Below are 56,034 nucleotides of genomic sequence, written 5' to 3'. Positions count from 1 at the left end.
GCGTGCGGGGACAGGGACGCCCCCAGCGTACTCTCGGCCGCGAGCCTCAGCTCCGGCGGAGCCGCCACGCCGCCAGCGCGCCGGCGAGCAGCACGAGGCCGACGCCGATCCAGGCCGAGGCGCCCACGCCCGCGTCGAACGCGGCGCCGGCCGAGGCCAGCAGGCTCGCGGCGGAGTCGGCCGGCAGCTCGCCCGCGACGGAGACCGCTCCGCCGAGGGTCTCCCCCGCGCGCTGCACCTGCCCGGCGTCGAGTCCCTCGGGGAGCACGACGCCGCTCCGGTAGGCGGCCGTCAGCACGGTGCCGAGCGTCGCGGTGCCGAGCACGGCGCCGAGCTCGTAGGCCGTCTCCGACACAGCGGAGGCGGCACCGGCCTTGTCCGCCGGCGCGTTCGCGAGGACCAGCTCGTTCGAGACGGTCTCGGCCGCCCCGATCCCGAGGCCGAGGAACGCGAACGCCACGGCGACGGTGAGGGCGGAGGCGCCGCCCGGCACGTCGCTGCCGAGCGCGAGCAGCGCGTAGCCGACCGCCGAGATCACGAGGCCGGCCGGAACCACGATGCGCGGGGAGATCCTCCGCGCGACCGGCACGACGCCGAGCCCCGCCACGATCATGACCGCGAGTCCGGGCACCAGCACGAGGCCCGCCTCCAGCGGCGAGAGCCCCACCACGAGCTGCAGGTGCTGCGAGACGAAGAACAGCCCGCCGACCAGCGCGACGACGCTCAGCAGGTTGACCAGGATCGCCGCGCTGAACGAGCCACGGCGGAAGAGCGAGAGATCGAGCATCGGCACCGTGCGGCGCTGCTGGCGACGCACGAAGAGCACGCCGCTCGTCACGCCGACCACCAGCGAGACGATCGCGACCGCGTCGATCCCGTGCTCGGCCGCCGACTTGACCGCGTAGACGATCGGAGCCATCGTCGCGAGCGACAGGAGGATGCTGACGACGTCGACGGGGCCGGGCTGCGGGTCGCGCGACTCCGGGACGAGGATCGGCGCGAGCACGACGAGCGGCAGCAGCACGGGCACCGCGAGCAGGAACACCGAGCCCCAGGCGTGGTTCTCGAGCAGGATCCCGCCGACGAGAGGTCCGACCGCGGAGCCGACCGCGAACCCGGTCGCCCAGATCGCGATCGCGAGGCGCCGCTGGTCGCGGTTCGGGAAGAGGCTCCGGAGCAGCGACAGCGTCGACGGCATCAGGGTCGCCCCGAAGAGGCCGAGCGCGGCACGGGCGGCGATGAGCGCGCCGGCCGTCGGCGCGAAGGCCGCGGCGACCGAGACGACGGCGAAGCCGATCGCGCCGATGACGAGGAGCTTGCGCCGTCCGACCCGGTCGCCGAGGCTGCCCATCGCGACCAGGAGTCCCGCGAGCACCAGCGGGTACGCGTCCACGATCCAGAGCAGCTCGGTGCCCGAGGGGCCGAGGTCCTCCGAGATCGAGGGCAGCGCGAAGTTGAGGACGGTGTTGTCGACCGAGACCAGCAGCACCGGCAGCATCAGCACCGCGAGCGCGAACCAGGCGCGACGACCGACCCGATCGGTGGCGGGCTCGGAGGCGGGGAGGCGGACGGCGACGGGGGCGGTGCGGGCGGACACGGGGGTGCTTCCTTTCGAGGGGGGACTCGGAGGAGTATACCGTCCAGCCGGTACAGTAGTCGAGGGCCTCGAACGAGGCTCTCCGTAGAATGGACGCCATGCCCGCCGCCCCCGCTCGCGACCGCGTCCTCGACGCGTTCGAGGCTCTCCTGATCGAGCAGGGCGAGCGCGCGGCCACCCTCGACGCCACCGCCCGCACCGCCGGCGTCTCGAAGGGCGGGCTGCTCTACCACTTCCCCTCGAAGGACGCCCTGGTCGACGGCCTCGTCGAGCGCCTCGACGAGCGTCTCGCCGAGGACATCGACCGCATCCGCACGTCGGACGAGGGCGTCGTCCCCTATCTGATCCGCACCTCGTTCGCCGCCGACACCCCCTTCGACCGCACGATCCTCGCGGTCTCCCGCATCGCGCAGGGTCACGACGAGCGCGCCAGCGCCGGCCTCGCCCGCATCCACGACAGCTGGAACGCCGTCGTCACCGACGCCGTCGGCGACCCCCTGATCGCCCGCGCGATCGTCCTGATGAGCGACGGCCTCTACTACAACTCGGCCCTGCTCCCCACCGGCGACGGCCCCCGCGGCCAGGTCGAGGACGTCCTCGCGGTCATCGACCGCCTCCTCCGGAAGTAGCCGCTTTCCGCGCCGGACGAGCAGCCACTCCCTCCATGCCGGTCGAGTAGCCCCGCAGGGGCGTATCGAGCGGCGAAGCCGAGTTGCGTCTCGGTGGGGTGGGAAAAGTTGTCGCCCGTCGCCCTTCATGCTGGTCGAGTAGCCCCGCAGGGGCGTGTCGAGACCCACCAGCGTCAGCAGTTCAGGCTTCTGACCTGGACTTCTGACGCGAGTGGATCTCGATACGCCGCATTCCGCGGCTACTCGATCAGCAAGGGCGGGGCCACACACGTGGGGTGACTTTTCCTAGGAGACCCCACCAGCGTCAGCAGCTGAGGCCGTCGATCCGCCCTGCTGACGCTGGTGGATCTCAATATGCCCGCTCCGAGGGCTGCGGGCTCGATCCGCGAGGCGAGGCAGGCAGGGATACCAGTGCACCCGCGCAAGCCCGCCTCCTACAGCTGCACGACCCCGTCGATCAGCGTCGCCGTCGCCCCGCCGATCCAGACGTCCTCGCCCACGCGCTCGACGTGCACGCGCCCGGCGCGCCCGAGCGCCGCGCCCTGCGCCGCGACGTACCGCTCCGGAGCGAGCCCCGCGCCGATCAGCCACTGCGCGATCCCCGCGTTCAGGCTCCCCGTCACCGGATCCTCGAGCACCCCGGCGTCGGGGATGAACGCGCGCACCTCGACCGCGCACTCGGCGCCGTCCGCGTGCGGCCCGACCACGCCGAGCGGCAGCCCCGAGAGCAGCGCCTGGTCCGGCGCCAGCTCGAGCACCCGCTCCGCCGACGCCAGCCGCACCGCGAGCCAGCCCGGTCCGTTGTCGACCCACTCGTGCCCGAGGATCTCGGAGCGCGGGATCCGCAGCGCCGCGGCCGCGCGCTCCACCGTCGCCTCGTCGGCCGGCCCCGAGCGGAGCCGCGGGGGCGCCGCGAACGCGATGCCCGCCTCCGTCACGCGCAGCCGCACCAGCCCGGCCGCGCACTCCTGCACGAGCACGCCCTCCTCGCGCGGCACTCCCCCGGCCGCGAGCCACGCGTGCGCGCTCCCGAGCGTCGGGTGCCCCGCGAACGGCAGCTCCCGGCCGGGCGTGAAGATCCGGAGGCGGTAGTCGGCCTCCGGCACGGTCGGCGCCAGCAGGAACGTCGTCTCCGACAGGTTCGTCCAGCGGGCGAACGCCGCCATGTCGGCGTCCGACACCCCGTCCCCGTCGACGACGACCGCGACCGGATTGCCGCGGAACGCCTCCGCGGCGAACACGTCGACCTGCGCGAACCTCCGCGAGACCACGGCGCCTCCTACTGCTCGGTGATGTCGATCTCCTGCATCAGGTCGGCGTCGATCGCGACGCGGACCTTCTCGAGCAGGCCGTCGGGAGCGGGCGAGTCGATCGTGATCACCGAGAGGGCTCTGCCGCCCGCCTCGGTGCGCGCGACCTGCATGCCCGCGATGTTGACGGAGGCGTCGCCGAACTCGCGGCCGTACACCGCGACGATCCCGGGCCGGTCGATGTAGCTCATCACGACGTGGTGCTTCGCGAGCGGGACCTCGACGTCGTAGCCGTTGATCGACACGAGCTTCTCGACCTGCTTGGTGCCCGTCAGCGTGCCCGAGACCGAGATCTGCGAGCCGTCCGAGAGGGCGCCGCGCAGGGTGATCACGTTGCGGTACTCGTCCGAGACCGAGTCGGTGATCAGGCGAACCTCGATGCCGCGCTGCTCGGCGAGCACCGGTGCGTTCACGTACGACACCGACTCCGACACCACGTTGGTGAAGACGCCCTTGAGCGCCGCGAGCTTGAGCACCTTGACGTCGTAGCCGGCGAGCTCGCCGTGCACCTCGACGTCGATCGACGTGACGGGAGAGTCGGCGAGGCCCGCGAAGACCTGGCCGAGCTTCTCGACCAGCGGGATGCCGGGGCGGACGTACTCGTCGATCACGCCGCCGGCGACGTTGACCGCGTCGGGCACGAGCTCGCCCGAGAGCGCCAGGCGCACCGACTTGGCCACCGAGACGCCCGCCTTCTCCTGGGCCTCGTCTGTCGACGCGCCGAGGTGAGGCGTGACGACGACGTTCTCGAGGGCCAGCAGCGGCGAGCCGGTCGGCGGCTCCTTCACGAACACGTCGAGGCCGGCGCCGGCGATGGTCTTCGCGACGAGCGCGCGGTGCAGCGCGTCCTCGTCGATGAGCCCGCCGCGGGCGACGTTGACGATGAACGCGGTCGGCTTCATCAGCGCGAGCTGCTCATCCGAGATCATCCCGGTCGTCTCGGCCGTCTTGGGCATGTGGATCGTGATGAAGTCGCTCTGCGCGAGCAGCTCCTCGAGCGGGAGGAGGGTCACGCCCAGCTGCTGCGCGCGGGCGCTCGTCACGTAGGGGTCGTAGGCGACCACGTTCACGCCGAACGCCTGCAGGCGCGCGGTGATCAGTGCGCCGATGCGACCGAGGCCGATGATGCCGACCGTCTTCTCGTAGAGCTCGACGCCGGTGTACTTCGAGCGCTTCCACAGGCCCTGGGCGAGGGCGCTGTGCGCGGCCGGGATGTGGCGCGCGAGGCTCAGGATGTGCCCGACGGTCAGCTCGGCGGCCGAGATGATGTTGGAGGTCGGCGCGTTCACGACCATGACGCCCGCGGTGGTGGCCGCCGCGATGTCGACGTTGTCGAGCCCGACGCCCGCGCGGGCGATGACCTTGAGCGACGGAGCCGCCGCGATCGCCTCGGCGTCGACCTGCGTCGCGGAGCGCACCAGGATCGCGTCGGCCTCGCCGAGCGCCTCGAGCAGCGCCGGGCGGTCGGTGCCGTCCACGGAGCGCACGTCGAAGTCGGGACCGAGGGCGTCCACGGTGGCGGGCGAGAGTTCTTCGGCGATCAGGACGACCGGCTTTGTCACGGGAGGCGCTTCCTTCGGAGAGGGGACGGAGCAGGCTCGGGCACGGGTGTCCCGCGAGCCCCCGCCATGGTAGCGGAGGGCCGCCGAGCGGCCCGGCCGTGTGACGCCGCGCTCAGCCGAGGCTGACGAGGCTCTCGAAGCCGAGGATCAGCTGCACGTCGAGCGAGAGCGCCGCCGAGAGGCAGAGCGCGGCGGCGAGGAGCCCCGTCCGGGCGAGCAGCCCCCGCCGGCGGCCGAGCGCGACGGCGGCGGCGAAGCACAGCACCGGCAGCACGAGGCCGAGGACGAGCACCGTCCAGCCCGTCGGGTTGAGGTCGGTGCCGAGCGTGGCCGCGTAGGTGCGGAGCCCGACGAGGTTGCCGATCGCCTCCCACACGTCCCACGCGAAGAAGAGCGCGAACCCCAGGGCGATCAGCACGGAGGCGGCGAGCCGGCGTCCGCGCCGGTCGCCCCGTCCGTCGCCCAGCACGGCCTTCGTCGGCAGTGGGTCCGTCATGCTCACGCCCCCTTCAGGAACGGCAGCGGTGCGAGCAGCACCAGGCCGGCCACGAGCCAGAGGACGCGCGTGCGCACCCGGGAGTCGCGCGTGCCGAGCAGCACCGCCGCGAACCAGGTCGCGGGCGCGGCGACGGCGAGCCACAGGCCGAGACCGTAGAGCGCCCCGCCGAGCGCGTCGCCCGAGAAGGAGGCGGCGATCGTGCCGTTCTGCCGCGTCGCCGTGATCATCCAGCCGATCGTGTACAGGAGGTAGAGCCCCGCGGTCACGCCGGTCGCCACGAGCAGCACCGAGGAGGCGGCGGCCGCCTCGGCCTCCGAGGTCGCGTCGTCCACGTCCTCGTCGTCGTCCAGGAGCTCCTCGGGGAGATCCTCCCCCGAGTCGCCGGGCCGGGCGGCACGCACTGCCGGCGCCGAGCGCACGGCGCGCGGAGCGGCTCCCGCCAGCGTCGGGTCCGTGCCCTCGCCCGCCCAGCTCAGGGCGTCGTCGTCGCCGTCGTCCGCGCTGTCGCCCACCGGCCTGTCCTCGATCACCGCAACACCCTAGCCGCGAGCGCCCCGCAGGAACCTCGGAGCGGGCCGACACCGACCCGACACCCGGCGGACACCGCCCGTCCTCGCGCACGCGCGAGACTCCCCGGATGACGGAGCGCGAGAGTGCGGACACCGCGCGCCGATTCGTCGCGATCGGCGACTCCTTCACCGAGGGCGTCGGCGACCCGCACGCGCGACTGCCCAACGGAGTCCGGGGCTGGGCCGATCGCGTCGCCGACCGTCTGGCCCGCGCCGAGCCGGGCTGGGAGTACGCGAACCTCGCGATCCGCTCGAAACGGCTCGGGCAGATCAGGGCCGAGCAGCTGCCCAGCGCCCTCGAGCTGCGGCCGACCCTGGTGACGCTCTACGCGGGCGGCAACGACATCCTCGACCTCAAGACCGACATGCGGGTGCTCGTCGACGACTACGAGTGCCTGGTCGACGCGCTCGCGACGACCGGCGCCTCCCTCGTGCTCTTCACCGGCTTCGACATCCCCGGCCTGCCGGCCCCGCGGATGTTCGTGCGCCGCAACCGCGTCTACAACGCGGCCGTCCGCCGCATCGCCCGCGAGCGCGGCGCGACCCTCGTCGACTACTGGCGCATGCAGGCGTTCCGCGAGCCGATGATGTGGTCGCCCGACCGGATGCACCTCTCCAAGCGCGGTCACCGGTTCCTGGCGGCGCGCGTCCTCGACATCCTCGGCGTCCCGCACACCATCTCGGCCGGCCCGTGGGAGCCGCCCGAGCCGCTCACCCCGACCGAGTGGCTCCGCGACCAGCACCGCTGGACGGCCGACTGGCTGCTCCCCCTCGTCGGCCGCAAGATCCGCCGCGTGACCCTCGGCGACCACCTCGCCCCGCGCTGGCCCGACCCCGTCGTCGTGCCCCCGAAGGGCGGCCTCCGCCGCCTCGCCCGCGACCTCGGCTACTGAACGCAGAAGAGGGAACCCCGGTCCGGGGCTCCCTCTTCGATGCAGTGCGTGACTAGCGCGCGACGCTGCCGTCGGTGTAGTCCTCGTCGGTCTGCTTCCAGGCGAAGAGCTTGCGCAGCTCGCGGCCGGTCTCCTCGATCGGGTGCTTCTCGCCCTTGGCGCGGAGCTCCTGGAACTCGGGGGCTCCGGCGTCCTGGTCGGCGATGAAGCGCTTCGCGAAGGCACCGCTCTGGATGTCGCCGAGCACCGCCTGCATGTTCTCCTTGACGCGGGGGTCGATGACGCGGGGGCCCGAGACGTAGTCGCCGTACTCCGCCGTGTCCGAGACGGACCAGCGCTGCTTGGCGATGCCGCCCTCCCACATGAGGTCGACGATCAGCTTGAGCTCGTGGAGCACCTCGAAGTAGGCGATCTCGGGCTGGTAGCCCGCCTCGACGAGGGTCTCGAAGCCGTACTGGACGAGCTGCGAGGTGCCGCCGCAGAGCACGGCCTGCTCACCGAACAGGTCGGTCTCGGTCTCCTCGGTGAAGGTCGTCTTGATGACGCCCGCGCGGGTGCCTCCGATGGCCTTCGCGTACGACTTCGCGGTCTCCCAGGCGGTGCCCGTCGCGTCGTTCTCGACGGCGATGATGTCCGGGATGCCGCGGCCGGCGACGAACTCGCGGCGCACGGTGTGGCCGGGGGCCTTCGGCGCGATCAGGATCACGTCGACGCCCGCGGGCGCCTCGATGTAGCCGAAGCGGATGTTGAAGCCGTGCGCGAACGCGAGGGTCTTGCCCTCGGTCAGCTTGTCCGCGATCTGCTCGCTGTAGATGGCGCGCTGGTGCTGGTCGGGCGCGAGGATCATGATCAGGTCGGCCCAGTCGGCGGCGTCGGCGACGCTCTTGACCTCGAAGCCGTCGTCCTCGGCCTTGGCGGTCGACTTCGACCCCTCCTTGAGCGCGATGACGACCTGGACGCCCGAGTCGCGGAGGTTCTGGGCGTGCGCGTGTCCCTGCGAGCCGTAGCCGACGATCGCGACCTTCTTCGACTGGATGATGGAGAGGTCGGCGTCGGCGTCGTAGATGAGCTCAGTCACGTGGTGAGTCCTTTTCTGTCGTGGGCAGTTCTGAAGAGGTGCGGTGGTCAGTTCTTGAAGACGCGCTCGGTGATCGACTTCGAGCCGCGCCCGATGGCGAGCAGGCCCGACTGCGCGATCTCCTTGATGCCGTAGGGCTCGATCACGCGGAGGAAGGCGTTCGTCTTCCCCGAGTCGCCCGTGACCTCGATGACGAGCGCGTCGGTCGCGACGTCCACCACGCGGGCGCGGAAGAGGTTCACGGCCTCGAGCACCTGCGAGCGGGTGACGTTGTCGACGCGCACCTTCACGAGCAGGTGCTCCCGGTGCACCGACTGGTCGGGGTCGAGCTCGACGATCTTGATGACGTTGACCAGCTTGTTGAGCTGCTTCGTCACCTGCTCGAGCGGCAGGTCCTCGACGTCGACGGCGACCGTGATGCGCGAGAGGCCGTCGAGCTCGGTCGGTCCGACCGCGAGGGATTCGATGTTGAAGCCGCGGCGGGCGAAGAGCCCCGCGACACGGGTGAGCAGTCCCGGCTTGTCTTCGACGAGCAGGGAGAGGACGTGGTGGGTCATGCGGTCTACTCCTCGTCGTCCCAGGTCGGGCTGTGGTCCCTGGCGTACTGGACGTAGCTGTTCGAGACGCCCTGCGGGACCATCGGCCACACCATGGAGTCGCGGCTGACGACGAAGTCGATGACGACGGGCCGGTCGTTCGTGGCGATCGCGAGGCGGATGGCGTCGTCGATCTCCTCCGGCTTGGTGACCCGGATCCCGAGCGCGCCGTAGGCCTCCGCGAGCTTCACGAAGTCGGGGACGCGGACGGTGTCGTGCCCGGTGTTCAGGTCGGTGTTCGAGTAGCGGCCCTCGTAGAACAGGGTCTGCCACTGGCGCACCATGCCGAGCGAGGAGTTGTTGATCACCGCGACCTTGATCGGGATGTCGTTGATGGTGCAGGTGGCGAGCTCCTGGTTGGTCATCTGGAAGCAGCCGTCGCCGTCGATCGCCCACACCGTGCGGTCGGGCTCGCCGACCTTCGCGCCCATGGCCGCGGGCACCGAGTAGCCCATGGTGCCGGCGCCGCCGGAGTTGAGCCACGAGTTGGGGCGCTCGTACTGGATGAACTGCGCCGCCCACATCTGGTGCTGGCCGACTCCCGAGGCGAAGACTCCCTCGGGGCCGGTGATCTCGCCGATGCGCTTGATCACGTACTGCGGCGAGAGCAGCCCGTCGACGGGCTCCGTGTAGCCGAGGGGGAACTCCTCCTGGAGTCCCTTGAGGTAGCTCCACCACTCGCCCGTGTCGGGCCGGCCGGCGTCGATCGCCCGCGTGAACGCGTCGGTGAGGTCGGGCAGGACGTCCTTGAGATCGCCCACGATGGGCACGTCGGCCGTGCGGATCTTCGAGATCTCGGCGGGGTCGATGTCGACGTGCACGACCTTGGCCTTGGGCGCGAAGAGCGCCGCCTTGCCGGTCACGCGGTCGTCGAAGCGCGAGCCGAGCGCGAGGATCAGGTCGGCCTCCTGCAGCGCGAGGACCGCGGGGACCGTGCCGTGCATCCCGGGCATGCCCAGGTGCTGCTCGTGCGAGTCGGGGAACGCACCGCGCGCCATCAGCGTGGTGACGACGGGGGCGCCCGACGCCTCGGCGAAGGCCTTCAGCTCGGCCGCCGCGCGGGCGCGGATGATGCCGCCGCCGACGTAGAGCACGGGCTTCTTCGACTCGGCCAGCAGCTGCGCCGCGGCCTGGATCTGCTTGCCGTGCGCCTTGGTGACGGGGCGGTACCCGGGCAGGTCGATCTTCGGCGGCCAGAGGAACGGCGCCTCGTTCTGCTGCGCGTCCTTCGTGATGTCGACGAGCACCGGGCCGGGGCGGCCGGTCGTCGCGATCAGGGCGGCGGAGGCGAGCGCCTGCGGGATGTCCTCGGGCTTGGTCACCAGGATGGAGTGCTTGGTGATCGGCATCGTGATGCCGACGATGTCCGCCTCCTGGAACGCGTCGGTGCCCATCAGCGTCGAGAACACCTGACCGGTGATCGCGAGCATCGGGACCGAGTCCATGTAGGCGTCCGCGATCGCGGTGACGAGGTTGGTCGCTCCGGGGCCCGACGTCGCGATGCAGACGCCGAGCTTGCCGGTCGCCGAGGCGTAGCCCTCGGCCGCGTGGCCGGCGCCCTGCTCGTGGCGGACCAGGATGTGGCGGATCTTGGACGAGTCCATCAGCGGGTCGTAGACCGGGAGGATCGCGCCGCCGGGCAGGCCGAAGACGTCCTCGATCCCGAGCATCTCGAGCGAGCGGACGACCGCCTGCGCACCGGTGAGGACCTCGGTCGCGGGGACCGATCCGGGGGTCGCGGCGGGGCGGGGTGGCTGGGGCGTCGGTGCGGCGTGCACGGCGGACGGGTCCGGTGTCATGCGGGTGTCGATTCCTTCGAAACGGTGTTCCGCCGGAGCATCGGGCGGGGTGCGGGATGCGGCGGCGAGGAGGCGCGAATGCGCGGGTCGGCCAGTGCTGCCGGGGAGGACGGCACTGCCGGGGAACGGCTACCCGGTGGTGGCGCCGACGGCCGCGGAGCGGACGAGCTTGGCGTACTTGGCGAGGACACCACGGGTGTAGCGCGGAGGGAGGGGCGCCCAGCCTTCTCGGCGGGCGGCGAGCTCGGAGTCGTCGACGAGTAGGTCGATCGAGCGAGCGGCGATGTCGACCCGAATCGGGTCGCCGTCGCGCACGAATGCGATGGGACCTGCGTCCACCGATTCGGGAGCTATGTGGCCGATGCACAGGCCGGTTGTGCCGCCTGAGAATCGTCCGTCGGTCAAGAGTAGTACATCCTTCCCGAGCCCCGCGCCCTTGATGGCGGCCGTGATGGCGAGCATCTCGCGCATCCCGGGGCCGCCCTTCGGGCCCTCGTAGCGGATCACGACCACGTCGCCGTGCTTGATCCGCCCCTCGGTGAGCGCGTCCATGGCCGCGCGCTCGCGCTCGAAGACCCGGGCGGGGCCCTCGAAGACCGAGGCGTCGAAGCCCGCCGTCTTGACGACCGCGCCCTCGGGGGCGAGCGAGCCCTTGAGCACCGTCAGCCCGCCGGTCGCGTGGATCGGGTTGTCGAGGGTGCGGATGACCTCTCCGTCGAGCGGCGCGATGTCCATCTCGGCGAGGTTCTCGGCGACCGTCTTCCCGGTCACCGTGAGGCAGTCGCCGTGCAGCAGACCCGCGTCGAGAAGCGCCTTCATGACCGCGGGGACTCCGCCGTGGCGATCGACGTCGTTCATGACGTACTTGCCGAACGGCTTGAGGTCGCCGATGTGCGGGATGGTGTCGCCGATGCGGTTGAAGTCGTCGATCGTGAGGTCGACCTCGGCCTCGTTGGCGATCGCGAGCAGGTGCAGGATGACGTTGGTGGAGCCTCCGAACGCCATGGCGACGGCGATCGCGTTCTCGAACGCCTCCTTGGTGAGGATGTCGCGCGCGGTCGTGCCGTTGCGGAGCAGCTCGACGACGGCCTCCCCCGACTTGCGGGCGAAGTAGTCGCGGCGGCGGTCGGCCGCGGCCGGCGAGGCCGATCCGGGCAGGCTCATGCCGAGCGCCTCGGCGACGCTCGCCATCGTGTTCGCGGTGTACATGCCTCCGCACGAGCCCTCGCCCGGGGCGAACGCGCACTCGATGCGCTTGGCGTCCTCCTCGGACATGATCCCGGCCTTGACGGCCCCGACCGCCTCGAAGGAGTCGATGATCGTGATGTCCTTCTCGGTGCCGTCCGAGAGCTTGACCCAGCCCGGAGCGATCGAGCCGGCGTAGACGAAGACGGCGGCGAGGTCGAGCCGGGCGGCCGCCATCAGCATTCCCGGGAGCGACTTGTCGCAGCCGGCGAGCATGACGGTGCCGTCGAGGCGCTCGGCCATCATCACGGTCTCGACGGAGTCGGCGATGACCTCGCGAGAGACGAGCGAGAAGTGCATGCCCTCGTGGCCCATCGAGATGCCGTCCGAGACCGAGACGGTGCCGAACTGCAGCGGGTACCCGCCGCCCGAGTGCACGCCCTCCTTGGCGCTGCGCGCGAGGCGCTCGAGCGAGAGGTTGCAGGGGGTGATCTCGTTCCACGAGGACGCGATACCGATCTGGGGCTTCTCCCAGTCGTCGTCGCCCATTCCGACGGCCCGCAGCATCCCGCGCGACGTCGTGGCCTCGATGCCGTCCGTGACGGTGCGCGAACGAGGCTTCCAATCGATTTCCGGCATGTGACGAGGCTACCGCCTCGCGCGCGCTCCTCCGGCTCTCCGGAGGCGGTGTCGATCGGTCGCAGACGCATCGTCGCAGTCCGGCGGTTTCAAGCGGCTAGTGCAACGGCGATGAGTTCTCTCATCTTGGCGGTGGGGCTGCGGAATCCGAGGGTTTGGCGGGGTCGGATGTTGAGGAGGCGCTGGGTTTCGGCGAGGTCGGCGTCGGTGATCGTGTTGAAGTTGAAGCCCTTGGGATAGAAGTCGCGGATGAGGCCGTTGGTGTTCTCGTTCGTGCCGCGCTGCCAGGGCGAGTGCGGGTCGCAGAAGTAGACCGGGCAGCCGGTGCGGATCGTGAACGCGGCGTGGCCGGCCATCTCGGTCCCCTGATCCCACGTGATCGTGCGGGTCAACGTTGCGGGGAGGTCCTCGATCATGCGGGCGAGGACGTCGGTCACGGTCTCGCTGTCGCGGCGTCCCGGGAGACGGCCCAGGAGCGCGAACCTGGTCGAGCGTTCCACGAGAGTGATGATCCCGGAGTTGCCCGGCCCGACCACGAGATCGCCTTCCCAGTGCCCGGGAACAGCGCGGTCCTCGGCCTCCGCCGGCCGGTCCGCGAGCAGCGCCCCCTCCAGCCACGGACGGGAGCTGCGTCGCGGGAGCTTCGACTGCGGAACACGGGTCGTGCGCCCGGAGCGGAGTGCTTTCACGACGCTCAGCTCGTGCCGGAGCGCGCCCTTCCCCTGGACATACAGGGCCTGGTAGATCGTCTCGTGCGACACGCGCATCTCCGTCCGGTCGGGGAACCGGACGGGCAGCTCTCCCGCGACCTGCTGGGGTGAGTACTTCGCCGACAGCATCGACACGACCTCCGCCCGCAACGGCTCCGAGTCGAGTTTCCCTGCCCGCGGCGTGCTGCGCGCAGCCCCTGCGCGGTGGTGCGCGAGGGACGCGTCGTAGTGCGCGACACCCCAGTGCTCGACCTGATGCCGGGCGATCTCCCGCGAGATCGTCGACGGCGCCACGTCGAGCTCTCTCGCGATGGCGCGCATCGACCATGGCCGCTCGAGCGAGCGCGCCGCGTGGATGAACGAGCGATCCGTCAACGTCAACCGCCGATACGACCGCCCTGCGTCCGACGGCTCGACCCTCGCCAGCGACCTGGTCAGGCCACCGCCCTCTCTGCCTGCCCGGAACTCCATGCCCGCGAGTTTCGCCCAGTCCGTCACCGTCACCCGCCCGACACCCAGACGCGCCCCGACGTCCAACGCCGACTCGCCACCGATCAACCCCGCATACGCCTGCGCCCGAACCGACCACGCGATCTTCCTAGCCACAACCCGACACCTTCCAGCCGAGCCGTTGCACTAGAGAACTGAAACCGCCTCCGGGACACGGGGCGTTCGTGACGGATCGGTACCGCGCGAGCACGGCGGCTCTCGATCGGTGCGTGCGTTCTCAGCGAAACCCGCGACGATCGCACCTCCGGCTCAGGAACCCGCCGCACAGTGATGGTCATGACCAGGCCTCGTGGTGTCCTCGTTCCGCTCGTCCGCACCGTCGTCGTCCTCGCCGCGGTCCCGCTGCTCGCGGGGTGCCGGGCCACCTCGGCCGGCGCGACGGACCCGTCCCCGACTCCGCCGTCCGCCGCGAGCGGCCGGGACGAGGGCGGCTCGACGGTCGACCGCAGTGACTCCGCGACCGAGGAGGCGAACCTGGCCGCCGTGCTCAGTCTCTACACGGAGGCGTTCCCCGATCCCGGGTCCTCGGAGGCTGCGGCGACGGCCGAGCGGGTCGTCGCCGCCGATGCGGTCGCGCACGGCTCAGGTCGGCAGGCGGGGCCGGGCGGACTCCTCGCAGAGTTCACCGCCGACCGCGGCCGGGTCCCGGGAGCGCAGGCGGTCGTCAAGCGCACCGCCGCCGACGGTGAGCTCGTCGCCGTGCACTACCAGGTGGCGTCCGATCCTGCCGACGAGCGGACCGGCGAGGCGGCGGTCGACCTGTTCCGCCTGGAGGGCGGCACGGTCGTCGAGCGCTGGTCCTTCGACCAGCCGATCGCGACCGGCACTCCGGCCAGCGGCAATACCAACACGATGTTCAGCGACCTCTACGACCCTCCGGCACCGGCGGTCGCTCCATCGGAGACGGAGGAGGAGAGCAACCGCGTGCTCGCCGTGAACGCCTACGACACGCTCTTCCGCGACCAGGACGTCTCGATCCTCGACACGGCGTTCGACCCCGCCTACCTCCAGCACAACCCGGTCGCTCCGAACGGGACGGAGGCCTTGAAGTCGCTCTTCTCGGGGTCGGCGACGTTCCCGCCGCAGGAGTCGGTCGTCTCCCTCGGTGACGGCGACCTGGTCTGGACCTTCTCGCAGAGCGTGGGAGCGGAGCCGGGCGACCCCGTCCTGGCGGCGGACGTCTTCCGAGTCGACGACGGCCTCATCCGCGAGCACTGGGACGTGGTGCCGGCGGCCGACTGAGTCCGGAGCGAGGCCCGCTAGTCGGTCGCCGAGCGGAACTCCGCCAGCAGCGACAGCGCGTGCGCGACCTGCTCGGGGCCGCGGACGCGGTAGCCGGCCGAGGTCGTGCCCTCGCCGCTCTTGATGCCGACGTCGCCGGTGCGCATGACGGCGAAGGCGTCCTCGTCGGTCACGTCGTCGCCCGCGTAGAGCACGGCCGTCGCGCCGGTGTAGCGGCGGAGGTGCTCGACGGCCTCCCCCTTCGTGGTGGAGCGGACCGAGAACTCGAGGACGTTCTTGCCCTCGCGGACGTGGACGCCCTCGACCTCGGCGCGCGCCTCCGAGAGGGCGACGACGTGGGCGACCCGGCTGTGCCTGTCGGTGGCGAGGCGGGTGTGCAGGGCGAAGCCGGCGGGCTTGTCCTCGATCCAGACGTTGTCGATGCCGCGGGCGATGCCCTTCAGCACGTCCTCGAGCACGTCGACCCTGGCCTGCTCGGAGGGGTCCAGGCGCACGGCGTCCTCGTCGGGGTCGAGACGGATCTCGACGCCGTGCGAGCCGACGAGGAGGGCCTCGTCGGGGAGCTGCGCGACCTCCTCGAGGCTCTCGAGCGCGCGTCCCGAGACGAGGGCGACGCGGGTTCCGGGCAGGGCGAGCAGGCGGAGCACGGCCTCGCGCGCCTCGGGGAGGGCACGGGCGCGCGCGGGCTCGTCGACCTCGGGCGCCAGCGTGCCGTCGAAGTCGAGGGCGACGAGGAGCCGCTCGGTGGCGGCGAGCTCGCGCAGGGCGACCACGAGACGGTCCGGGACGCCGGGCTGGTGCGGCACACCGGGCACGGGGATCACGGTGCTCATCGCGCGTCCTCCGCCTCGCGGGCGACCGCGGCGAGGCCGTACGCGGCGTCCTGGTCGTGCTCGGCCTCCTGGCCGAGCGGCGCCTCCTGGCCCCTCGCGGCCGGACGCACGTCGAGCTGCTGGCCCTCGGCGTGCTCGGCCAGCGCGGCGAGGAAGCTGGCCGACCAGCGCGCGACGTCGTTCTCGAGGACGCGGCGGCGCAGCGCCCGCATCCGCCGGGTGCGCTCGACCTTCGGCATCCGAGCCGCCGCCTCGATCGCGTCCTTGAGACCCGAGATGTCGTGCGGGTTGACCTGCACGGCCTGCTTGAGCTCGTCGGCGGCGCCGGTGAACTCGCTCAGCACGAGCACGCCGTCGTTGTCGAAGCGGGAGGCGACGTACTCCTTGGCGACGAGGTTCATGCCGTCGCGCAGGGCCGTCACGAGCATGACGTCGGCGGCGAGGTAGAGGGCGACCATCTCCTCCCGCGGGTAGCCGTGGTGCAGGTAGCTGATCGCCGGATTGCCGATGGTGCCGTAGTCGCCGTTGATGCGGCCGACCTGCAGCTCGATGTCGTCGCGGAGCTGCTTGTAGGTCTCGACGCGCTCGCGGCTCGGGCTGGCGACCTGCACGAGGACGGCGTCGTCGGTGCTGAGCCGCCCGTCGGCCAGCAGCTCGCCGAAGGCCTTCAGACGGTGGCCGATGCCCTTGGTGTAGTCGAGGCGGTCGACGCCGAGCATGACCGTCTGCGGGTCGCCCAGGTCGTGGCGGATCTGCCGCGCGCGCTCCTGGATCTCGGGGCTGCGCGCCATCTCCTCGAAGGAGGCGGCGTCGATCGAGATCGGGAAGTGCCTGGCGACCACCGGCCGCACGCTCGCCCCTCGGCGGGAGCGGTTGACGCGGCGGGTGCCGCTCACCGCCTCCTCCTCGACCGGGACCTCGACCACGGTGCTGCGGGTGTCGTAGCCGAGCAGCCGGCGGACCGCGCGGAGGAAGCTGCCCGCGTCGCCCTGGCGCTGGAAGCCGATGACGTCGGCCCCGAGCAGCCCCTCGACGATCTGCTTGCGCCACGGGAGCTGCGCGAAGATGCCGTAGGGCGGGAACGGGATGTGGTTGAAGAAGCCGATCGTCACGTCGGGCCGGAGCTCGCGGAGCATCTTCGGCACGAGCTGCAGCTGGTAGTCCTGCACCCAGACGACTCCGCCGTCCTCGGTCACCGCGGCGGCCGCCTCGGCGAAGCGGCGGTTGACGCGGACGTAGGCGTCCCACCAGTCGCGGTGGTAGGTGGGCGGTGCGATCACGTCGTGGTAGAGCGGCCAGAGCGTGTCGTTCGAGAAGCCCTCGTAGTAGTCCTCGAGCTCCTGGGCGCTGAGGGCGACGGGCACGATCTGCACCCCGTCGTTCTCGAAGGGCGCGACCTCCTCGTCGGCGACTCCTGGCCAGCCGACCCAGGCGCCGGCGTTGGCGTGCATCACCGGCTCGAGCGCGGTGACCAGGCCACCGGGCGAGGTCTTCCACGAGGCCGTCCCGTCCTCGGCGACCACGCGGTCGACGGGGAGGCGGTTGGAGACCACGACGAACGCGTTGCGGGGTGCCGCGGCGTTCTCGAGAGGGTCGGAGGCAGTGTTCGGAAGAATGGTGTTCCCCATCGTCGGTCGAGCCGTCTCTTACGGGCCGAGGCTAGCAGCCCCTCCCGGACGACTGCCGGGTATCAGGCCTGCGTGAGAGCGAGCGCGAGCACCGCTCCGCCGACGGTCGGGACGACCGCGACGAGGCCGAGCAGCGCGTACTGGCGCCACGAGATGCTGACGCCCAGGGCGGTCAGGCGCTGGTGCCAGAGCAGCGTCGCGAGGGACGCCCACGGAGTGATCAGCGGCCCGGCGTTCACGCCGATCAGCAGCGCGACGAGGCGCACCGGATCCGACGCGACCGGCTCGAGGGCGAGGTAGGCGGGCAGGTTGTCGACCAGGTTCGCCGCGACCGCTCCCGAGCCCGCCAGCCGGAGCAGATCGCCGACTCCGCTCCCCTCGCCGGCCACCACGGCGAGCGCCGTCCCGAGTCCGAGCTGGTGCGCCGCCTCCATCGCGATGAAGAGGCCGGAGGCGAAGACGACCAGCTGCCAGGGCAGGAGCGACCAGCGCAGCGCCCCGCGCCGGCGCACCGCGAAGAGCACCACGAGGGCGAGGGCGGCCACCGCCGCGGGGATCCACACCTCGAGCCCCGAGACGAGCGCGGGCAGCAGCAGGGCGACGACGACTCCCGCGCCGAGGAGGAGGACGCGGTCCTCGACCGGGGTGCGGACGCCCGCCACGTAGCGGCCCGCCAGCTCGCGGCGGTAGCGGACGGCCAGGATCAGCACGGGCACCGCGGCGGCGACGAGCGCGGGCAGGGCGGTCAGGGCGGCGAACGCGAGCGGGCCGTCGACGCCGAGCCGTCGCTCCGCGAGCAGGTTCGTCAGGTTGGAGACGGGCAGCAGGAGCGAGGCGCAGTTCGCCAGCCACACCGTCGCCATCGCGAAGGGCAGCGGAGAGACCTTCACGTGCGCCGCGAGCAGCACCACCACCGGTGTGAGCAGCACCGCCGTGGTGTCGAGAGAGAGGAACACCGTGCTGACGATCGCCATCGCCACCACCAGGAGCCACAGCCCCGCTGTGCGACCGCGCCCCCAGACCGCGGCGCGCTCGGCGACCACGGTGAAGACCCCCGCCTCCGAGGCCAGCTCGGCCACGACCGTCACGGCGACGACGAACGCGAGGATGGGAGCCGTGCGCTCCACCAGCTCGCCCAGCGCGTCCAGCGGGAGGACGCCCGTGACGACGGCGACGCCTCCGAGCACGAGGAGCACCGCCCCGATCACCGCCGTGCGCATGACGTACCCGTTCCTCTCGGCGCCGACCGTCGTCGGTGGCGGTCCACCGTAGCGGGCCGAACCACCGTGCGGTGTCAACCGTCCCTGAGAGCCCGATCAGCCCGCTAGCGTCGTCATGAACACGGGAGGCAATCGATGCGCAAGTTCATCCTCAACTCGAGCGTCATCAGCGCGATGGTCGGCGGCTGGTCCATTCTCCAGACGACCCGCAAGGGTCCGCGCGACTGGCGTCTGGCTCTGCAGTGGGTCAGCTGGGCGATCGCCGTCGCGGTCGCACTCGGCTCGGTCTCGTACGACTCCAAGGAGCTCGCGAAGGAGTCGAAGGGCAAGAAGCGCGACCGCTGAGCGGCCGCTCCCCCGCCCCCTGACGCGCCGCGTGCCGCGGCCGCGGCGTGTCAGCCCGGCTCGTCCCCGTGACCCGGCGACACTGGTGTCCATACCGCCAGGTGCACGGGAAACGGGGTTCGTCATGAGGTTTCGTCTGAGGCGCCGCCAGCCGGCCCCCGAGGTCGTCGCGGCTCCCGCGCTCACGCAGGACGAGCTCTTCGCCGTCGTGCACGAGCGCCTCGCGGCGTTCGTCGGAGCCGAGGGCGCCTGGGTCGTCACCCGTCGCAGCCACGACGACCGGGATCCGATCTTCCACGGCATGCTCGCGCGCTCGCTCGCACACGAGCTCTCCTCCGCGATCCAGGCGCAGCAGCTCCGCGCCGGCGTGGAGGCCACCTCGAGCCCGATCACCGAGGCGATCCCCGTGATGACCGCGTCGACTCCCCCGGTGACCGCGACCGAGCCCGCGGCCCTGACCTGGGACCCGCAGCCGATCGCCGTCTGGGCCGATCCGGCGCAGTCCGAGCGCGCCGACGCCCCGGCCGCCGCCGACTCCGCCCGCTGAGCCCGCCGTCGCCGGGTCACGCGTCTTCAGCAGCAGGACGGCGTCCCGCCGCCAGCATGCTGATCGAGTAGCCCGCGCCGCGGGCGTATCGAGATCCACGTCCTTCAGACGGTGAGGGCAGACGCCTCATCGGCTGAAGCTGGTGGGTCTCGATACGCCCCTGCGGGGCTGCGGGCTCGAACAGCATGCTGGCAGCGGGCGCCGCTCCTGCGGGCAGTGCCGGGCGGCGACGTCGCCGGTCAGACGGTCGGCCAGGCCTCGGGGCCGCGGCTGCCGGCGGCGTAGTCGTCGAGGGGCACGGCGTCCGAGCGCCACGCGTCGATCGCGGGCTGCACGATCCGCCAGCACTCCTCGGCCGCGTCGCCGCGGACCGAGAGCGACGGGTCGTCGTCGAGGATCCCCGAGATGACCTCGCCGTAGGCGAGCAGCTCGCCGGCACCGAAGGTCGCGTCGAGCGAGGCGCGCTCGAGCGAGTAGGGATCACCCGGGCCGTTGATGTTCAGCTCGAGCGACATCTGGTCGGGAGCCAGGAACAGCCGCAGCACCGAGGGCTCCTCGGTGCCGTGGAAGCCCGCCGGCAGGTGCGGCACGGGCTTGAAGCGGATGACCACCTCGCGGCGGCGCTCCCCCAGCGCCTTGCCCGAGCGCAGCGTGAACGGCACGCCCGACCAGCGCCAGGTGTCGATCTCGACGGTCAGCTCGGCGAGGGTCTCGGTGCCCCGCTCGGGGTCGACGCCCTGCTCGTCGACGTAGGCGGGCAGCTCCCGGCCGTCGATCGTGCCCGCGGTGTAGCGGGCCCGGCGCGAGCTCTCCGCGGGGTCGTCCCCGAGGAGGCGAGTCGCCCGCAGCACGATCCCCTTCGCGTCGCGGAGGTCGGCCGCGTCGAGCGTCGACGGCGGCTCCATCGCCACGACGGCGAGCACCTGCAGGAGGTGGCTCTGGATCATGTCGATCATCGCACCGGCGCCGTCGTAGTAGCCGGCGCGCCCCTCCAGGCCGAGCTGCTCGTCGTAGACGATGGCCACGCTCTCGATGTGCTCGGACGACCAGAGCGGCTCGAGGATGCGGTTGGCGAAGCGCAGCCCCAGCATGTTCATCACCGTCGCGCGCCCGAGGAAGTGGTCGACGCGGTGGATGCGGTCCTCGGGGACCAGGGCCGCGAGCCGCTCGTTGAGCGCGCGGGCGCCGGCCTCGTCGGTGCCGAACGGCTTCTCGAGAGCGAGCACGGTCCCCTCCGGCAGCTCGTGCTCTGCCAGCGCGTCGCACGCCTTCGCGGCGATCGCCGGAGGCAGCGCGAAGTAGACGGCGACGGGGCCGTCGCAGCTCGCGAGCAGGTCGGCGAGCGCCTCCGCATCGGTGACGTCGATCTGCTGGTAGCGGGTGCCCGCGACGAGCTGGTCGATACCGGTGCCGGTCGACTCCTCGGTGCCGAACGACGCGGAGACCACCTCGTGCCAGTGCTCCTGGGTCCAGTCCTCTCGACCGGCGCCGACCAGCTGGAGGCGGCGCTCGGGCTCGCGGGTGAGCAGCTGCCCCACAGCGGGCAGCAGGAGGCGGGAGGACAGGTCCCCCGTCGCGCCGAGGATGAGCAGCGTGGAGACCGATTGAGGCATGCGGCTCACCCTAGAGGGCTCTCGCAGCGCGTCTCTCGGCCTTGACTGGGAGACCACGGTGTCCGCCCGACATGCAGGCGCGTCCTGAGAGGATCAGCCCATGGTCTCCCCGATCGAGGACTACGCCGTCCTCTCCGACTGCCGCACCGCCGCCCTCGTCTCCCGCGACGGCGGGATCGACTGGCTCTGCCTCCCCCGCTTCGACTCCGCCTCGATCTTCGGTGCGCTGCTGGGCGGCGACGACCAGGGCCGCTGGTCGCTGCGTCCGCTCGAGGCCGATGCCACCGTCGAGCGCCACTACCTGGGCGAGACGCTCGCGCTGGTCACGCGCTGGACCACCTCCACCGGAGTCGTCGAGGTGCTCGACGTGATGCCGCTGCGCGACGAGCGCGCCGAACTGGTCCGGCGCGTCCGGGGCGTCTCGGGCACGGTGCGGATGCGCCAGGAGCTGCGCATCCGCTTCGACTACGCGCGGACGCTGCCGTGGGTGCGCCAGGAGGGCACGGACGAGGATCCGCTGCTCGTCGCGGTCGCCGGCCCCGACGCGGTCGTGGTGCGCGGCATGCGCCTGACGGCCACCGACCATGTGCACTCCGCCGAGTTCGACGTGGCCGCGGGCGAGACGGTCGACCTCTCGATGGCCTGGTTCCCGTCGCATCGCCGGGCCCCCAAGCGGCTCGACGTCGACAGCGCCCTCGAGCGCACGATCTCGTGGTGGAGCACGTGGGCGGAGTCGATCCGCTACGACGGACCTCACCGCGAGGCCGTCGTCCGCTCGCTGCTCACCCTCCGCGCCCTGACCGACGACGAGACCGGCGGCATCGTCGCGGCGGCGACCACCTCGCTCCCCGAGCAGTTCGGCGGGAGCCGCAACTGGGACTACCGCTACGTGTGGCTCCGCGACGCCTCGCTGACGCTGCAGGCGCTGCTCGCGCACGGCTTCGAGCAGGAGGCCGAGAAGTGGCGCGCGTGGCTGCTGCGCGCGGTCGCGGGCGCCCCCGAGGACGTGCAGATCATGTACGGGCTCGCCGGCGAGCGCGATCTGCTCGAGCGCACCATGCCGAGCCTGCCCGGCTACGACGGCGCCTCGCCGGTGCGGATCGGCAACGCGGCGGTCGATCAGTACCAGGCCGACGTCATCGGCGAGGTCATGGTCGCGCTGCACGAGGCGCGGCTCGCGGGGGTCGACGAGACCGAGTTCTCCTGGCCCCTCCAGCGGGCGCTGCTCGGCTACGTCGAGGACAACTGGCAGCGGCCCGACAACGGCATCTGGGAGATCCGGGGCGAGCCCCGGCACTTCACCCACTCGCGGGTGATGATCTGGGCGGCGCTGGATCGGGGCGTCCGCGCCGTCCGCGAGTACGGGCTCGAGGGGTCCCTCGAGACGTGGGAGGCGCTGCGCGATCGGGTGCGGGCCGAGATCGAGGCGCAGGGCTTCGACGCCGACCGCGGCCACTTCGTGCAGTCGTACGGATCGAGCGAGGTCGACGCGTCGCTCCTGGTCCTGCCCATGGTCGGCTTCGTCGAGGCCGACGATCCGCGGATGCTCGGCACCGTCGCCGAGCTCGAGCGGGTCCTGCTGCAGGACGGGCTGCTGCACCGCTACCGCACCGAGTCGTCGGTCGACGGACTCGCCGGCGGCGAGCATCCGTTCGTCGCGTGCTCGTTCTGGCTCGTGCGGCAGTACGCGTACTCGGGCCGGATCGACGACGCCCAGGCCCTGATGACGCGGCTGGTCGGGCTCTGCAACGACGTCGGGCTGCTCTCGGAGGAGTACGACGTCGAGCAGCGCCGGCACGCGGGCAACACCCCGCAGGCGCTCTCGCACCTGGCGCTGGTGCAGGCGGCCGACGCGATCGCGGCGAACCGATGAGCGCGCGTCGCCGGCGACGGCCCCTCCGCCTCGTCCTGCTGATCGTGGGCGGGCTCCTGGCGGTCGCGGTGCTGGGCTTCCTGACCTGGTCGTCGATCGTGATGGGCCCCGACGAGGAGGCGCTCGCGGGCGTCCGCACGGACGCCGGCGTCAGCGTCGAGCGCACCCCCTCGGCGATCGTGATGACGCCGACCGCCGCCTCCTCCAGCAGCGATCTGGCCGGGACGGGTCTCGTCTTCGTCCCGGGCGCCAAGGTCGACGCGCAGTCGTACGAGGCCACACTCGCCCCGCTCGTCGACGAGGGCGCGACGGTGGTGATCACCCGTCCGATCCTCAACCTCGCGTTCTTCGACCTGCGCTCGCTCGAGAGCTTCACGCAGCAGGCCGACGGCGTCGACCGCTGGCTCGTCGGCGGGCACTCGCTCGGCGGCGTCAAGGCGTGCCAGTGGGCCGAGGATCCCGAGGTGGCGGGGCTCGTGCTCTTCGGGAGCTACTGCGCGAACGACCTCTCCGAGTCCGGGCTCCCCGTCCTGAGCGTCAGCGGCTCGGAGGACGGCCTGAGCACCCCCGCGAAGGTCGACGCCGCCCGCGACCAGCTCCCGGCCGACGCCGACCTGGTCGAGATCGACGGGGCGAACCACGCCGACTTCGGCTGGTACGGCCCGCAGCCCGGCGACGGCACGGCGACGATCAGCCACGAGGAGGCGGACCGCGCGATCACCGACGCCGTCACGGAGTTCCTCGCCGGCCTCGCTTGACCTCGAGTGCACTCGAGGTCGTAGGTTGACGCCGTGTCCACCAGCCGAACCGCTCCCGAGCGGACCGATGACAGCGCGCTCTCGATCTCGGAGGTCGCCGCCGTCACCGGTCTCACCGTGCACACGCTGCGGTACTACGAGCAGGCGGGGCTCATGCTCGACGCGATCGAGCGCGCCTCGTCCCGTCACCGCCGCTACCGCCCCGCGGACATCGGCTGGGTCGACTTCCTGACCAGGCTGCGCTCGACGGGGATGCCGATCGCGCGCATCCGCGAGTACGCGGAGCTGGTCAGGATCGGACCGGACAGCGAACCCGAGCGCCTCGCGCTCCTCCAGGCGCACCGCGCCGACGTGGAGGCGCAGCTCGCCCGGACGCACGCCGGCCTCGTCGCGATCGACATCAAGATCGCGGCGTACCAGGAGAGGACCACCGCCCCATGAAGACCATCACCCTCGGATCCGGCCCTGCCGCCCTCCACGTCTCCCGCCTCGGCCTCGGCGCCATGGGCATGTCGGACTACTACACCGGTGCCGGCACCGACGACGCGGAGTCGATCCGCACGATCCACCGCGCCCTCGATCTCGGCGTCACCTTCGTCGACACCGCCGAGATCTACGGCCCCTACACGAACGAGGAGCTGGTCGGCCGCGCGCTGGCCGGCCGCCGCGACGAGGTGGTGCTGGCCAGCAAGTTCGGCATCATGCTCCACCGCACCACCGGCGAGCGGGGTCTCGACGGTTCGCCCGATAACCTCCGGCTCGCGGTCGAGGGGTCCCTCCGCCGCCTCGGCACCGACCGCATCGACCTCTACTACCAGCACCGGATGGACCCGAGCGTCCCCGTCGAGGACACGGCGGGCGCCTTCGCCGAGCTGATCCAGGAGGGCAAGATCCTGGCCTACGGCCTGTCGGAGGCGGCACCCGCGACGATCCGCCGCGCGCACGCCGTCCACCCGGTCACCGCCCTGCAGTCGGAGTACTCGCTCTGGACCCGCGACCCCGAGGCCGAGGTGCTCCCGGTGCTGCGCGAGCTCGGCATCGGCTTCGTGCCCTACTCGCCGCTGGGCCGCGGCTTCCTCACCGGCGCGATCCGCTCGGTCGACGCCCTCGGAGCGGACGACTTCCGGCGCGACAACCCGCGCTTCGCAGGCGGCGCACTCGAGGCGAACCTCCGGATCGTGGAGGAGGTCGACCGGGTGGCCGCCGAGGCGGACGCCACCCCCGCCCAGGTGGCGCTCGCCTGGCTGCTCGCCCAGGGCGACGACATCGCCCCGATCCCCGGGACCAAGCGGGTGTCGCGGATCGAGGAGAACGCCGCGGCCGACGCGCTCGAGCTCACCGACGAGCAGCTCGCCGCGCTCGGCGCGGTCGAGGCGCCGGTCGGCGACCGGTACGCCGACATGTCGTCCATCGGGCGCTGAGCGGCCGGGCCGATCGGCCTGCGCTACTCCTTCTTCGGAGTGTCGCGCAGGTCGATCAGGCCCGTGAACAGGGCGCCGCGCTCGTTCGACGCGCGGTCGCCCGAGAACAGGTTGTCGGGCGACGAGTGCGCGTGCGTGCGGGGCGCGACACCTGCGCTCTGCTCCTGGGGCTGCTGCATCTCGACGCGCTGGCGCGGCAGGGCGACGGGGTCGCTCTCGTGCAGCCAGGTGACGAGCCGCTCGCGGACGTAGCAGCGCAGGTCGAACAGCGTGGGCGCGTCCTTGGCGGTCACGAGCACGCGGATGCGGACGTACCCGCCGACGGCGTCCGTCACCTGCAGCACGCTCACCCGCTGGTCCCAGAGGTCGGTCTCCTCGAGGATCCGGTGCAGCTCCTCCCGCATCTCGTCGGGCCGCACGCGCCAGTCGAGGTCGAGCTCGACGGCGCCGAGCAGCTCGGATCCGGTGCGGGTCCAGTTCTGGAACGGCTGGGTGGTGAAGTAGTTGGTCGGCAGCACGAGGCGGCGGTCGTCCCACAGGTGCACGACGACGTAGGTCAGCGTGATCTCCTCGATCCGCCCCCACTCGCCCTCGACGATCACGACGTCGTCGAGGCGGATCGCGTCGCTGAAGGCGAGCTGCATCCCCGCGAAGATGTTGGTCAGGCTCGACTGCACCGCGAGGCCGGCCACGATCGAGAGCACACCGGCCGAGGCGAGCACGCTCGCGCCCGCGGTCCGCGCCTCGGGGAAGGTCAGGAGAGAGGCTCCGAGCGCGACCACGACGACCGCGGCGACGGCCACCCGCCGGATGATCGTCATCTGCGTGCGGAGGCGCCGAGCGCGCCGGTTGTCGGCGGTGTCGGTGCGGTAGCGCTCGGCGCCGAGATCCTCGAGGAAGACGAAGAGCGCCCCGACGAGCCACGCCGCCGCTCCGATCGTCGCGATCTGGAAGATCCGGTCGACCAGACCCGGCCAGACCTCGCCCGACACGGTCGCGGCGAGCGCCACCCAGACGGCGATGGTGATCAGGAGCACCCGGAAGGGGATCCGCACGCGGCGGATGAGCAGGCGCGCCCAGGTCTTGCGCTTGCCGATCGAGCGGACGACGAGCGCCACCAGGGCGGTGACGACGACGGCGACGACGACGGCGATGACCACGGCCAGCGCGATCGTGCCGATCTCGGAGAGGACGTCTTCGGGCATGAGTGCCTTTCGTTCGGCGTGGCCTGCGTGGGGGTGCCTGCAGAGAGGCGATCCGGAGCTCGACGCTGAACGACGAAACGCCCGTCTCGGCGATGATGCCGGGGCGAGCGTTTCGGAGGGTGCACCCCCTCGGACTTGAACCGAGAACCCACTGATTAAGAGTCAGTTGCTCTGCCGATTGAGCTAGAGGTGCGTTCGGACCGGCGAACAGTGCATGCCGAACCGAGGGATAACACTAGGTGACTCATGCGCGGTTCGTCAAATCGGCGGGCCGGCGGCGGTGCCGGGGTCCTCGAGGGCCCCGCCGGTATCGTGGAACCCGTGACTCTCGACGACGACCTCCGCCTCGCCCTCCGTCTCGCCGACGCCGCCGACGCGATCTCCCGCGAGCGGTTCCGCGCTCTCGACCTCGTCGTCACCACCAAGCCCGACCACACGCCCGTGACCGACGCCGACCGCGCGGTCGAGGAGGCGATCCGCGGGCTGCTCGAGGCCGAGCGCCCCGACGATTCGATCCTCGGTGAGGAGTTCGGCACCTCGGGCGGCGACCCCCGGCGGCAGTGGATCCTCGATCCGATCGACGGCACCGCCCACTTCCTGCGCGGCGTGCCGATCTGGGCGACGCTGATCGCCCTCGCCGTCGACGGGGTGCCGGTGGTCGGAGTCGTCTCCTCCCCCGCGCTCGGCAAGCGCTGGTGGGCGGCGACGGGATCGGGCGCGTGGGTGCTCGACGGCGCGGAGCCGCGCCGCATCCGCGTCTCGCAGGTCGCCGATCTCGCCGACGCGACCTTCAGCTACAACAGCATCCAGCAGTGGGACGGAGCCGGCCGCCTCGAGCAGCTCCTCGAACTCGCCCGCTCGGTCTTCCGCGATCGCGCGTACGGCGATGCCTGGGCCTACATGCTCGTCGCCGAGGGCCTCATCGACGGCGCGGGCGAGTTCGACGTGAAGCCCTACGACCTGGCGGCGCTCGTGCCGATCGTCGAGGAGGCGGGCGGCCGGTTCACCTCCGTCGACGGCGAGCCGGGGCCGTGGCACGGCAGCGCCCTCGCGACCAACGGCGTCCTGCACGACACCGTGCTCCGCATCGCGGCGCGCCGATGAGGCGGCGCACCGGCGCGCTGATCGCGGTGGCGCTCGCGCTGCCCCTCGCGGGCTGCTCCTCCGTGGTCGGCTCCGGCGCTCCGGAGGCGGTGCGCGACGAGGGCGGAGTGGTGGTGACCGCGGGCGTCGGCGACGCGTTCTCGGTCCGCAAGGGCGACTGCCTGCTCGAGCCCGACGACGATCGCGTCGCCGACGTCGACCTCGTCCCCTGCGCGGACGTGCACGACCTCGAGGTCTTCCACGCCTTCGCGCAGCCCGGCGCCGACTACACCAGCAGGAACACGCTCCTCGCCCAGGCCGAGGCCGCCTGCGAGCCCGAGTTCCCGCCCACCATCGGGATCGCCTACGGCGACTCCGCCCTCGAGTACCGCAGCTTCGTCCCCTCCGAGGTCAGCTGGCGCCACGGCGACCGCACCGTCTTCTGCGCGGTGTTCGACCCGACCACCGGACCCGCCGCGGGCAGCCTCTTCGGGGCCGCCCGCTAGGGCGTGTCGCCCGCCGACCTCCCGCCGAGGAAGCGGGCGAACCAGCGGGCGCTCGTCTTGAGCGTGCGGCGCTGCGTCTCGTAGTCGACGTGCACGAGGCCGAAGCGCCGCGTGTAGCCCCAGGCCCACTCGAAGTTGTCCATCAGTGACCAGACGAAGTAGCCGCGCAGGGGCAGCCCCCGCTCGACCGCCTTCCGGCAGGCCGCCACGTGCTGCTCGAGGTACGCCGTCCGCTCGGGATCGTGGATCGAGCCGTCCGGCTCCACGACATCGTCGTAGGCCGAGCCGTTCTCGGTCACGACGAGCGGCAGCGACGGCGCGAGCGCATTCGCCTGGGCCAGCACGTCCAGCAGACCGTCGGGATGGATCTCCCAGCCCATCCGGGTCCGCGGCGCACCGGTGTCGACGAACTCGACCGACTCGCTGCCGGGGTAGGAGCTCGCCTCCGCCGACTCCGTACCGGTGCGGACCGTGTGGCGGCTGTAGTAGTTGATGCCGAGGAAGTCGATCGGTGCCGCGATCGCCGCGAGGTCCTCCGCCGGCGCGTGCTCCGCGAACCACTCCCGCTCGCCGAGGTCGGCGAGCACGTCCTCGGGGTACGCGCCCGTCAGCACGGGGTCGAGGAAGAGCCGGTTGCCCAGGCCGTCGATGCGGCGCGCGGCGTCCCGGTCGGCGGCGCTGTCGGAGGCGGCGCGCACCGAGTAGAGGTTGAGCGTGATGCCCACGGAGGCGTCGGGCACGGCCTCGCGGACGCGCGGGAGCGCGAGCCCGTGCCCGAGCAGCAGGTGGTGCGCCGCGCGGGCGGCCGCCGTGCCCTCCGTCCGCCCCGGCGCGTGCACGCCGCTCGCGTAGCCGAGGAACGACGAGCACCACGGCTCGTTCAGGGTGATCCAGTCGGTGACGACGTCGCCCAGCGACTCGGCGACGAGCGCGGCGTAGTCGGCGAAGCGCAGCGCGGTGTCGCGCTCGAGCCAGCCGCCGCGCTCCTCGAGCGCCTGCGGGAGGTCCCAGTGGTAGAGCGTCGCCCACGGCGTCACTCCCCGCTCGAGCAGGCCCTCCGCGAGCCGACGGTAGAAGCCGATGCCGGCGGCGTTCGCCGCGCCGGTGCCCTCGGCCTGGATCCGCGACCACGAGATCGAGAAGCGGTAGGCGTCGACACCGAGGTCGGCCATGATCGCGGTGTCCTCGCCGAAGCGGTGGTAGTGGTCGTCGGCCGGGTCGCCCGTGCGACCGTCGGCGATGGCGCCGGGTGTGCGGGCGAAGGCGTCCCAGATGCTGTCGCCCCGGCCGTCCTCGGCCACGGCGCCCTCGATCTGGTACGCCGCCGTCGCCGTGCCCCAGACGAAGTCGGCGGGGAAGTCGCTGCGGTGCACGTCAGGCCTCCTTCGACGGAGCGAGCCAGTCGCCGTCGCCGTTCTCGCTGAGGGCGATCAGGATGTCGTCTCGCTCGATGCCGAGCTCGGCGAGCCGCTCGACGATCAGGGCGGCGCCGCGCTGCTTCACCTCGGGGCTGTAGCCGGTGTAGGCGAGGATCTGGACGAACACGATGTCGGTCCTGTCGGCGTCGGGGAACGTCCGGCTGTAGAACAGGTCGCCCTGCGCGTGCAGCTGGAAGATCTGGAACAGGTCGTCGGCCGGCATCTCCCAGCCGTCGACGAGCGCGCTGTGGATCGCGGCGCTCATCTGCGGGCGGAGGTCGGCGAGGGGCTCGTGCATGTCGATGCGGACGAGAGGCATGGTGACTCGATTCGTGAGAGGTGTGGTGTGCAGGAATGACGCGGGTCAGGTCGACGGCGCGTCGAGCCAGTTGTCGGGCGTCGGCAGGTGCGACTCGAGCTCGGCCCAGAACTCGTCCGGGAGCTCGATCTCGGCGGCGGCGAGCGTCGGGGTGAGGCGCTCGATCCGGCTGATCCCGACGACGGTGGAGCCGATCCGCTCCTGCCGGGTCGAGAACCTGATCGCGGCGGTCGCGAGATCGGTGCCCCAGGCGCGGCAGACCCGCCGGAGCGACTCCACGGCGGCCAGCGTCGCGGGCGACGCCTCCCGGTAGCCGTAGCGCGTGATCCTCCCGGTCGGATCGGCCAGGATGCCGCCGCCCAGGACCGCCGCGTTGACGACTCCGACCCCGAGCTCGGCCGCCCGCTCGAGGAGCGGACCGGCGCTGCGGTCGACGAGGGTCCACCGGTTGTGCACGAGGACGACGTCGAAGACGCCGAGCTCGAGGTAGCGGCTCATCTCGCGGACGTCGCCGCCCGCGAGACCGAGCGAGCCGATCTCTCCGCTCTCCCTCGCCGCGACCAGCGCCTCGAGAGCGCCGCCCGGGCCCGTGATCGCCGCGAAGTCGTGGTACTCCGGGTCGTGCAGGTGGACGAGGGGCAGCGGGTCGATGCCGAGGCGGGTGCGGCTCTCCTCCAGCGAGCGCCGCACGCGGTCGCCGCTGTAGTCGTCGCCGCTCGGATCGACCTTGGTGATCACGACGACGTCGTCGGGGAGCCCGCCGTGCTCCGCGATGCCCGCTCCGATCCGCTGCTCGCTCCGGCCCGCCGAGTACCCGTTCGACGTGTCGATCGTCCTGATCGGACTGTCGAGCACCGCCCGGACCAGGTCGATCGCGTCCCGCTCCGCGACGTCGTAGCCGAAGTTCTCGGGCATGCTGCCGAGCGGTCCGCCGCCGAGAGTGATCGGGCTCACGCGCAGACCCGTCGCCCCGAGCGGGCGGAGGCTCCCCGTCGCCGTCATTCCGCTGCCACGGCGTGGACGAGGCCGTCGGCGTCGGAGTAGTAGTCGACCCCGTCGAGCGTCCCGACCGGCTGCGCCGTCGCGGGCACGGTGCCGACGAACTCGGCGGCCACGAAGCCCGGTGCGCGCAGCTGGGGGGCGCGGTGCGACTTCTCGGCCCGCTCGTAGGTGAAGATCTCGAGGGAGCTGTCGCCGTCGCGCAGGAAGTCGATCTCGAAGCCGCGCGGGTCGCTGGGCTGGTGGATGCCCGACATCCGCCGGTAGCCGAGGCCCGCGAAGTAGTCCCTCGTCCGCGCGAGATCCGAGACGGTCTCGGCGACGTGGTCGAAGCGGGGGCGCGAGGGGGTGCCGAGTCCCCAGTCGCGGTCGACCGCGTCCCGGTCGTAGACCTCGTGGTACTGCAGCGGTCCCTCGACGAGCTCGAGGAGGGTGCCGTCCGGGTCGTAGAAGAAGGTGATGCGGACGTCGCCCTCGGCGTGGATCGGCTCGAGCTGGAAGGGGACGCCGGCGGCGTGGAGCGCCTCGACCCGGTCGTCGAGGTCGGCCACCTTGAAGCCGACGTGACGGAATCCCGCCTGGAGGTCGTCCGGCTCGAAGCTGCTGGCCTCGGCCTCGTCGAGGCGGGCGAGGCGGAGGGTCGCGGTGACGGCGTCGAGGACGGCGGCGTCCGCGCTCGCCTCGACGACCTCGACGCCGAGGAAGCGCGTGTAGAAGTCGACCGAGCGGTCGATGTCGGCGACGTTGAGGAGGACGGATCGAATGGCCACAGGTGCCGGTCCTTTCGTGAGGGTGAGCGGATGCTCGTGGGCGCGGCGGAGCCGCAGGGTCTCGGAGTGAGACGGGGCACGCGGCTCGAGAGCCGCGGAAGCAGGAGGAGGGAGGAACGGGGGGTCAGCCGAGCGCGGAGGCCACCGCCTGCCGGGGAGCGGAGTCGCGGTCGTCGGTCCGCTCCGCCCGCGCATGGGGTGTCAGCACGTGCTGGAGCGCCAGGGTCGCCGCCCCGACCGCCGCCGCCGTGAGTCCCGGGTCGGCGAGCTCGACCGAGACGGAGTGGATGGACCTCGTGCGGGCGAGACGGGTGACGAGATCGCGGATCGTCCTGACGTACAGGGCTCCGGCGTCGGCGAAGCCCGGGCCCTGCAGGTAGACGCGGTCGAGATCGAGCAGATTGACCACCGAGAGCACAGCCGCACCGACGTAGCGGGCCGACGACTCGATCAGGGCGACGCAGCGCTCCTCGCCGCCGGCGGCTCCGCGGCCGATCGCGCCGAAGTCGTGGCGCAGCCCGCCGTCCTCCCCTGTGAGTCCGAGTTCGGCGCTCAATCCGGCGTCGCGCCGCGCCTTCGCGACGACGGCTCTCGGAGCGGCGAGGATCTCGAGGCACCCCCGCGACCCGCACCAGCAGGCGGGGCCGTCGATGTCGAGCACCATGTGGCCGATCTCGCCGACGTTCGAGGAGGCGCCGCGCGCGACGCTGCCGCCGACCATCAGCCCCATGCCGAACCCGTTCGACATGTACAGGGTCGCGAAGTCCTGGGTGGCCGGGATCCGCCCGACCCAGAACTGGCCGAGCGCGGCGCAGGCGGCGTCGTTGTCGCGGACGACCGGCAGGCCGATCCGGCTCTCGAGCGCCTCGCGGAGCGCGAAGGAGTCCCAGTGCTCCGCCGTGACGGAGAGCCGCTCCGCGCCGGCTCCGAGGTCGAGTCCGGCTCCGGCGACTCCGACGCCGACGACATCGCCCGCGGGGATGTGCAGTCGGCGCAGCAGCTGCTCGAGCTCCTCGGCGATCCGCTGGATCTCGACGCTCGGCGCGGCCCTGCCGACTCCCGGCGACACCAGCTGACCGACGACGGTGCCGCCGAGATCGGTGACCACGTAGGTGAGGCGCGCGTCGTCGAGCGAGACGCCGACGGCGAAGCGCGCCCGGGGGTTCAGCTCGAGCAGACTGCGCCGCTTGCCGCCGGTCGAGTCGCCGAAGCCGGTCTCGATGACGAGCCCGTCGTCGAGCAGCGACTTGACGATCTTGGTGATGGACGTGGCGGTCAGTCCCGACATCTCGGCCAGCTCGATGCGGCTCACCGTCCCGCTCGAGCGGATCATGTCGAGGATCGCGCTGCGGGTGTTCTCGGACGACGGCCCGAGCCTCCTGATGCCGCTCATGCCGTCTCCCCCGCCACGACGAACGGGCGCGGGGCGCGCACGCGGGTCGTCCGGTCGCCGGCCACCGCGGCCAGCATCCTCGTCCCGAGCAGGGCGCCGATCTCGCTGCCGCGCCGGTCGATGGCCGTCAGGGAGCGGCTCGCCCCGCGGCAGAGGGCCGAGTCCGTCCACGAGACGATCGCCACGTCGTCCGGCACCCGCAGACCCTGCGCGCTGTACGACTCGAGCGCCGCCGCCGCCGGGATGTCGCTGTCGAAGACGAGCGTCACCGGTCCGGAGGCGAGGGCGGCCGCCCCGGCGGCGACCGCCGCGGCGGTGCTGTGCTCGGTGCGGACGACCTCGAAGGCCCCGCCGAGCTCGGCGATCTCCATCGCTGCCGCTCGGCCGTCGGCGGACTCGCCCTCGAGGGTGGCGCTGATGAACACGATGCGACGCTGCGGTCGCGTGTCGAGGAACGCGCGGAGGACGTCGATCGAGGCGTCGAAGTCGACCACCACCGCGGGGATGTCCGTCTCGACGGCCGAGTCGACCACTCCCGCGACGGGGAAGCCCAGCGAGGTCAGCAGGGCGACGCGCGGGTCGTCCTGCTCGACGCCCAGCAGCGCCACTCCGCCGATCCCGCCCACGTCGGCCCAGTGCCGGTAGACGCGCTCCTCGGCCTGCGCATCCTCGACCACGGCGGTGGTGAGGCTCAGGCCCTCCTCGACGAGGGGGTCGGCGAGGGCGTGGATCAGGGACTGGACGAACCGGTCGTCCCTCCTGCTCCGCGCCACCGCGAGTCCGATCCCGTTCACTGCTCCGCCTCCGCCCGCGGGGCGACCCGCTCGTTCCGATTCCGCATGGTGCTCGTCTCCCCCTCGGCCTACTTGATCGCGCCCGCGGCCATACCGCGCTCGAACTGCTTCTGCAGGGCCACATAGGCAACGATCGTGGGAAGAGCCGTGATCACCGCGGCCGCGAGGATCTTCGGCGTGTCGTCGTTGTACTGCCGGCGGAAGAACTCGGGCAGCAGGGTGACGACCCCCATGTCCTCGCTCGTCAGGAACACCTTCGGCAGCAGGTAGGCGTTCCACGCGTTGATCAGGACCAGGACGGTCAGGGCGACCGCCATCGGCCGGGCGAGCGGGAGCAGGATCGACCAGAACATGCGCATCGTGCCCGCTCCGTCGAGCCGCGCCGCCTCGAACAGCGAGTCGGGGATTCCGTCGACGTACCCGCGCGTGATGAGCACGGTGAAGGGGATCTGGAGCGCCGCGATCGGCAGGATCACCGACCAGAACGTGCCCAGCAGCTCCAGCCGCACGGCCGTCGCGTAGAGCGGCGCGATCAGGACGACCTCGGGCAGCGTGAGAGCCGCCATCATCATCCAGAAGTAGACCTCCTTGCGCATCACCCGGAGCTTCGAGAAGCCGAACGCCGCCATCATCGTCGTGAGGTAGATCAGGATGATCGATCCGCCCGCGACGATCGCGGAGTTGAGGAAGAAGCGGGCGAATCCCGGCACCGCGAGCACCGCCGCGTAGTTGCCCCAGCCCGAGCCGGCGAAGGATCGCGTGAGCATCGCGTAGATCGGGATGACGAACGGCAGCACGGCGATCGTGACGATCAGCTGGAGGACGAGCCTCGAGCGCAGGGAGCGCGTCTCAAACACGGGGCAGGTCCTCCTCGATCAGGGCGACGCGCTCGCGGCTGCGGCGCTGGATCACGACCGAGGTCACCAGCGCGATGACGAGCAGGATGACGGACAGCGCGGCCGCGTAGCCGAGGTTGCGGGAGGATCCCGCGGTCTCGGAGTAGATCATCGTGCCGAGGAACTCGGACGAGTGGGCCGGGCCGCCCTGGGTGATCAGCCAGACGTTGTCGAAGAGCTTCAGCGCGGTGATGAAGTTCAGGATCGCCAGCGACACGGTGATCGGACGCAGCGTCGGCAGCACGATCGAGAACAGGATCCGGAGGTTGCCGGCCCCGTCGATCCGTGCGGCCTCGAGCATCTCGGGGTCGATCTGCGCCATGCCGGCGTAGAAGAGGATGAAGCCGAACCCGACCGAGCCCCAGCAGCCGACGGCGACCACGACGAGCAGCGACGTCGTCGACTGCCCGAGCCAGCCCTGGGCGAGCGAGCCCAGGCCGATGGTCTCGAGGATCCGGTTGAGCGTCCCGTCGGTCTGCCACACCTGGAGGTGCGCCGGAGCGAGCGTCGCCGGGGCGACCACGACGGGGATCACGACGATCACCTTGTAGACGTTGGCGAGGAAGATCCGGGAGTGCATGGCGGCGGCGAAGAGGACCCCGCCGACGACCTGGACGACGAACACCACGACGAAGTAGATGCCCGTGTTCCGCAGCGCGGTCCAGAACGTCGGATTCGTCAGCGCCTCGACGTAGTTGCCGAAGCCGACCGGCGTCATCCGCTGACGTCCGCCTCCCCAGTCGAAGAAGGAGAGGTAGCCGGAGTAGACGATGCTGTAGTAGATCAGTCCGACCGACAGGATGAAGCCGGGCAGGATCCAGGCGATCCCGCCGGGGACGAGGCGGGAGGACCGCTTCGCGGGCCGTCCAGCCCGCCTCTCGTCGCCCCGGGGCGTCGTCGGTCGAGCCTCGGGGGGTGCCGTGACCGTCATGAGCGGGTTCCGATCGGGGATCAGTCGAGGCCGATGGAGGTCGCCTCGGAGCCCGCCTGCATCTCTGCGGCGATCTCCTCGACGGACTTGTCGATCGTGGGGTCGAGGATCTGCTGGATCGCGAGCACCACGGCGTCGAGCGTCGTCTCGGAGGTCTGCCACTGGCGCGACTGGTCGGCGGCGCTGCTGTCGGCGATGAGCGCCTCGATCGCCGCCTGCTGCACTCCCTGGTCGACGAGCTCGATGCTCGACCAGTCCGGCGCGACGCCCTGGAGCGCCGGCAGGAGGTCGAGGGCGTTCGCGACGTTCTGCTGCCCGGCCTCGGACATCGTCATCCACGAGACGAAGGTCTTCGCCGCACCGATGTTCGGCGAGTCGGCGTTGATCGCGAGACCGTAGTCGGCCTCGCCGAAGTACGCGGATCCGTTGCCCTCGCCCGCGACATCGGGGAACGCCGCCGGCAGCTGGACGAAGCAGGTCGGATCGCTCACTCCTGCCGCCTCGCGGGCCGCCTTGCACGACTCGGCGCCCGAGTACTGGGTGTACCAGAAGCCCATCTGCACCATGACCGCGTCGCCCTTCATGAACTGCTCGTTCGCGAGGGGGTACTGCGTGCCGTCCAGGGCGTCGGCCGAGATGATGCCGTCGTCCTTCATGTCCTTGATGATCTGGAGCGTCTCGACGCCCTGCGGGTCGTCCCACTTCGCCTGTCCCGTGGCCGCCTCGATGAAGAAGTCGGGGTCCACGGAGTTGGCGATCGCGTGGTACATCTCGCTCGGGAACGTGTCCTCGCCGCCGGCGCCCATCGTGAAGCAGGTCTTGCCGATGGCGGTGATCTTCTGGCAGGTGTCGACCCAGGAGTCGTAGTCGGTCGGGACCTCGGCCCCGGCCTGCGTCAGGAGGTCCTGGTTGTACCAGAGGAAGCCCGCAGCCATCCCGCCGAGCGGGAGCGAGACGAGCCGGCCCTCGGAGTCGGTGAGCTGCTCGACGTAGCCGTCGCCGAGCTTCGACTCCCAGTCCGTCCCGAGGGCCTCCTCGGCGACGGGAGCGAGGTCGATCGCGTACGGACCCCACAGATCGGGAGAGCCGCCCGCGGGCGAGAGGTCGAACACGTCGGGGCCCTTGCCCGAGTCGAGGGCGGGCGTGATGGTGGTGCGGAAGTCGACGTTCTCGAAGTTCTTGTAGGTGACCTCGATGTCGGGGTACTCCTCGTTGAACGCCGCGATGTAGCGCTCCGCGACGGGGGTGTCGGGGGTCCAGCCCCACCAGGTCACCTCGCCGGAGTCGCTCGCCTCCACCGAGGCGTCACCGCCGGACTCCGCGCCGCACCCCGCCAGAACGAGCGCTGCCGCCGCCGCGAGGCCGACCACCGCTCCGAACCTGAACTTCGTCATCCTTGTTCCTCTTCTCACATCGTTGTGGGGATCCGGACCCGGCGCCCGCTCACGAGCGGTGCTGATGACCGCTGATCGTGGGGGCTGACTCCGTCCGATGAGGCGACTGTACGCAAGGATCCGACCTCGCGCTACAACTTTCCAAACTTTCTTTATTAAGTTCGGTCGGAGGCGATCACGGGGTCGGATCGGCGTCGCCACGAGGGAAGCGGACTCCCGCGGGCGCGCCGGAACGCCGAAGAGGCCGCCCTGCTGGACGGCCTCTTCGGCGGAGCTCGAGGTGTGCGACGACGACCGGTGGTGGAGATGGGGGGAATCGAACCCCCGTCCATCGCTGTGATTCTGCGCCTTCTACGGGTGTAGCCGATGAGAGCGTTCTGCTCGGCCCCGACCGTTACCATCGGCGCATCGGTCGACGGGCCCAGCCCGAGTGCAAGTCCCGCGTCGCCCTCAGGCGTAACGACGCAGCAAGTCCTCTAGATGACGCCAGGATCCGGGGCGAGGACGCACCCACGGGCTGACGGACTATCTACTCTGGCTTAGGCAGCGAGAGCGAAGTCGGTGCGCTTCTGTTCGGCACCTGTGTTTTCCAGAGATCGTTAACGAGATAACCCTGGATCCTCGACCCGCTTCTCGCAGTTTCGCAGGCAATGTCGAAACCGATCATCCCCGCGAGCACTCCTGTGGAGTGGGTCGTCGTCGCACACTGTTGAGTTACAAGGATTCAGTCTACCCCGCCTCGCGAGCGCTCACGCGGCGGCGGCGCAGATCGAGCAGCCCGAGCACGAGCGCCAGCGCGATCAGCCCCAGCGTCACGAAGTAGCCGTTGCGGAAGGCGTCGTGGTAGCGGTCGAGCCCCTCCGCCATCCCCTGCTCGCTCGCCAGCGTCGCGAAGAAGACCGCCGAGGCGCAGGCGGTGCCGACCGCCGTCCCCACGCGCTGACCGAGCTGTCCGACCGAGCCGGCGACGCCGCCCTGCGCGGGAGAGATCTCGGCCAGGGTGAGGGTCTGGTTCGGCGAGACGACGAATCCGCCGCCCGCTCCCGCGACCAGCATCGCCGCTCCCATGCCGTACGCCGCGGTCTCGGCCGGCAGCAGCTCGGCGGCGAGCAGCACGAGGGTGAAGCCGATGACGACCAGCACGATGCCGAGCACGACCAGCGCCCGGCCGTAGGTCTGCACGAGCTTGCCGCCGTACCAGGCCGTCACCGCTGAGGTCAGGGCGAACGGGATGCTCACCATGCCCGCGAAGACGGGTGCCAGCCCGAGCCCCTGCTGCAGGAACAGCGTCGTCAGCAGGAAGGTCGCCGGGATGGCGGCGAAGTACGACGTGGCGACGAGGATCCCGTTGCGGTACGAGCTGGTGCGGAAGATCCGGAAGTCGATCACCGGAGTCCGCCCGAGACCCGCGTAGTGCGCCTCCCACTTCACGAAGGCGAAGGCCGCTGCGGCCGCCAGGAGCAGCCAGAACCACCGGAACGGCGAGTCGGAGGAGCTCCCCGTCGTCAGGAGGAACGGGAGCATGAAGGCGAAGATCGCGACCGCGAGCAGCAGCAGGCCGACGGGGTCGAGGGAGGTGTCGCCGTCCGGCTTCCGGTGCGTGCGCGGCAGGAGCCGCCAGGCGAAGGCGAGCGCGACCACTCCGAGCGGGATGTTCATCCAGAACAGGAGGCGCCAGCCGTCCTCGTCGCCGCCGATCGCGATGAGGAGCCCGCCGAGCGTCGGCCCGAAGGCGGTCGACAGGCCGATCACCGCGCCGAACACGCCGAACGCCCGAGCCCGCTCCGCGCCGGTGAACATCTGCTGCACCAGCCCGAGCACCTGCGGCATCTGGATGCCGGCCGCGACGCCCTGGAGGAACCGCGCCACGACGAGGATCTCGATGCTGGGCGCGATCGCGCAGAGCAGGCTCGTCACCGTGAAGGCGGTGAGCCCGATCAGGAAGAGCAGGCGCCGGGAGCGCAGGTCGCCGAGGCGGCCGGCCGGCACGAGGGCGAGACCGAAGGCGAGCGCGTAGCCGGCCACGATGAGCTGCAGCTGGCTCGCGTCGGCCGACAGCGCCTTCTCGATCGAGGGCAGGCCCACGTTGACCTTCGAGAGGTCGAGGATGGTGATCGCCGCGACCGCCACGCTGATGGCGAAGGCGCGCCAGCGGATCTTCTCGTCGGCGGGACTGAGGGCGTTCTCGGAGGCGGTCACGGGCTCCAGTGTCGCAAACCCGCAGACGTCGCGCAGACGGTTGCGCCGGAGCGCCTAGTCGCCGAGGCGGCGACGCGTCGACATCGCGCGGTCGGCCTCGCGACGGTCCTGGCGCTCCCGGAGCACCTGGCGCTTGTCGTAGTCCTTCTTGCCCTTGGCCACCGCGAGCTCGACCTTGGCCTTGCCGTCGCTGAAGTAGAGCGAGAGCGGGATCAGCGTGTACCCGCCCTCCTTCACCTTGTTGTGGATCTTGAGGATCTGCGCCTTGTGCAGCAGCAGCTTGCGCTTGCGCCGGGGCGGATGGTTCGTCCAGGTGCCGTGCGCCCACTCGTTGATGTGCACCGCGTCGAGCCAGGCCTCACCGCCGTCGACGAAGGCGTAGCCGTCGACGAGCGACGCACGGCCGGCCCGGAGCGACTTGACCTCGGTGCCCGAGAGCACGAGACCCGCCTCGTAGGTGTCCTCGATGAGGTAGTCGTGGCGCGCCTTGCGGTTGGTCGCGACGACCTTCTGACCCTGTTCCCTGGGCACGGCGGCTCCTCTCCGAGAGCGACGATGGGCTGCCCCGATCGAGGCAGCCCATCAGTATACGGCCGTGCGGAGCGGTCAGACCCGGAGATACCTGGCGATCGCCACGTTCGCCGAGATCGCGGCCAGGACGATGCCCACCACCACCAGGATCGGGAAGACGATCAGCGCGTCGTCCAGCCCCACGAACGAGGTCAGCGGGATGCGGTACGCCAGGAACCCCTGCACGAAGAACTGCACGATCGCGATGACCGCGACTCCCGCGAGGATCGATCCGAGCAGCGCCGCGAACACGCCCTCGAGGATGAACGGGGTCTGGATGAAGCGGTTCGACGCCCCCACGAGCCGCATGATGCCCAGCTCCCTGCGTCTCGAGAAGGCCGACAAGCGGATCGTCGTCGCGATCAGCAGCACCGCCGCCACCAGCATCAGCACCGCGATGCCGATCGCCGTGTAGCTCGCCGCGTTCAGGATCGAGAAGATCTGGTCGAGGTACTGCCGCTGGTCGGTGACGCTCTCGACCCCCGAGACGCTCGAGAGGCTCTCGACGATCACGTCCGACTGCGTCGGGTCCTTGAGGTTGATCCAGAAGGTCTGGTTGAGCAGGTCCGGAGTGACGTACTCGGCGACCGGGTTGCCGGCGAACTGCTGCTGGAAGTTCGCGTAGGCCTGGTCGTGGTCCTCGAAGTAGGACTCGTCGATGTAGGGCGCGAGGGTGGCGCCGTCGAGCTGCGCCTCGACCGAGTCGATCTGCTCCTGGGTCGCGTCGCTGCCGCTGCAGTTCGAGCCCCCGGAGGTGGCGGTGCACATGTAGACGGCGACCTGCGCCTTGTCGTACCAGAAGTTCTTCATCTGGCCGATCTGCATCTGCAGCAGGATCGCGGTGCCGACGAAGGTGAGCGAGATGAAGGTCACCAGGATGACGGAGACGACCATCGAGACGTTGCGTCGGAGGCCGCTCGAGACCTCCGACCAGATCAGTGCGAATCTCACTTGACGGGTCCTACGTTCTGCTGGTCGTCCCCGGTCTCGTCGCCGTCCTCCCGCGCGGCGCGCAGGCCCAGGCGGGCCGCGAGCGACTCCTCCGGGAGCGCGCCGGTGTCGGCGGGGAGGTAGATCGGGCCGGTCTGGCTCGCGAGCTCGACGACGCGCGGTGCCTCGGGGGCCTCCGGCGCGGGGGGTGCGGGGAGGACGGGGTGCGCCGCGGTGACGTGCGACTCGGGGGCGTTGGCCGAGCGGCGTCCCTCGGGGACGACAGGCTGGGCGGCCGTCTGCGAGAGGCGCGGCCGGGCGAAGGACCCGCCGTGCGGGTCGGCCGCCGTGGGGAGCGCGGGGGCGGGGCGACGCAGGTCGAGCTCCGGCACCTCGGCGGGCGCGAGCGCGCTCTCGGTGATGACCGGGATCGACGTCGTCTCGGCGACCTTGTGGTCGTCTGCCGCGACGACGACGACGCCGTCGTGGACCACGGTGATGCTCTCGGTCTGGCCGTAGCCGCCCTGGCGCTCGTCGCGGATGATGCTGCCGGCCGAGAGCTCGATGACGCGGCGCTTCATCTGGTCGACGATGCCGGCCTCGTGGGTGGCCATGATGACGGTCGTGCCGCCGGCGTTGATCCGCTCGAGGAGCGCCATGATGCCGGCGCTGGTGGTCGGGTCGAGGTTCCCCGTGGGCTCGTCGGCGAGGAGGACGGCCGGCTTGTTCACGACCGCGCGGGCGATCGCGACGCGCTGCTGCTCGCCTCCGGACAGCTCGTGCGGCAGGCGCGACGCCTTGCCCGCGAGGCCCACCATCTTGAGCGTGTCGGGGACCGCCTCCTGGATGTAGCCCTTCGACTTGCCGATCACCTGGAGGCTGAACGCGACGTTGTCGAAGACCGACTTGTTGGGGAGCAGGCGGAAGTCCTGGAAGACGACGCCCATGTTGCGGCGGAAGTAGGGCACCTTGCGGCTCGAGATCTTGCCCAGGTTCTGCCCGAGCACGTGGATGGAGCCGGAGGAGGGCCGCTCCTCCTTCAGGATCAGCCGGAGGCAGCTCGACTTGCCGGAGCCCGAGGCGCCGACGAGGAAGACGAACTCGCCCCGGAGGATCTCGAGATCGATGGCGTTCAGGGCGGGTCTGGTGCCGCCCCGGTACTGCTTGGAGACGTTGTCGAAGCGAATCATGTCGTACCGAGGGTAAACGACGATCTCGGAGAGTCGGCCGAGCCGGCCTGCGGCGCGTCGAGCGGCCCGCGGTGCCGCGGTGCGATCAGGCCGACTTGCGCCAGCGGATGCCCGCCGCGATGAAGCCGTCGATGTCGCCGTCGAAGACGTGCGACGGATTGCCGACCTCGTGGTCGGTGCGGAGGTCCTTGACCATCTGGTACGGCGCGAGCACGTAGCTGCGCATCTGGTCGCCCCAGCTCGCGGTGATGTTCCCCGCGAGCTCCTTCTTGGTCGCCGCCTCCTGCTCCTTCTGGATCAGCAGGAGTCGCGACGCCAGGACGCGCATGGCCGCCGCGCGGTTCTGGATCTGGCTCTTCTCGTTCTGCATCGACACGACCGTCCCCGTGGGGAGGTGGGTGATGCGCACCGCGGAGTCGGTCGTGTTGACCGACTGGCCGCCGGGGCCCGAGGAGCGGAAGACGTCGACCCGGATGTCGTTGTCGGGGATCTCGACCGCGCCGGCCTCCTCCATCAGCGGGATGACCTCGACCGCGGCGAACGAGGTCTGGCGCTTCCCCGCCGCGCCGAAGGGGCTCATCCTGACCAGGCGGTGCGTGCCCGCCTCGACCGAGAGGGTCCCGAAGGCGTAGGGCGCGTCGATCTCGAAGGTCGCCGACTTGATGCCGGCCTCCTCCGCGTAGCTCGCGTCCATCACGGTCGCGCTGTACTTGTGCTTCTCGGCCCAGCGGAGGTACATCCGCATCAGCATCTCGGCGAAGTCGGAGGCGTCGACGCCGCCGGCGCCCGCGCGGATCGTCACGACCGCCGGGCGGTCGTCGTACTCGCCGTCGAGCAGCGTCTGCACCTCGAGCTCGCCCATGATCTTCTGCAGGGCGCTGAGCTCGGCGATCGCCTCCTGCTCCGACTCGGCGTCCTCGGCCTCGTTCGCCATCTCGACCAGCACCTCGAGGTCGTCGAGGCGTCGCTCGATCGACGTGACGCGGGCCAGCTCCGACTGGCGGTGGCTCAGCGCGCTCGTGATCTTCTGGGCGGCGTCGGTGTCGTCCCAGAGGTCGGGCGCACCCGCCTGCTCGCTCAGGTCGGCGATCCTCGAGCGGAGCCCCTCGACGTCGATGACGGCTCGGATGTCGGCGAAGGTGGAGCGGAGAGCAGTGATCTGCTCGGTGAAGTCGTTGTCCAGCATGGTGGATCCAGCCTAACGGGGACGATGAGAGCGGGCGGGGCGCTGCTCCGACCTAGCATGGAGACGGTGACCGTCCCCGCAGAGCGCCCGTTCCCCGTCGGCCCGCTCCTGCTCTCCACCTTCCTGCCGACGCTGCTGTTCTCGGTCGGCGAGGGCGCGATCATCCCCCTCCTCCCCGCCGCGGCGGGCGATCTCGGCGCGACGCTCGCGCTCGCGGGCCTGGTCGCCGGGATGATCATGATCGGCGAGCTCGCGGGCGACATCCCGAGCGGCTGGATCGTCTCGCGGATCGGCGAGCGCGGCGCGATGCTGAGCGCCTCCGCCGCCTCGATCCTCGGGCTGATCGTCTGCCTGCTCTCGACCTCGTGGGTCGGGCTGACGGTCGGCGTCTTCATCATCGGCCTCGCGACGGCGGTGTTCGCGCTCGCGCGGCACGCGTTCATGACGTCGTTCGTCCCGATCACCCACCGCGCCAGGGCGCTCAGCGCGCTCGCGGGCGCCTTCCGCGCCGGCTGGTTCGTCGGTCCGTTCGTCGCGGCGGGCGTCGTGCACCTCACCGGCTCGGTCGAGTCGGTCTTCTGGGTGCACATCGTCTGCTGCGTCGCGGCGGTGGTCGTGCTGCTCCTGGTGCCCGACCCGGCGACCGTGCTGCGCCGGGCGCAGGCGGCCACGGCCGACCTCTCCCCCGATCCCGTCCCCGCCCCGGAGGCGTCGCCCGGCCTCGTCCGCACGCTGCGCGAGCACCGCGGCGTCCTCGCCCGCATGGGGACCGGCGCCGCGGTCATCGGCGCGCTCCGGGCGAGCCGCACCCTGATCCTCCCGCTCTGGGCGGTCAGCATCGGGATCGCCGACACGCAGACCGCGATCATCATCGGCATCGCCGGCGGGATCGACTTCGCCCTGTTCTACGCAGGCGGCCAGCTGATGGACCGCTTCGGCCGCGGCGCGACGGCGATCCCATCGATGATCGGGCTCGGGCTCGGCCACCTGATCCTCGTGCTGACGCTCGTCGCCGCCGATCCGGTGCCCTGGTTCGTCGCGGTCGCCTGCGTCCTGGCGCTCGCGAACGGCATCGGATCGGGCATCCTCATGACGATCGGCGCCGACCTGGCGCCTCCCGACGACCCGGCTCCGTTCCTCGGCGCGTTCCGCTTCACCGGCGACGCGGGCAACGCGGCGGCGCCGATCATCGTGTCGGCGCTCATCGCCGCGGTCTCGCTGCCCTTCGCCGCCGGAGCGATGGGAGTGCTCGGTCTCGCCGGTGCCGCAGCGCTCGCCCGATGGATCCCGCGCTACATCCCTCACCGCAGGCCGCTCCTAGACTGAGTCGCGCACTCGCGGGAGTGGTGGAATGGCAGACACGCAGGATTTAGGTTCCTGTGCCGAGAGGCATGTGGGTTCGAGTCCCACCTTCCGCACGACGTTCTCCCGCCCCGGAACACCAGGGGCTCGACCGGTACGCTGAGCGCGGTCGCGCCCGGTGCTCGGAGCCGACCGGCATCGATCGACTGGAGAACCGTTGAACCACGCCGCCCTGATCCCCTGGCTCGACCCGGAGACGATCCTCACCTCGTTCGGGCCGTGGGGCGTCCTGGTGGTGTGCATCATCGTCTTCGCCGAGACCGGTCTGCTGATCGGCTTCCTCTTCCCGGGCGACACCCTGCTCATCATCACCGGGCTCCTCGCGCACGAGGACGCGGCGAACGGCGGCCTCGGCGTCCCGATCTGGCTGATCTGCCTCGCGATCGGCTTCTCCGCGTTCCTCGGCGGCGAGGTCGGCTACCTGATCGGCCACAAGGCGGGCCCGCGCATCTTCGAGCGCAAGGAGTCGGGCTTCTTCAGCATCGAGAACGTCAAGCGCACCAACGCCTTCTTCGAGCGCTTCGGCGGCTTCGCCGTGATCCTCGCGCGATTCGTGCCGATCGTGCGCACCTTCGCGCCGATCGCCGCGGGCGTCGCGCACATGAACTACCGCAAGTACAGCCTCTACAACCTCATCGGCGCCCTGCTCTGGGGCAGCGGCGTCACCCTCCTGGGCTGGCTGCTCGCGTTCATCCCGCCGGTCGCCGACTTCGTCTCGCACTACATCGACGTGATCCTCATCGGCGCCGTGATCCTGGCGATCGTGCCGACGCTGTTCCACTTCTTCCAGCAGCGCCGCAAGGCCCGCCTCGCCACCGACAAGGAGACCGACTCGACCGAGTCGGCCGCCTACGTCCTCGACCAGGACGCCCTGGACGACAAGCGCCCCAAGCACTGACGACCCCCACGAGAGGTCGCTCGGGTCCGCCTCCCTCGGCGCGCGGCGTACCCGGGAGCGTCTCGCAGTGAGCGTCAGGACAGGCGCGACTCCAGCGCGACGAGCTCGGAGCGCAGGGCGGTGAAGGCCCGGGCGCGGTGGCTGCGGGCGTTCTTCTGCTCGGGCGCGAGCTCGGCGGCGGTGAGGGAGCCCGACTCGGGGACGAAGACCGGGTCGTAGCCGTGGCCGTTCGTGCCGCGCGGCGCCGTCGCGATCGCGCCGTCCCAGCGGCCCTCGACCACGATCTCCTGGCCTCCCGGCAGCACGGAGTCGGGCACGACGAGCGCGATCGTGCAGCTGAAGTGCGCCGCGCGGTGCTCGGCCTTCACATCGTCGAGCTGGGCGAGCAGCAGCTCGAGGTTGGCCCGGGCGTCGTGCGCCCTGCCCGACCAGCGCGCCGAGAAGATCCCGGGGGCGCCGCCCAGCACGTCGACGCAGATCCCGGAGTCGTCGGCGAGCGCAACGAGGCCGGTGTGCGCCGCGGCCGCCCGGGCCTTGATCAGCGCGTTCTCCGCGAACGTGACGCCGTCCTCGACCGGCTCGGGCCCGTCGTAGGCCCGCACGCCGACTCCCGGCAGCGCGCCCGCGAGCATCGCGCGGAACTCCTCGACCTTGCCCGCGTTGTGCGTCGCGAGGACGAGATCCAGGCTCACGCGCGGGGCCCCGGCTCCGCGGCGAGCGCCTCCGCCTGGATGCGCGCGAGGTCGGCGGCACCGCCGACGGCGAGGTCGAGCAGCGCGTCGAGCTCGCGGCGGTCGAACGGCGCGCCCTCCGCGGTGCCCTGGACCTCGACGAAGAGGCCGCGGCCCGTCACGACGACGTTCATGTCGGTCTCGGCGCGCACGTCCTCGACGTAGGCGAGGTCGAGCATCGGGACGCCGTCGATGATGCCGACCGAGACGGCGGAGAGGCTGTCGATCAGCGGCGTCGCCTTCTGGCCGACGTACTTCTTGCCGCGGGCCCACTCGATGGCGTCGACCAGCGCGACGTAGGCGCCGGTGATCGCCGCCGTGCGGGTGCCGCCGTCGGCCTGCAGCACGTCGCAGTCGATCACGATGGTGTTCTCGCCGAGCGCCTTCATGTCGACCACGGCGCGGAGGCTGCGCCCGATCAGGCGCGAGATCTCGTGGGTGCGCCCGCCGACCTTGCCCTTGACCGCCTCGCGGTCCATCCGGGAGTTGGTCGAGCGCGGCAGCATCGCGTACTCCGCGGTGACCCAGCCCTTGCCCTTGCCCTGGAGCCAGCGCGGCACACCGTTGGTGAAGGAGGCGGTGCAGAGCACCCGGGTGTTCCCGAACGAGACGAGGGCCGAGCCCTCGGCCTGCGTGCTCCAGCCGCGCTCGATGGTGACGGTGCGCAGCTCGTCGGCCGCGCGGCCGTCCTTGCGCTTCACGGCCGGCTGGGCGGAGGTGCTGTCGGTCACTGGGGACTCCCTGTCTGTCGCGCGGCCCGGTCGAGCTCGCGCAGATTGATGGTGCCGGTCTCGACGAGGTCGACGCTCGAGACCTCTGGGCCGAGGAACCGGCGGGCGAGGCGGACGAAGTCGCTCGATCCGGTCTCCTCCCAGCGGTAGCTCGGCGGAGCGGAGGCGGTGCGCTGCAGGCCGTGCGCGACGAGCGTGCGGTAGACGTCGAGCGCGGTCTCCTCGGCGCTCGACACCAGGCGCACGTCGGGGCCCATCACGTAGGCGATGGCGCCGCGCAGCAGCGGGTAGTGGGTGCAGCCGAGGACGAGCGTGTCGACTCCGGCCGCCTTGAGCGGCGCGAGGTACTCCTCGGCGAGCGCGAGCAGCTCGTCGCTCCAGGTGATCCCCGCCTCGACGAACTCGACGAAGCGCGGGCACGCCGCGGTGACGAGCTCGAGGTCGGGGGCCGCGACGAAGGCGTCGTCGTAGGCGCGGGAGCGGATCGTGCCGACCGTGCCGATCACTCCGACCCTGCGGTTGCGGGTGTCGCGCACCGCGCTGCGGACCGCCGGCTGGATGACCTCGACCACGGGGATGCCGCGGCCGATCGTGTAGCGCTCCCTGGCGTCCCGCATCATCGCCGCCGAGGCGGTGTTGCAGGCGATCACGAGCAGCTTCGCGCCCTGGTCGACCAGCGTGTCGAGCGTGTCGAGGGCGTACGCGCGGACGTCCGCGAGCGGCTTCGGACCGTAGGGCGAGTGCGCGGTGTCGCCGAGGTAGACGATCGACTCGTTCTGCAGCTGGTCGATCACCGAGCGGGCCACGGTGAGCCCGCCGACCCCGGAGTCGAAGATGCCGATGGGTGCGTCCGTCACAGGAGACGAGCCTACCGGCGGGCTCGTGGAACACTGATCGGATGGATGCGACGTCGTTCCTCACCGACCGCTACGAGCTCACGATGGTCGAGGGCGCTCTCGGCAGCGGCACCGCCGACCGCCGCTGCATGTTCGAGGTGTTCGCGAGGAGCCTGCCGCCCGGGCGCCGCTACGGGGTCCTCGCGGGCACCGGCCGCCTCCTCGAGCTGATCTCGCGGTTCCGCTTCGGCGAGCCGGAGCTCGACTGGCTGCAGGAGAACCGCGTGGTCGACTCCCGCACTCTCGACTGGCTCGCGGACTACCGCTTCGGCGGGGACGTCTGGGGCTACCGCGAGGGCGAGGTCTACCTTCCCGGCTCCCCCGTGCTGATCGTCGAGGCGCCCTTCGCCGAGGGCGTGCTGCTCGAGACCCTCGTGCTGAGCGTCCTCAACCACGACAGCGCCGTCGCGAGCGCCGCCGCGCGCATGGTGTCGGCCGCCGACGGCCGCCCGCTCGCCGAGATGGGATCGCGGCGCGCCGGCGAGCGCTCGGCGGTCGCCGCGGCCCGCGCCGCCTACATCGCCGGATTCGGAGCGACGTCGAACCTCGAGGCGGGCCGCAGCTGGGGCGTGCCGACCATGGGCACGTCCGCGCACGCCTTCACCCTCCTGCACGACTCGGAGGAGGCGGCGTTCCGCGCGCAGGTCGCAGCCCTCGGGCCCGGCACGACGCTCCTCGTCGACACCTACGACGTGACCGCCGCGGTCGACCTGGCCGTCCGCGTGGCGGGCACCGGCCTCGGCGCCGTGCGGATCGACTCCGGCGACCTCCCGCAGCAGGTGGCCGCCGTGCGCGCGCAGCTCGACGCGCTCGGTGCGACCGGCACGAGGATCACCGTCACCAACGATCTCGACGAGTACGGCATCGCCGCGCTCGCCGCCTCGCCCGTCGACTCCTACGGCGTCGGGACCTCGGTCGCGACGGGCTCCGGCCACCCGACGGCGGGCATGGTCTACAAGCTCGTGGCGCACGAGGACGACGCGGGCGAGTGGGTCGCCGTCGCCAAGAAGTCGATCGCGAAGGCGTCCATCGGCGGGCGCAAGGCCGCCGGCCGCCTCCTCACCGAGGACGGCATCGCCGTCGAGGAGGTCGTGCACGTGGGCGCGGGGCCGGAGGGCGCCGTCGGCGAGGATGAGCGGGCGCTGCTCGTGCCGCTGATCGACGACGGGACGATCCTCCCGGACCACCTCGGACCGGCGGGCGTGCATGCCGCTCGCGAGCACCACGCCAATGCTGTGCTCGAGCTGCCGCAGGACGCCCTGCGTCTGGGCCGTGGCGACCCCGTGCTGCCGACGCGCTACGCCTGAGGCGCGCCCTACTTCATCCGGGCGTAGATCTCCTTGCAGGCCGGGCAGACCGGGAACTTCTCGGGGTCGCGGCCCGGGAGCCACTTCTTGCCGCAGAGCGCACGGACGGGCTTGCCGGTCATGGCGCTCTCGAGGATCTTGTCCTTCGGGACGTAGTGCGAGAAGCGCTCGTGATCGCCGGGCTCGACGGTCTCCTGGTTGAGGAGCTCCTCGAGCTCGCGGTCGAGGGTGGCGGTTCCTCCGCCGCCCTCGAGGGGGTCGGTGCTGCTGTTCTCAGGCCGGGTCGTCATGCGGAGGATTCTACGCGCGCTCCCTCGGAGCGACTCCGGGCCGCGGCTCAGTAGCGGCTGGTGAACGAGACCAGCTCGGCCGCTCGGCGGTCGAAGAGCGCCCCGCCGAGCAGGACGCCGAGAACGAACACGACCACCGCGCTGCCGAAGCCGGTGAGCACCGCCGTGGACACCGCCTCCGGATCGACGAAGAGGGCGCGGAGGGCGAGCACCACCGTCGGCGCCGCCAGCAGCAGCCCGAGCCCGAAGGCGAGCGCCTGGGGACCCGCGCCGCTCGCGCCGGGCGCCTGCGGCTGCACGAACGCGCTGTCGCCGGGCCGCGGCGCCGGGTAGGCGAGCCGCGCCGACACGGCGCTCGCGACTCCCGCGGGCACGAGCAGCAGGCAGGTGTTGGCCGCGAGGAGCACCGGGAAGGAGCCGTCCAGCCCCGAGGTCGCACTGCTCACCAGCGAGCCGAGCAGGACGATCGGCAGCCCGAGCAGGAGTGTGGGGAACGCGCGGCCGAGGCGGTCGGCGCGGCCGCGGACTCCGGCCGCCACGTGCAGCCAGAAGGCCGATCCGTCGTAGGCGACGTCGTTGTGCAGGAACCAGCCGAGGAACAGCACGACGAGCGGCACCGGGAGCAGCGACAGCAGCGGGAAGGGCACTCCGACGACCGCCAGCAGCACGAGGGTCACGACCGGCAGGAGCGGCACGGCCACGAGCGACGCCTGGTAGCGCGGGTCCCGCGCCCAGTAGGTGATGCTGCGGGCGGCGATCGCCCCGGCGGGCGAGGCGGGGAGCACCTCGAACCAGCCCAGCCGGACCCCGCGCGCCGGGCGGTGCGTGCGCTCCGGACGCTCGGTCAGCACCCGGACCACGAGCCACCACACGGCCGCCGCGACGACGAGCGTGAGCAGGGCGACGAGGAGGGACGGGACGGGGTCGCCCGCAGCGGCCGCCGGGGCGATCGCCCAGGCGGCACCGAGAGGAGTCGCGCCGAGCGCCGAGGCGAGACCGTCGAGCACCCGCGAGCCCGCGCCTCCCCAGTCGAGTCCCGTGACCAGGACGAGGGCGACGGGCACCGCGAGGATCAGGACGAGTCCCAGTACCGCGAGCAGCTCCCGCGCGGTGCGCGAGGGCACGAGGGCGGCGGAGGCGGCGAGGCCGATCCGCGCGAGGAGGGCGCTCGTGAGCACCCCGAGCAGCGGACCGAGCACGCCGAGCGCGCCGGCGCCCGGGAAGAGCGGGACGAGCGCCCCGCCCAGCACGGCGAGCGCGAGCACCGGCGCCGAGATCAGCCCGGCCAGGGCCAGGGCCGCCGCGAGCCGGACGCTCGGGATGCCGAAGAGCCGGAACGCCCGCGGATCCATCGGGTCGACCGGGCCGAGCAGGAACGGCAGCGCGAGGAACGCGAGCGTGAGCAGCGATCCGCCGACCACCACGGCGTCGGCCGCGAGTCCGCTCGCGGGCTCGAGCGCGCGGAGCCCGGCGAGCAGCCCGGCCGTGGCCGCGACGACGACGAGCACGCCGAGCAGCACACCGGCGGTCGACGCGGGTCCGGAGCGGAACGCCCCGAGGAGGACGTCGAGCCTCAGCCGGAGAAGTCGTGCAGCCACTGCAGCCCCTCGGCGATCTGCTTGCCGCCCGCGAGCTCGAGGAAGCGCTCCTCGAGCGTCGCGGTCCCGGCGACCTCGGCGACCGATCCGGAGGCGAGCACCTTGCCGCCGACGATCACGGCGACGTCGTCGCAGACGCGCTCGATGAAGTCGAGGCCGTGACTCGAGAGCACCACCGTGCCGCCCCCGGCGACGAAGCGCCGGAGCACGGTGATGACCGCGGCCGAGGAGACGGGGTCGACCGACTCGAAGGGCTCGTCGAGCACGAGCACCCGCGGAGCGTGGATCATGGCGCCGGCCAGCGCGACCTTCTTCGCCATGCCGGCGGAGTAGTCCGAGATCAGGCGCTCGAGAGCGTCGGTGAGGCCGAGCGCCCCGGCGAGCTCGGCGATCCGCTGCTTCGCCGTCGCGCGGTCGATCCCGCGCAGCGCCGCGGCGTAGTAGAGGAACTGGGCTCCGGTGAGCCGGTCGAAGAGCCGGAGGCGGTCGGGCAGGACTCCGATGAGCCGCTTGGCGGCGGCGGAGTCCTTCCAGACGTCGACGCCGTGCACGAGCACCTGGCCGGTGTCGGGGCGGAGGAGCCCCGTCATCATCGAGAGGGTGGTCGTCTTGCCGGCGCCGTTGGGCCCGATGATGCCGCAGAAGGTGCCGGCCCTGACCTCGAGGTCGATGCGGTCGACGGCGACGGTGCGGCCGAAGGTGCGGGTGAGTCCGCGCAGCGCGAAGACGACGGGGGCGGCGACGGGCGCGCCCCCCTCCTCGACGACCTGCGGCTCTCCGGCGATCGCGGGCTCCCCCGCGACCTCCGGCTCCTCCGTGGTTTCGGGCGCCTCGGCGATCGACGGATCCGCGGGCGGAGCAGCCTCGCGCTCGGATTCCTCGGCGTTCGTCGCGGACGTCATCCGGCTACGGTACCAACTCGCTCGCAGCCCGACAGGAGCGCATCGGGTCCTCGCGACACGTCGAGACGTCAACCACCCTGGCCTGAGCGAGCCGGAACTGTACACTAAGCAACGACCCAGGGAGCAATCAGATCGATACGCGGCGGTTAACACGAGGAGAAGACATGACGACCCACTCGGATTCACGGAGCAGCACGGGCGGTATCCCCGCCTCGGTCGTCATCCTCGCCGCCGGAATGGGCAGCCGACTCGGCCGGTCCCTCCCGAAGCCGCTGACCCCGCTCAGCGACGGCCGCACGATCATGCAGCAGCAGTTCGACAACATCCACCACGCCTTCGGAGCGAAGACGCCCGTGAGCATCGTGGTCGGCTACAAGCTCGAGCACATCATCGAGGCGTTCCCCCAGGCATCGTTCGTCTACAACGAGCAGTACGACCAGACCAACACCTCGAAGAGCCTCCTGCGCGCCCTCCAGGCGTCGGGTCAGGGCGGCGTGCTCTGGATGAACGGCGACGTCGTCTTCGACCCCCGCATCCTCGACCGCACGAGGGCGCTCATCGCGAAGGACACCTCCTTCGTCACCGTCAACACCGCGAAGGTGTCGGACGAGGAGGTCAAGTACACGACGAGCGCCGAGGGCTACATCGACCAGCTCTCCAAGACCGTCCGCGGCGGCCTCGGCGAGGCGGTCGGCATCAACTACGTCTCGGCCGCCGACAAGCCCGCGCTGATCCGCCACCTCGCCCGCGTGGACGCCCAGGACTACTTCGAGCGTGGCCTAGAGTTGGCGATCGAGCAGGACAGACTGCTCGTCGAGCCGATGGACATCTCCGACCTCTACGCCGTCGAGGTGGACTTCGCCGAAGACCTCGAGCGCGCGAACCTCTTCGTCTGACGCTCCCGGCTCCTCCGGCTCGCACAGGCGGGTCGGACGGTCGGGAGGAGTCGCGCGGGATGAGCACACCAGCAGCGCCGGACACCTCGGCCGAGACGGCCGTCCGCCACCGTCGCTCCAGGGCGTGGCGCTACCGGCACTCGCTGTGGCTGCTCACCCGGCGCGACCTGACCGTCCGCTACGCCACGAGCGCTCTCGGCTACTTCTGGTCGGTCCTCGACCCGCTCGTGATGTCGGGGATCTACTACTTCGTCTTCACGGTGGTCTTCGACCGCTCGGTCGGCGAGGACCCGTACATCGTCTTCCTCCTCGCGGGGCTGCTGCCGTGGATGTGGTTCAACCAGGCCACCTCCGACGCCACGCGCGCCTTCCTCAAGGAGGCGAAGCTCGTGCGCTCGACCTCGATCCCGCGCACGATCTGGGTCGGGCGGATCGTGCTCTCGAAGGGAATCGAGTTCGTGGCGAGCATCCCGGTGCTCGTCCTGTTCGCGGTGCTCGCCGGTGCCGAGGTGACTCCCGCCGTCCTGCTCTTCCCGGTCGCGATCGTGCTGCAGGCGATCCTCACCCTCGGGGTCGGCCTCCTGGTCGCTCCGCTCGTGGTCTTCTTCCGCGACCTCGAGCGCGTGATCAAGCTGGTGCTGCGCTTCCTCTTCTACGCGTCGCCGATCATCTACTCGACCGCGAACCTGCCCGTCGGGATCCAGCCGTACGCGGCGCTCAACCCGCTGAGCGGGATCTTCGCGCTCTACCGCTCCACCTTCTTCGCGAGCGAGCTCGACCTGCCGCTGATCCTCACCTCCGCGCTGATCTCGGTGCTCCTGCTCGTCGTCGGCCTGATCGTCTTCCGCCGCTCCGAGCGCGCGGTCCTGAAGGAGCTGTGATGGCGTCGTCGGCGACCGAGAATCCCGTCGTCATCGCGTGCCGCGGTCTCGGGATCAGCTTCCGCCGCAACCGCCGCGGGCGCCGCTCCTTCAAGGACCTCTTCGCCGGCCGCTCCCGGCGCTCCCGCCCGGGCGAGTTCTGGGCGCTGCGGGGGCTCGACGTCGAGGTGCGCCAGGGCGAGGCCATCGGGGTCGTCGGGCGGAACGGCCAGGGCAAGTCGACCCTCCTCAAGCTGGTGGCGGGAGTCGTGCTGCCCGACGAGGGCGTCGTCGAGGTGCGCGGCGGAGTCGCTCCGCTCATCGAGATCACCGGGGGCTTCGTCGCCGACCTCAGCGTCCGCGAGAACGTCTACCTGACGGCCGGGCTGCACGGCATGTCGCGGCGCGAGGTCGACGACCGCTTCGACTCGATCATCGACTTCGCCGAGATCGGCGACTTCCTCGACACCCCCTACAAGCACCTCTCGAGCGGGATGAAGGTGCGGATCGCGTTCTCGGTCGTCTCCCGCCTCGAGGAGCCGATCATCCTGGTCGACGAGGTGCTCGCGGTGGGCGACAAGGCCTTCCGCGAGAAGTGCTACGCCCGCATCGAGGAGCTCCTCGCCGCCGGCCGGACGCTGTTCTTCGTCTCGCACAACGAGCGCGACCTGCGGCGGTTCTGCACCCGCGGGCTCTACCTGGACAAGGGCCGACTCGTCCTGGACGCACCGATCGAGCAGGTTCTCGCCCGTTACGCTGAGGACTACGCGCCGAAACCGCAGGCCGCCGCCGACTGACCCCGGTGCGCCGTGCCGCCCGCGGTCGGCAGACGACGCAGGAGTTGCAGGACATGGCCGACCGCAAGCGCAAGCGCGACCTCGAGAAGCGGATCGACGACACGTCGGGATCGGAGGCGCAGGTCGAGAACGCCCAGCTGGCCCGGATGCTCGATTGACTGCTCGCCGTGCAGCGCCCCGCCGTGCTGGCGAACATCCGCGCCCTGCGCCGCCGCCGGCCGAACGCGACTCCGGAGCAGCTGATCACCTCGCTCGAGCGCCAGTACCTCGCGAGCGTCGCCGCAGGAGGCGCGGCGATCGGCGCGACCGCCGTCGTCCCCGGGATCGGCACCGTCACCTCCGTCGCTCTGTCGGGGGCGGGCGCCGCCGGGTTCCTCGAGGCGAGCGCGCTCTTCGCGCAGTCGGTGACCGAGGTGCACGGCATCCGACTCGAGGATCCCGAGCGCGCGCGGGCGCTGGTGCTCACACTGATGATGGGATCCTCCGGGAGCGAGCTGGTCCGTCAGGTCGCGGGCCAGGCGGTCGGCGGCGGGGCGGGCCTCAACCAGTACTGGGGCTCGGTCGTGACCAAGGGCCTGCCGTCCTTCCTCGTCGGCGAGATCGCCGATCGGGCCAAGCGCTCCTTCACCCGGCACTTCCTCACCCAGCAGGGCGCAGGGCTCGTCGGTCGCGCCATGCCGTTCGGCATCGGCGCGGCGATCGGAGGCGTCGGCAACGCGATGCTCGGCCGCCGCGTCGTGCAGAGCGCCCGCGACGCCTTCGGACCCGCGCCGCGCGTCTTCGGCAACGCCCTCGTACTCGAGCCGACCCGCGCCGAGCGGAAGGCCCTCGCGGCCGGTCCCGCCGAGCCGCTCCAGCTCTACGTCCGCGACTACGGCGGAGCGGGCGAGCGCGTCGCACTGCTGCTGCACGGCCTCGCCTCCGACTCGCGCGTCTGGTACGCCCTCGTCCCGGCGCTGCAGGAGCACGGCTACCGCGTGATCGCGCCGGACCTCGCCGGCCACGGCGGTTCGCCGAAGTCGCCCACGTACTCCCCCGAGCGCTGGGCGGGCGACGTCCGCGCGTCGGTCCTGCAGACTCCCGACCTGATCATCGGCCACGGACTCGGCGCGGTCGTCGCCGCGCAGCTCGTCGACTACCGGCCCGAGCGGCTGATCCTGCTCGACCCCGCGTTCTCGGATGCGCGGGGGCTGGGTGGGGCGCTGCACCGCGCCGGCTCCCTCGCGCGGGTCGAGAAGGGCGACGCCGACGAGGTGCGCCGCCGCCACCCGATCTGGACCGACGAGCAGATCGAGCTCGACGTCTCGGCGCACCGCCTCTGGGATCCGGCATCGGCATCAGGCCTGACCGCGAAGGACGCGGCGGACGCCCCGAAGGGCTTCACCGTGCCGACGCTCGCCGTGCTCCCCGAGGACCCGCTGGGCCACGCGTCGCTCGCCTCGGTGCTCTCCGACCGCGGCGTCGAGGTGCGCGCGATCCCCGGCAGCGGGGCGTCGATCCTCCGCGAGGACCGCGCGGCGCTGCTCGCGGCCCTCGACGACCGGATCTGACGGCGCGGTTCGCCGCGGCCAACCGCCCGACCACCCGTCGGCGGGCGGCATCCTCGCCGATCGAGTAGCCCGCGCAGCGGGCGTATCGAGATCCACGTCCGTCAGAAGGCCGGGCTTGCAGACCTCCCTGCTGACGCTGGTGGGTCTCGATACGCCGCCTGCGGCGGCTACTCGACCAGCGAGCTTGCGGCAGTCCTCTCCCAGAGGCTCCACCAGCGTCAGAAAGCCAGTCCGCCCCCTCCCCGCTGATCGAGCCCGCAGCCCGCGCAGCGGGCGTATCGAGATCCACATCCGTCAGAAGGCCGGGCGTGCAGACCTCCCTTCTGACGCTGGTGGGTCTCGATACGCCCCTGCGGGGCTACTCGACCAGCGAGCTC

The 56,034-nt window shown here is 71.5% G+C and carries 53 protein-coding genes, 2 tRNA genes and 1 other RNA gene; 19 read left to right on the top strand and 37 right to left on the bottom strand.

The window, feature by feature from the left end:
• Positions 1-46: 46 nt before the first annotated feature.
• Positions 47-1,597, bottom strand: coding sequence for an MFS transporter (locus GRS92_RS17125; protein WP_235022100.1), 1,551 nt, complete (start codon positions 1,595-1,597; stop codon positions 47-49).
• 98 nt (positions 1,598-1,695) lie between these two features.
• On the opposite strand from GRS92_RS17125, the gene GRS92_RS17120 reads away from it, so the two are divergent.
• Positions 1,696-2,226: a TetR/AcrR family transcriptional regulator gene (locus tag GRS92_RS17120; protein WP_159858945.1), complete on the top strand. Its 531-nt coding sequence runs from the start codon at positions 1,696-1,698 to the stop codon at positions 2,224-2,226.
• Positions 2,227-2,660: 434 nt separating this feature from the next.
• Here the strand turns inward: GRS92_RS17120 and GRS92_RS17115 are convergent, their stop codons facing one another.
• The 4 genes from GRS92_RS17115 to GRS92_RS17100 form a co-directional block, all read right to left on the bottom strand.
• A complete protein-coding gene (locus tag GRS92_RS17115; protein WP_159858942.1) occupies positions 2,661-3,497 on the bottom strand; it encodes a PhzF family phenazine biosynthesis protein in 837 nt (278 codons plus the stop codon).
• Between the two features lie 8 nt (positions 3,498-3,505).
• Positions 3,506-5,098 (bottom strand): phosphoglycerate dehydrogenase, encoded by a 1,593-nt coding sequence (serA, locus tag GRS92_RS17110; RefSeq protein WP_159858939.1) that lies wholly within the window; start codon positions 5,096-5,098, stop codon positions 3,506-3,508.
• Positions 5,099-5,210: 112 nt separating this feature from the next.
• Positions 5,211-5,594, bottom strand: a complete 384-nt coding sequence (locus GRS92_RS17105; RefSeq protein ID WP_159858936.1) for a hypothetical protein — start codon at positions 5,592-5,594, stop codon at positions 5,211-5,213.
• 2 nt (positions 5,595-5,596) lie between these two features.
• Positions 5,597-6,127: a DNA polymerase III subunit gamma/tau gene (locus GRS92_RS17100; protein WP_159858933.1), complete on the bottom strand. Its 531-nt coding sequence runs from the start codon at positions 6,125-6,127 to the stop codon at positions 5,597-5,599.
• A 107-nt stretch (positions 6,128-6,234) separates the two neighbouring features.
• Here GRS92_RS17100 and GRS92_RS17095 point away from each other — a divergent pair, with 107 nt between their 5' ends.
• Entirely contained in the window at positions 6,235-7,059 is an 825-nt protein-coding gene (locus GRS92_RS17095) for an SGNH/GDSL hydrolase family protein (protein ID WP_159858930.1), read from the top strand.
• 52 nt (positions 7,060-7,111) lie between these two features.
• Here the strand turns inward: GRS92_RS17095 and ilvC are convergent, their stop codons facing one another.
• The 5 genes from ilvC to GRS92_RS17070 all read right to left on the bottom strand — a co-directional run bounded on the left by ilvC (position 7,112) and on the right by GRS92_RS17070 (position 13,672).
• Entirely contained in the window at positions 7,112-8,137 is a 1,026-nt protein-coding gene (ilvC, locus tag GRS92_RS17090; protein WP_159858927.1) for a ketol-acid reductoisomerase, read from the bottom strand.
• Positions 8,138-8,184: 47 nt separating this feature from the next.
• Positions 8,185-8,694 carry an acetolactate synthase small subunit gene (ilvN, locus tag GRS92_RS17085; protein ID WP_055793566.1) on the bottom strand — a complete coding sequence of 170 codons (510 nt, stop codon included), beginning with the start codon at positions 8,692-8,694 and terminating at the stop codon, positions 8,185-8,187.
• 5 nt (positions 8,695-8,699) lie between these two features.
• Positions 8,700-10,532 carry an acetolactate synthase large subunit gene (locus GRS92_RS17080; RefSeq protein WP_159858924.1) on the bottom strand — a complete coding sequence of 611 codons (1,833 nt, stop codon included), beginning with the start codon at positions 10,530-10,532 and terminating at the stop codon, positions 8,700-8,702.
• A gap of 129 nt (positions 10,533-10,661) precedes the next feature.
• Complete coding sequence (ilvD, locus tag GRS92_RS17075) at positions 10,662-12,356, bottom strand: dihydroxy-acid dehydratase (protein ID WP_159858921.1); 1,695 nt, start codon at positions 12,354-12,356, stop codon at positions 10,662-10,664.
• A gap of 89 nt (positions 12,357-12,445) precedes the next feature.
• Complete coding sequence (locus GRS92_RS17070; RefSeq protein WP_204162424.1) at positions 12,446-13,672, bottom strand: IS30 family transposase; 1,227 nt, start codon at positions 13,670-13,672, stop codon at positions 12,446-12,448.
• Between the two features lie 180 nt (positions 13,673-13,852).
• On the opposite strand from GRS92_RS17070, the gene GRS92_RS17065 reads away from it, so the two are divergent.
• Positions 13,853-14,818 carry a nuclear transport factor 2 family protein gene (locus GRS92_RS17065; RefSeq protein ID WP_204162423.1) on the top strand — a complete coding sequence of 322 codons (966 nt, stop codon included), beginning with the start codon at positions 13,853-13,855 and terminating at the stop codon, positions 14,816-14,818.
• A 17-nt stretch (positions 14,819-14,835) separates the two neighbouring features.
• Here GRS92_RS17065 and otsB read toward each other — a convergent pair whose 3' ends face one another.
• The 3 genes from otsB to GRS92_RS17050 all read right to left on the bottom strand — a co-directional run bounded on the left by otsB (position 14,836) and on the right by GRS92_RS17050 (position 18,499).
• A complete protein-coding gene (otsB, locus tag GRS92_RS17060) occupies positions 14,836-15,651 on the bottom strand; it encodes a trehalose-phosphatase (protein ID WP_159858915.1) in 816 nt (271 codons plus the stop codon).
• A complete protein-coding gene (locus tag GRS92_RS17055) occupies positions 15,648-17,279 on the bottom strand; it encodes an alpha,alpha-trehalose-phosphate synthase (UDP-forming) (RefSeq protein ID WP_159858912.1) in 1,632 nt (543 codons plus the stop codon). Before GRS92_RS17055 ends, otsB begins: the two co-directional genes overlap by 4 nt.
• A 62-nt stretch (positions 17,280-17,341) precedes the next feature.
• Positions 17,342-18,499 carry an SLC13 family permease gene (locus tag GRS92_RS17050; RefSeq protein ID WP_159858909.1) on the bottom strand — a complete coding sequence of 386 codons (1,158 nt, stop codon included), beginning with the start codon at positions 18,497-18,499 and terminating at the stop codon, positions 17,342-17,344.
• A 135-nt stretch (positions 18,500-18,634) separates the two neighbouring features.
• Between GRS92_RS17050 and GRS92_RS17045 the strand changes: the two genes are divergently transcribed.
• Both GRS92_RS17045 and GRS92_RS17040 read left to right on the top strand, forming a co-directional pair.
• Positions 18,635-18,844, top strand: a complete 210-nt coding sequence (locus tag GRS92_RS17045) for a hypothetical protein (RefSeq protein WP_056042160.1) — start codon at positions 18,635-18,637, stop codon at positions 18,842-18,844.
• A gap of 124 nt (positions 18,845-18,968) precedes the next feature.
• Positions 18,969-19,391 carry a hypothetical protein gene (locus tag GRS92_RS17040; RefSeq protein WP_159858906.1) on the top strand — a complete coding sequence of 141 codons (423 nt, stop codon included), beginning with the start codon at positions 18,969-18,971 and terminating at the stop codon, positions 19,389-19,391.
• 239 nt (positions 19,392-19,630) lie between these two features.
• On the opposite strand, the gene GRS92_RS17035 is transcribed toward GRS92_RS17040, so the two are convergent.
• Positions 19,631-21,004, bottom strand: a complete 1,374-nt coding sequence (locus tag GRS92_RS17035; protein WP_204162061.1) for a glucose-6-phosphate dehydrogenase — start codon at positions 21,002-21,004, stop codon at positions 19,631-19,633.
• A gap of 100 nt (positions 21,005-21,104) precedes the next feature.
• Between GRS92_RS17035 and GRS92_RS17030 the strand changes: the two genes are divergently transcribed.
• From GRS92_RS17030 to GRS92_RS17015, 4 genes are read left to right on the top strand one after another with little or no spacing between them, the layout of a single operon-like run.
• The gene (locus tag GRS92_RS17030) at positions 21,105-22,877 is read left to right on the top strand and encodes a glycoside hydrolase family 15 protein (protein ID WP_159858900.1); all 1,773 of its coding nucleotides are present in this window, start codon (positions 21,105-21,107) and stop codon (positions 22,875-22,877) included.
• The gene (locus GRS92_RS17025) at positions 22,874-23,635 is read left to right on the top strand and encodes an alpha/beta hydrolase (RefSeq protein WP_159858897.1); all 762 of its coding nucleotides are present in this window, start codon (positions 22,874-22,876) and stop codon (positions 23,633-23,635) included. The genes GRS92_RS17030 and GRS92_RS17025 overlap by 4 nt, the downstream gene beginning before the upstream one ends.
• Before the next feature lie 33 nt (positions 23,636-23,668).
• Complete coding sequence (locus tag GRS92_RS17020; protein WP_159858894.1) at positions 23,669-24,076, top strand: MerR family transcriptional regulator; 408 nt, start codon at positions 23,669-23,671, stop codon at positions 24,074-24,076.
• On the top strand, positions 24,073-25,056 hold the full coding sequence (locus GRS92_RS17015) for an aldo/keto reductase (RefSeq protein WP_159858891.1): 984 nt from the start codon (positions 24,073-24,075) through the stop codon (positions 25,054-25,056). The genes GRS92_RS17020 and GRS92_RS17015 overlap by 4 nt, the downstream gene beginning before the upstream one ends.
• A 23-nt stretch (positions 25,057-25,079) precedes the next feature.
• Here GRS92_RS17015 and GRS92_RS17010 read toward each other — a convergent pair whose 3' ends face one another.
• Both GRS92_RS17010 and GRS92_RS17005 read right to left on the bottom strand, forming a co-directional pair.
• Positions 25,080-26,261 carry a mechanosensitive ion channel family protein gene (locus GRS92_RS17010; protein ID WP_159858888.1) on the bottom strand — a complete coding sequence of 394 codons (1,182 nt, stop codon included), beginning with the start codon at positions 26,259-26,261 and terminating at the stop codon, positions 25,080-25,082.
• A gap of 120 nt (positions 26,262-26,381) precedes the next feature.
• Positions 26,382-26,454 (bottom strand) — tRNA-Lys (locus GRS92_RS17005).
• Between the two features lie 128 nt (positions 26,455-26,582).
• Here GRS92_RS17005 and hisN point away from each other — a divergent pair.
• Together hisN and GRS92_RS16995 are read left to right on the top strand one after the other, a co-directional pair.
• Positions 26,583-27,365, top strand: coding sequence for a histidinol-phosphatase (hisN, locus tag GRS92_RS17000; protein WP_442966247.1), 783 nt, complete (start codon positions 26,583-26,585; stop codon positions 27,363-27,365).
• Positions 27,362-27,850, top strand: a complete 489-nt coding sequence (locus GRS92_RS16995) for a septum formation family protein (protein WP_159858882.1) — start codon at positions 27,362-27,364, stop codon at positions 27,848-27,850. The genes hisN and GRS92_RS16995 overlap by 4 nt, the downstream gene beginning before the upstream one ends.
• On the opposite strand, the gene GRS92_RS16990 is transcribed toward GRS92_RS16995, so the two are convergent.
• The 15 genes from GRS92_RS16990 to prfB all read right to left on the bottom strand — a co-directional run bounded on the left by GRS92_RS16990 (position 27,847) and on the right by prfB (position 42,839).
• Positions 27,847-29,223, bottom strand: coding sequence for a GH1 family beta-glucosidase (locus GRS92_RS16990; protein ID WP_159858879.1), 1,377 nt, complete (start codon positions 29,221-29,223; stop codon positions 27,847-27,849). The genes GRS92_RS16995 and GRS92_RS16990 overlap by 4 nt on opposite strands.
• A 1-nt stretch (position 29,224) precedes the next feature.
• Entirely contained in the window at positions 29,225-29,587 is a 363-nt protein-coding gene (locus GRS92_RS16985; RefSeq protein ID WP_159858876.1) for a tautomerase family protein, read from the bottom strand.
• A 45-nt stretch (positions 29,588-29,632) separates the two neighbouring features.
• Positions 29,633-30,541, bottom strand: coding sequence for an aldo/keto reductase (locus GRS92_RS16980; protein WP_327437456.1), 909 nt, complete (start codon positions 30,539-30,541; stop codon positions 29,633-29,635).
• Between the two features lie 44 nt (positions 30,542-30,585).
• Entirely contained in the window at positions 30,586-31,356 is a 771-nt protein-coding gene (locus tag GRS92_RS16975; RefSeq protein ID WP_159858870.1) for a VOC family protein, read from the bottom strand.
• A 124-nt stretch (positions 31,357-31,480) separates the two neighbouring features.
• Complete coding sequence (locus GRS92_RS16970) at positions 31,481-32,749, bottom strand: ROK family transcriptional regulator (protein WP_159858867.1); 1,269 nt, start codon at positions 32,747-32,749, stop codon at positions 31,481-31,483.
• On the bottom strand, positions 32,746-33,543 hold the full coding sequence (locus tag GRS92_RS16965; protein ID WP_159858864.1) for a substrate-binding domain-containing protein: 798 nt from the start codon (positions 33,541-33,543) through the stop codon (positions 32,746-32,748). The genes GRS92_RS16970 and GRS92_RS16965 overlap by 4 nt, the downstream gene beginning before the upstream one ends.
• A gap of 68 nt (positions 33,544-33,611) precedes the next feature.
• The gene (locus tag GRS92_RS16960; RefSeq protein ID WP_159858861.1) at positions 33,612-34,400 is read right to left on the bottom strand and encodes a carbohydrate ABC transporter permease; all 789 of its coding nucleotides are present in this window, start codon (positions 34,398-34,400) and stop codon (positions 33,612-33,614) included.
• Positions 34,393-35,370 (bottom strand): carbohydrate ABC transporter permease, encoded by a 978-nt coding sequence (locus GRS92_RS16955; RefSeq protein ID WP_159858858.1) that lies wholly within the window; start codon positions 35,368-35,370, stop codon positions 34,393-34,395. Before GRS92_RS16955 ends, GRS92_RS16960 begins: the two co-directional genes overlap by 8 nt.
• A gap of 20 nt (positions 35,371-35,390) precedes the next feature.
• On the bottom strand, positions 35,391-36,764 hold the full coding sequence (locus GRS92_RS16950; protein WP_159858855.1) for an ABC transporter substrate-binding protein: 1,374 nt from the start codon (positions 36,762-36,764) through the stop codon (positions 35,391-35,393).
• 298 nt (positions 36,765-37,062) lie between these two features.
• Positions 37,063-37,435: a transfer-messenger RNA gene (gene ssrA / locus GRS92_RS16945) on the bottom strand.
• A gap of 58 nt (positions 37,436-37,493) precedes the next feature.
• On the bottom strand, positions 37,494-38,963 hold the full coding sequence (locus tag GRS92_RS16940; protein ID WP_235022098.1) for an MFS transporter: 1,470 nt from the start codon (positions 38,961-38,963) through the stop codon (positions 37,494-37,496).
• A gap of 54 nt (positions 38,964-39,017) precedes the next feature.
• Positions 39,018-39,494 carry an SsrA-binding protein SmpB gene (smpB, locus tag GRS92_RS16935; protein ID WP_159858852.1) on the bottom strand — a complete coding sequence of 159 codons (477 nt, stop codon included), beginning with the start codon at positions 39,492-39,494 and terminating at the stop codon, positions 39,018-39,020.
• A gap of 75 nt (positions 39,495-39,569) precedes the next feature.
• Positions 39,570-40,484: a permease-like cell division protein FtsX gene (gene ftsX / locus GRS92_RS16930; RefSeq protein WP_159858826.1), complete on the bottom strand. Its 915-nt coding sequence runs from the start codon at positions 40,482-40,484 to the stop codon at positions 39,570-39,572.
• A complete protein-coding gene (gene ftsE / locus GRS92_RS16925) occupies positions 40,481-41,653 on the bottom strand; it encodes a cell division ATP-binding protein FtsE (RefSeq protein WP_159858823.1) in 1,173 nt (390 codons plus the stop codon). The genes ftsX and ftsE overlap by 4 nt, the downstream gene beginning before the upstream one ends.
• 85 nt (positions 41,654-41,738) lie before the next feature.
• Complete coding sequence (gene prfB / locus GRS92_RS16920; RefSeq protein WP_159858820.1) at positions 41,739-42,839, bottom strand: peptide chain release factor 2; 1,101 nt, start codon at positions 42,837-42,839, stop codon at positions 41,739-41,741.
• A 66-nt stretch (positions 42,840-42,905) separates the two neighbouring features.
• On the opposite strand from prfB, the gene GRS92_RS16915 reads away from it, so the two are divergent.
• From GRS92_RS16915 to GRS92_RS16905, 3 genes are all read left to right on the top strand, one after another.
• The gene (locus tag GRS92_RS16915) at positions 42,906-44,165 is read left to right on the top strand and encodes an MFS transporter (protein ID WP_235022097.1); all 1,260 of its coding nucleotides are present in this window, start codon (positions 42,906-42,908) and stop codon (positions 44,163-44,165) included.
• 11 nt (positions 44,166-44,176) lie between these two features.
• A tRNA-Leu gene (locus GRS92_RS16910) sits at positions 44,177-44,257 on the top strand.
• Between the two features lie 101 nt (positions 44,258-44,358).
• Positions 44,359-45,099, top strand: coding sequence for a DedA family protein (locus tag GRS92_RS16905; protein ID WP_159858814.1), 741 nt, complete (start codon positions 44,359-44,361; stop codon positions 45,097-45,099).
• Positions 45,100-45,173: 74 nt separating this feature from the next.
• On the opposite strand, the gene rdgB is transcribed toward GRS92_RS16905, so the two are convergent.
• From rdgB to murI, 3 genes are read right to left on the bottom strand one after another with little or no spacing between them, the layout of a single operon-like run.
• Complete coding sequence (gene rdgB / locus GRS92_RS16900; RefSeq protein ID WP_159858811.1) at positions 45,174-45,791, bottom strand: RdgB/HAM1 family non-canonical purine NTP pyrophosphatase; 618 nt, start codon at positions 45,789-45,791, stop codon at positions 45,174-45,176.
• On the bottom strand, positions 45,788-46,561 hold the full coding sequence (gene rph, locus GRS92_RS16895) for a ribonuclease PH (RefSeq protein WP_159858808.1): 774 nt from the start codon (positions 46,559-46,561) through the stop codon (positions 45,788-45,790). Before rph ends, rdgB begins: the two co-directional genes overlap by 4 nt.
• Positions 46,558-47,418, bottom strand: a complete 861-nt coding sequence (gene murI / locus GRS92_RS16890) for a glutamate racemase (RefSeq protein ID WP_159858805.1) — start codon at positions 47,416-47,418, stop codon at positions 46,558-46,560. The genes rph and murI overlap by 4 nt, the downstream gene beginning before the upstream one ends.
• A gap of 41 nt (positions 47,419-47,459) precedes the next feature.
• Here murI and GRS92_RS16885 point away from each other — a divergent pair, with 41 nt between their 5' ends.
• Positions 47,460-48,764, top strand: a complete 1,305-nt coding sequence (locus GRS92_RS16885) for a nicotinate phosphoribosyltransferase (RefSeq protein ID WP_159858802.1) — start codon at positions 47,460-47,462, stop codon at positions 48,762-48,764.
• An 8-nt stretch (positions 48,765-48,772) separates the two neighbouring features.
• On the opposite strand, the gene GRS92_RS16880 is transcribed toward GRS92_RS16885, so the two are convergent.
• From GRS92_RS16880 to GRS92_RS16870, 3 genes are read right to left on the bottom strand one after another with little or no spacing between them, the layout of a single operon-like run.
• Entirely contained in the window at positions 48,773-49,054 is a 282-nt protein-coding gene (locus tag GRS92_RS16880) for a DUF3039 domain-containing protein (protein ID WP_159858799.1), read from the bottom strand.
• 47 nt (positions 49,055-49,101) lie between these two features.
• A complete protein-coding gene (locus GRS92_RS16875; protein ID WP_159858797.1) occupies positions 49,102-50,652 on the bottom strand; it encodes an ABC transporter permease in 1,551 nt (516 codons plus the stop codon).
• The gene (locus GRS92_RS16870; RefSeq protein WP_159858794.1) at positions 50,628-51,554 is read right to left on the bottom strand and encodes an ABC transporter ATP-binding protein; all 927 of its coding nucleotides are present in this window, start codon (positions 51,552-51,554) and stop codon (positions 50,628-50,630) included. Before GRS92_RS16870 ends, GRS92_RS16875 begins: the two co-directional genes overlap by 25 nt.
• A 203-nt stretch (positions 51,555-51,757) precedes the next feature.
• Here GRS92_RS16870 and GRS92_RS16865 point away from each other — a divergent pair, with 203 nt between their 5' ends.
• The 4 genes from GRS92_RS16865 to GRS92_RS16850 all read left to right on the top strand — a co-directional run bounded on the left by GRS92_RS16865 (position 51,758) and on the right by GRS92_RS16850 (position 55,657).
• Positions 51,758-52,450, top strand: a complete 693-nt coding sequence (locus GRS92_RS16865) for a phosphocholine cytidylyltransferase family protein (RefSeq protein WP_159859058.1) — start codon at positions 51,758-51,760, stop codon at positions 52,448-52,450.
• Positions 52,451-52,509: 59 nt separating this feature from the next.
• The gene (locus tag GRS92_RS16860) at positions 52,510-53,331 is read left to right on the top strand and encodes an ABC transporter permease (protein ID WP_159858791.1); all 822 of its coding nucleotides are present in this window, start codon (positions 52,510-52,512) and stop codon (positions 53,329-53,331) included.
• A complete protein-coding gene (locus GRS92_RS16855; RefSeq protein ID WP_159858786.1) occupies positions 53,331-54,107 on the top strand; it encodes an ABC transporter ATP-binding protein in 777 nt (258 codons plus the stop codon). The genes GRS92_RS16860 and GRS92_RS16855 overlap by 1 nt, the downstream gene beginning before the upstream one ends.
• A 167-nt stretch (positions 54,108-54,274) precedes the next feature.
• Positions 54,275-55,657, top strand: a complete 1,383-nt coding sequence (locus GRS92_RS16850) for an alpha/beta fold hydrolase (protein ID WP_159858783.1) — start codon at positions 54,275-54,277, stop codon at positions 55,655-55,657.
• Positions 55,658-56,034: the final 377 nt, after the last annotated feature.

The sequence above is a fragment of the Rathayibacter sp. VKM Ac-2754 genome (assembly GCF_009807095.1).
Taxonomy (GTDB): domain Bacteria; phylum Actinomycetota; class Actinomycetes; order Actinomycetales; family Microbacteriaceae; genus Rathayibacter.
The sequence above is the reverse complement of the archived record's forward strand: the minus strand, read 5'-3'. Positions and strand labels throughout refer to the sequence as shown.

Bases quoted from the DNA above. Each gene is read 5' to 3' on its own strand.
- GRS92_RS17120 (WP_159858945.1), top strand. From the start codon at position 1,696: ATGCCCGCCGCCCCCGCTCGCGACCGCGTCCTCGACGCGTTCGAGGCT.
- GRS92_RS17105 (WP_159858936.1), bottom strand. From the start codon at position 5,594: ATGACGGACCCACTGCCGACGAAGGCCGTGCTGGGCGACGGACGGGGC.
- GRS92_RS17095 (WP_159858930.1), top strand. From the start codon at position 6,235: ATGACGGAGCGCGAGAGTGCGGACACCGCGCGCCGATTCGTCGCGATC.
- ilvN (WP_055793566.1), bottom strand. From the start codon at position 8,694: ATGACCCACCACGTCCTCTCCCTGCTCGTCGAAGACAAGCCGGGACTG.
- GRS92_RS17080 (WP_159858924.1), bottom strand. From the start codon at position 10,532: ATGACACCGGACCCGTCCGCCGTGCACGCCGCACCGACGCCCCAGCCA.
- ilvD (WP_159858921.1), bottom strand. From the start codon at position 12,356: ATGCCGGAAATCGATTGGAAGCCTCGTTCGCGCACCGTCACGGACGGC.
- GRS92_RS17065 (WP_204162423.1), top strand. From the start codon at position 13,853: ATGACCAGGCCTCGTGGTGTCCTCGTTCCGCTCGTCCGCACCGTCGTC.
- otsB (WP_159858915.1), bottom strand. From the start codon at position 15,651: ATGAGCACCGTGATCCCCGTGCCCGGTGTGCCGCACCAGCCCGGCGTC.
- GRS92_RS17055 (WP_159858912.1), bottom strand. From the start codon at position 17,279: ATGGGGAACACCATTCTTCCGAACACTGCCTCCGACCCTCTCGAGAAC.
- GRS92_RS17050 (WP_159858909.1), bottom strand. From the start codon at position 18,499: ATGCGCACGGCGGTGATCGGGGCGGTGCTCCTCGTGCTCGGAGGCGTC.
- GRS92_RS17045 (WP_056042160.1), top strand. From the start codon at position 18,635: ATGCGCAAGTTCATCCTCAACTCGAGCGTCATCAGCGCGATGGTCGGC.
- GRS92_RS17040 (WP_159858906.1), top strand. From the start codon at position 18,969: ATGAGGTTTCGTCTGAGGCGCCGCCAGCCGGCCCCCGAGGTCGTCGCG.
- GRS92_RS17035 (WP_204162061.1), bottom strand. From the start codon at position 21,004: ATGCCTCAATCGGTCTCCACGCTGCTCATCCTCGGCGCGACGGGGGAC.
- GRS92_RS17030 (WP_159858900.1), top strand. From the start codon at position 21,105: ATGGTCTCCCCGATCGAGGACTACGCCGTCCTCTCCGACTGCCGCACC.
- GRS92_RS17025 (WP_159858897.1), top strand. From the start codon at position 22,874: ATGAGCGCGCGTCGCCGGCGACGGCCCCTCCGCCTCGTCCTGCTGATC.
- GRS92_RS17015 (WP_159858891.1), top strand. From the start codon at position 24,073: ATGAAGACCATCACCCTCGGATCCGGCCCTGCCGCCCTCCACGTCTCC.
- GRS92_RS17010 (WP_159858888.1), bottom strand. From the start codon at position 26,261: ATGCCCGAAGACGTCCTCTCCGAGATCGGCACGATCGCGCTGGCCGTG.
- GRS92_RS16995 (WP_159858882.1), top strand. From the start codon at position 27,362: ATGAGGCGGCGCACCGGCGCGCTGATCGCGGTGGCGCTCGCGCTGCCC.
- GRS92_RS16985 (WP_159858876.1), bottom strand. From the start codon at position 29,587: ATGCCTCTCGTCCGCATCGACATGCACGAGCCCCTCGCCGACCTCCGC.
- GRS92_RS16970 (WP_159858867.1), bottom strand. From the start codon at position 32,749: ATGAGCGGCATCAGGAGGCTCGGGCCGTCGTCCGAGAACACCCGCAGC.
- GRS92_RS16955 (WP_159858858.1), bottom strand. From the start codon at position 35,370: ATGACGGTCACGGCACCCCCCGAGGCTCGACCGACGACGCCCCGGGGC.
- GRS92_RS16950 (WP_159858855.1), bottom strand. From the start codon at position 36,764: ATGACGAAGTTCAGGTTCGGAGCGGTGGTCGGCCTCGCGGCGGCGGCA.
- ftsE (WP_159858823.1), bottom strand. From the start codon at position 41,653: ATGATTCGCTTCGACAACGTCTCCAAGCAGTACCGGGGCGGCACCAGA.
- prfB (WP_159858820.1), bottom strand. From the start codon at position 42,839: ATGCTGGACAACGACTTCACCGAGCAGATCACTGCTCTCCGCTCCACC.
- GRS92_RS16885 (WP_159858802.1), top strand. From the start codon at position 47,460: ATGGATGCGACGTCGTTCCTCACCGACCGCTACGAGCTCACGATGGTC.
- GRS92_RS16880 (WP_159858799.1), bottom strand. From the start codon at position 49,054: ATGACGACCCGGCCTGAGAACAGCAGCACCGACCCCCTCGAGGGCGGC.
- GRS92_RS16870 (WP_159858794.1), bottom strand. From the start codon at position 51,554: ATGACGTCCGCGACGAACGCCGAGGAATCCGAGCGCGAGGCTGCTCCG.
- GRS92_RS16860 (WP_159858791.1), top strand. From the start codon at position 52,510: ATGAGCACACCAGCAGCGCCGGACACCTCGGCCGAGACGGCCGTCCGC.
- GRS92_RS16855 (WP_159858786.1), top strand. From the start codon at position 53,331: ATGGCGTCGTCGGCGACCGAGAATCCCGTCGTCATCGCGTGCCGCGGT.